A 57671-nucleotide genomic window follows, 5' to 3' on the forward strand; every position below is an offset into this window, starting at 1 on the left:
GGGCCAGGTGTTCCCCGAGCTCTCCAGCAGGAAGTCCTCCCTGCCGTTCATGGGCATCACGGTGCACCTGGCGGTCACCAATTTCCGGCGCAGGTCCTGCTCGCCGGCGCGCGGATACCCCAACGCGATGCATCGCACCTCGGAGATCCCCCCGACCTCCCCCCACCGGACGAAGTCGTCGACGAAAGGCTCCCTGCACCGGACGACCGCGACGTCGACCACGTCGACTTTGTGATCAGCGGCGGGGTGCCGCCACGCGACCACGCCGTCGTGCTCCGCGCCTTCGTCGTCGGTGAGCACCACCGCCGAACTGGGCCCACCCACGACGTGCGCGGCGGTGAGCACCACTCCCGGACCGATGACGAAACCGCTGCCCCGGTGCTTCCCGCGGACGCGCACCATTCGCGCGCGTAACCACTCATCGAGTCCCGGTGCCGTCATGTCACTCGCCGATGAGCATGTCGTCTTCGGTGGTCAGCGACGTGTCACGGGGCTTGAGGGTGAGCCGCAGCAGGTGCTTCGCGGTCTGGTCGTCCTGCCGGGATCCCCCTGCCGTGACGACCTTCCACAGGCTGATGCTCCCGTTGGCCTTCTTCGAGACCTTCGCGGTGAGCTCCAGCTCGACCTCGACCTTCTCCGGCAGGAATCGCACCCGCTCGTGCTCTCCCGCCCGCATCGCCTTGGTCAGCTCGGCCCGCAGCAGCTCGATCGCGGTGGACAGGCTGACGCCATCCTCGTCGATCAGCACGAGTCCGTTGTCGTCTTCGGTGCTCATGGGGGTCCTCCCGAGTGCGACGTCACCGCCCAGCGGGCGTACCCTCTAATCCACTGGCTGGTGGTAGCCGTTACATCTCGCTGCAGCACGGCGCACGATCGACATCCGGATTCCCCATCACGCGCACGGCCGTTCGGGTTGTCTTGAAGACCGCCCACCACACCTACGCGCTTTTCCCGTGATGCCCGTTGTCGGTGCACGCGTCGACTGCCGAATCCGTTCGCAGGACATCGGCCAGAACGTTCGACCGCCGCCCGTAGCGGTCGGTGCGCACGGTCGGGTCAGCGGGCGGTGATCTGCATTCCGCGCAGTTCGTACCCGGCGATCTCGTCCTTGAACGCGATCCGCGGCGGGCGGACCATGCGGATGCCCTCCAGGGACAACAGCTTGTGCAGGAACACGTCCGACTCCAGCATCGCGACGTGCGAGCCGGGGCACTTGTGCGGGCCGTCGCCGAAGGACAGGCCGGTCGAGCTGCCGCCGTCGGCCGTGCGGCGGCCGGGGCACACGGACGCGGGCGCTTCCCCCACCACGGCGGGGTCCAGGTTGGCGTGGTCGAGTTGGACCCGGACCAGGGAGCCCGCCGGCACGGTGACGTCGTCCACCCGGACGTCGCGGGTGGTGCGGCGCTTCAGGTGGCCGATCACCGGTTCCAGGCGCAGCACCTCGTGCAGGACCAGCAGCCGTTCGGGTTCGTCCGCGGCCAGGTAGCGGGACCGCAGCTCGTCGTCGGTGAACAGGTGCCACGCGGCCACCACGATGAACTCGCGGGTGGTGACCATGCCGGCCGCGGCGAACGTCAGGCACTCGCCCAGGATCTCCGCCGACGTGAGGCCCTCGGCGAGCAGGTGCGAGATCAGGTCGTCCCGGGGATGCGCCCGGCGCGCCCGCACCGCGGGCCGGACGTCGCCGAGGTAGATGGCCGACCAGCCCCTGAGCTGCCGCCACACCCAGTACAGGCCGCGCAGGCTGGTGAAACCCGGTGTGCCGAACTCCTCCGGGAAGAAGTAGTCGAGCCGTCGCCTGATGCCGGGTTTGCTCTCGGTCAGCCCGAGCACCGCCGACGTGACGTCCACGGCCACCTGGAAGCTCAGGTCGGCGAGGTCGACCACGCGCCCACCGCGCACCAGCGCCACCTGCTCGTCGGCGACGCGTTCCATCACCGCGCGGTAGACCTCGTCGACCCGGCGGGGGGTGAAGAACCGCGCGGTCTGCTTGCGGTGCTCGCGGTGCTCGGGCCCGTCGCGGTAGAGGACGGGACGGCGGATCCGGCGCGGGAAGTTCTCCGTGGTCTCCACGCCCAGACCGGCCTGGACGGTGTCGTGGTCGCGCAGGAACGCGCGGGCGGCCGCGTAGCCGTCGACCTGCCACGTCCCGTCGTGCGTCCGGTGCACGGGGCAGCTCGCCGCGGGCGCACCCCGATCGACCTTGCGAACGTTCACCGCGACCCTCTCCCCTCGGGCGGCCTTGATCCCGGACCAGTATGCGGTGGAAAAGTTCCGCGGGGACGTATCCAGCGCCGTGGAGCCCGCTCTTCTCCTAATGTCACGGGTTCCGGTTGGGGAGCGGGGGCCCGTGCGAGGGGGATAGCGCACCACCCGCCCTTCGGGGCGGGTGGGCAGCGCGCAGTTCGCAATGCCGGGGGGCGATTTCTCATGACCGATCTCATCAGCACGCCCATGTCCGTCGCCGAGGGGCCCACGTTCGGCCTCACCAGGTTCCTGGACCCGCTGCGGGTGCCGCCGGTGGTCCGGCCCCACTCGTGGTGGCACCAGGACGCGCTCACCGTGACCATGGTCCGCACGGCCGTGCGCCTGCACTCGCAGCTGCCGCCCACCGCCGTGTGGGCCTACGACGGCCACTTCCCCGGGCCCACCATCGAGGTCCGCAGCGGCCGCCGGTTGCGGGTGACCTGGACCAACGAGGTCGACGGGAAGATGCCGCTGGTCGCGGTGCGGGCGCCGCTCGCGTCCGGGCCGCAGAACAGCCCGGGGTTCCGGGCACCGGACGGTTCGCTGCCCGAGGGGGTCGAGCCGGTCGACGGGGTGTCCGACCTGCCGTCGTGGGCCGTGGTGCACCTGCACGGCGCGCTCACCGGCGGCGGCAACGACGGGTGGGCGCACAACGCGGTGCTCAAGGAAGCCTCGCAGCTCACGGAGTACCCGAACCGCCAGCAGGCCACCGCGCTCTGGTACCACGACCACGCCATGGCGATCACCCGCTTCAACGTGCACGCGGGCCTGGTGGGCATGTACCTCGTCCGCGACGAGGAGGAGGACGCGCTCGACCTGCCCTCGGGGGCGCACGAGGTGCCGCTGGTCATCACCGACCGCAACCTCGACACGGACGCGTCGGGCGCGCTGACCGGGCAGCTGCTCTACAAGGTGCCCTACCTGACCACGCCGACGGGCCAGGTGCTGCACCTGCCGTTCACCGGGCCGTTCACGCTGGTCAACGGGGTGATCTGGCCGCACCTGGACGTGGAGGCGCGCTGGTACCGGTTCCGGCTGGTCAACGCCTCGAACGCGCGCACCTACCAGCTGCGCCTGGTCGACGACGAGACCGGCGAGCCGCTGGACGACGCCGTGCGGCAGATCGGGACGGACGGCGGCCTGCTGCCCGCCCCCGCCGCGCTGCCGGCCGGCGGTCTGGTGGTCGCCCCGGCCGAGCGGGTCGACCTGCTGGTCGACTTCTCGCGGCTGCGCGGCAGGCGGGTGCGGCTGACCAACGCGCACCCGACCGCGGCGCCCGAGCCGTCGGTCATGCAGTTCCGGGTGGAGGACCGCGACCGGCACGACCGCTTCCGGTTGCCGGAGGTGCTGTCGACGTCCTACGTGCGGCTGCACCACGGCACCACGATCCCCGACGACCACGACCACGTGTTCATCGCGCTGGTTCCGCCCGGCACGGCGGGCGAGGGCCACCCGCAGATGTGGGAGCTGCGCGAGCTCACCGACGACCGGCCGCCCGCCGACCAGGCCGCGCCCGGGATCATCCAGCTCACCGATCCGAACACCGGCCGGGTGCGCACGTTCGAGCGGGTCGCGAGCCTCTTCGACGACACCACGAGCGTGTTCATCGACCACGGCCGCTGGGCGGTGTGGAACTTCATCCACCTGGGCGGGCCGGCGCACCCGATGCACGTGCACATGACCCAGTTCCAGGCCCTGTCCCGCGCCCAGTACCCGAGGGACGCCGCCACCGGCAACGTCACGGGGTTCGACGTCGCCACCGGCGGCACCACCGCGCCGCTGCCCGCGCCCGGTCCGGGCCGGCCGCTCGACCCGCAGGAAGAGGGCTGGAAGGACACCTACCTGGTGGGCCCCGGCGAGTGGTTGACCATCGCGGGCCACTTCGCGGGCGCGACGGGCAACTTCATGTACCACTGCCACATCCTCGACCACGAGGACGAGGGCATGATGCGGCCGTTCGTCGTGATGCCCGCGGAGGCGGCGCGCTTCCACGTCCACCGCTTCGGCGGCGGGCACCACCACGGCGAGGTGGCGAACGACACCCGGAGCCACGGCGGCAACGCGGCCTGACCGCGCCTGTCCACTGTGGACTGATCAACGCGCGCAAGAGTTTCGCCGACCTTGTGGCCCGGCGTCCGCGACCGCTAGAACTGGTGGGACGTCGGTCGATCAGGGGGATCGCACATGCGCGCGTTGAGGTTCTTGTTACCCGCTTTGGTCGTCGCGACCCTAGTCGCACCGGCCGCGACGACCGCTCAGGCCCGGCCGGCGGCGGAAGCCCCGCCGCCGGTCGGGTGGGCGGTCACCGGCACGCGGCTGACGTGGACGGCGCCCGCCCCGGTCCCGCCCGGCGGCGCCGCGCTCGAGTTCTGGGACGGGGGCCGGCTGCTGGGGGTGCCGCGACCGTCCACCGACCTGCGCACCTACACGCTGGACGCGGCCGGGGTCGACGACGTCGACCGCCTCCAGGTCCGGGCGTCGGGCCGGCGGCTGGACGTCGAAGAGCCCGCTCCCCCGTCGACCTCGGCGAGCGCCACGCCGCCCGCGTTGCGGCCCGCCGGGGACACCGATCCGGGCAGGCCCGGCCCGTTCGCCACCCGCACCGGGGAGTACGCGCTCGACCCGATCACCGTGCCCGGCTACCCGGCGCCGCTGGAGATGCAGGCCGTGGTCGTCGCGCCGACCGACGCGCCGGGCCCCCGCCCGCTGGCGCTCTTCCTGCACGGCAGGCACGTCACCTGCTTCAACGGCACCCAGGTCCTGCTGGACTGGCCGTGCCCCGCGCCCGCCAAGCCGGTGCCCAGCCACCGCGGCTACCTCCAGGCGCAACAGCTGCTCGCCTCGCAGGGCTACGTGACCGTGTCCGTGTCGGCCAACGCGGTCAACGCCCACGACACGCTGGACGTCGAGGCGGGCGCGGGCGCGCGGTCGACCCTGGTCCGCGCCCACCTGGCGAAGTGGGCGGACTGGGCGGGCGCCGATCGCGCCTCCGCGCCCGAGGTGGTGCGCGCCGCGCCCGTCGCCGACCTGGGCAACGTGCTGCTGGTCGGGCACTCCCGCGGTGGCGAGGGCGTCAACCGGGCCGCCGTCGACAGCCTCTCCCCGCCCCCGGGCGACAGCCCGGCGCGCTGGACGATCAAGGGCACCTTCCTCATCGGCCCGACGATCTTCGGGCACAACCCCGCCCCGGACGTGCCGTCGGTGACGGTCCTGCCCGGCTGCGACGGCGACGTGTCCGACCTCCAGGGCCAGCTCTTCGTGGACGCGACTCGGGGCGTGAGCCGGGGGACGGCGCTGCACAGCGCGTTGTACCTCGTCGGCGCCAACCACAACTTCTTCAACACCGAGTGGACCCCCGGCCAGGCGGAGGCGCCGGCGAACGACGACTTCCCCGCCTCGTGGGTCGACGCGGTGTGCTCGCCGGGGACCGCGACCCGCCTCACGGCCGCGCAGCAGCAGACCGCGGGAGCGACCTACATCGCCGCGGCGGCGCGCCTGTTCGTGGCCGGCGACCGGCGGGTGCTGCCGCTGCTGGACGGCTCCGGCGTCCGCGCCCCCTCCGCGGACCCGGCCCGCGTGCTCTCCCACGCCGTGGGCGGCGCGCGTTCCCCGTTCGTCGTGCCCGACGAGACGACCTCGGCGACCGGGTCCGCGCGGGTGTGCGCCCAGGTCTCGGCCGACCCGGCCGCGGCGTGCGTCGACCCGGCCGCGAGCCGACCGTCACCGCACTTCGTCCGGTTCAACCGGATGGTGCCGGAAGCCGGCCGGTCCGCCGTGGCGCTGAGCTGGACCGCGGCCGGGCAGGCCGCGACCGTGCGCCCGGCGACGCCGGTGTCCCTGGCCGGGTCGCGCCACCTCGCGCTGCGGCTGGCCGTGCCGCCGAACACCGCGGCCACCCGGTTCGACGTGGCCGTCACCGACGCGGCCGGGCGGCGCGCCGAGCTGGGTTCGGTGACCCTGGACGGGTTGCCCGCCACCGACCGGCTGTCCGCCCGCTGGGCGCAGGAGGTCCGCGTGCCGCTGCCGGCGCGCGGGGTCGACCTGCGCCGCGTCGCCGCGCTGGAACTCGTCCCGCGCGGTGACCCCGGCCAGGCGTGGCTCATCGACGCCCACGGCTGGGCGCCCGGCCTGCCGGCACCGCGGCCCGCGGCGCTGCCCCGCGTCGACGTGGGGGCGTTGACCGTCGAGGAGGGCGACTCCGGCACGCGGACGGTCCGGTTCCCGGTCTCGGTGACCGGTGCCGGCACGGCCTCCGTGCGGGTGTTCGTGCAGAGCGAGGACGGGCGCTCGTACACCGAGCGGCTGGTGGCGATCGAGCCGGGGCAGCACGAGGTCGAGGTGCCGGTGGAGGTCAACGGCAACACCCGGTGGAGCTTCGACCTGCGGCGCGTGGTGCTGGCCAAGGCCGTGCGGGGCGCGGTCGTCGGCCGCTACACGGACCGGTTGACGGTGCCGAACGACGACCCGGAGCCCACCATCACCGCCACCCCGGTCACCGGCGCGGTCACCGAGGGCGGCACCCTGACCTGGCGGTTGACGCTGTCCTCGCCGACCGACTCGAACTTCACGGTCACCGGTCGGCCGGTCGCCCCGGACGGGGTCGAGCTGTCCACCACGGACGTCGACGAGACGTGGTTCCGCCAACGCGTCTCCCGGGAGGAACCGCTGCCCTCGCGGCCGTTGTCGAGCACCGGGTTGCAGGTGACGGCCTACTTCTTCCGCGGCGAGGTGACCAAGGAGGTCTCCGTGCTGACCGTGGCCGACGCGGAGGTCGAGCAGGTCGAGCTGATCCGCTTCGACGTCGGGACCAGCACCCCGGGTTCGCCGCGCGTCCCGATCACCGGCGAGGTCGCCGACGGCCCGGCGGCGGCGCGCTGACCCCCGACGTGACCTCCGGTTCTCCTACCTCCGGAGGGCGATTGCTAGCGTTGGGCGGTGTCTGAGAGAGAGCACGCCGGTCGGATCGTGGACGGCCGGTTCGAGCTGCTGGAACGGCTGGGCAGCGGCGGCATGGGTACGGTCTGGCGCGCCCTCGACCTGGGGCTGCACCGCGAGGTGGCCATCAAGGAGGTCCGCCCGGCGGACGCCGACCAGGTCGAGGCCAACCCCGCGATGGCCGCGCAGCTGCGGGAACGCGTATTGCGCGAGTCCCGCGCGCTCGCCCGGTTGCAGCACCCGAACGTCGTGTCGATCTACCAGATCATCGACTCGGCCGACTCGCCGTACCCGTGGATCGTCATGGAGCTGGTCCGCGGCACGTCGCTGGACGCGCGGCTGGACCAGGGCGTGCTCTCCCCCGCCGAGGCGGCCAGGGTCGGGCGGGACGTGCTCGCGGCGCTGCGCTCGGCCCACTCCGCGGGCGTGATGCACCGCGACGTGAAGCCGGGCAACGTGCTGCTGCGCACCGACGGCAGCGCCGTGCTGACCGACTTCGGCATCGCCGCGTTGCAGGGCGCGACCCAGCTCACCGCGACCGGCGACGTGATCGGGTCGCCGGAGTACATCGCCCCGGAGCGGCTGCGCGGCGACGAGACGCACACCGCGTCCGACCTGTGGTCGCTGGCGATGCTGCTGTACGTGGCGGTCGAGGGCCACCACCCGATGCGCCGCGCGAGCACGATGGCCACCCTCGCCGCGGTGATGACCGAGCCGGTCCCGCCGCCGCGCCGTGCCGGCGCCCTCGCGCCCGCGCTCAACGCGGCCCTCCGCAACGACCCCGCCGAACGACCGACCGGCGAGGTGCTGGACCGGATGTTCGCCGCGGCCGAGCACGGCCCGGCGACCCCGGTGGGGCCGCCCACCCCGGTGGGGTTCCCGGCGCCGCCGGAGCCGGCGAGCGGTCCCCAGCCCCACTACCGCTACGCGCAGCCCGTGCCGACGCCCGCCGGTGGGACGCCGGTCGGCGCCACCCCGGGTGGCGGGATCCCGGTGAGCGGGCCGCAGCACCACGGCTACCAGCAGGCTTACCCGACGGCGCCGCCGATGTCGGTGCCGGTGCCGCGCAAGCGGACCGGGGCCGTGGTGCTCTCGCTGGTCGGCGTGGCGCTGGTCGTCGCGGCCACCGTCCTGGTGGTCAAGCTGACGGGCGGGAACGACCCGGGGAACTCCGCGGCGGGCCCGTCGACCACGTCGTCGACCGCCCGGCCGAACACCGGCGTGCCGGTCGGCTCGCCGACCACGGCGGCCGACTCGGCGAAGACCGACCTGCTCACCCCCGCCGGCGCGCGTGCCGCCGTGGCCGCGCTCGTGGAGGCGATGGGCGGCACGAAGGTGTCCGAGGTGACGCTGTGGTCGGACCACGTGTCGGCCGTCGCCCCCACCGCCGCGGTCACGCACGGCTTCGACGACTTCGAGTACCGGTCCGGCAAGGCCACCCGGAAGGGCCCGGACGGCGTGGACGCCGACCGCGCAGTGCTCGACCTGAACGCGGTGAACTGGGACGCCCTGCCCGCGTTGTTCGACCGGGCCACCACCGAGCTGGGCGTGCCCAAGCCGACCATGCGCTACGTGATCGTGGACTGCGACATCATCGACAAGACCCCGTCGCTGCGGGTGTACCTGGCCGACGACTACGGCGGCGCCTACCTCCAGGCGAGCCTACAGGGCGAGGTCCAGAAGACCTACCCGCGCGACAAGTGACCCGCGCCGAGACCGGTCGCCGGTGCGGGTGCGGGTGCGGGTGCCGTGCACGGTCATGGCGGCGGTCGATCGCGTGGACGGTTCGCGACGGGGCGGTGACCGACACGCCGGCACCTCGCGAGCTCCACTGGTTCGCCCACCAGCCGTGAGCCGATCCGTGCGGTCAGGCACGCACCGCTGGTAGGTGTTCACCCGATCGAGTTGGTTCCCATCCCCCACCAGTGGTGCGACGATGGGGATGGGCGGTGAGGCGCTCACGTCGACTGGGGAGCGACGACACGGACTGCGCCGGAAGTGACGACTTCGCTCGGGGACATCGCGCACGGGCCGAGTTCGGGTTTTTCCACCGCCCTGGACACTGGCACCAGGGGGAATGATGAAGAAGACAGCGAAAGTCGCGGCCGTTCTCACGACCGCCGCCACGACCGGCGCGCTGATCACCGCGACGGCTGCGACCGCGAGCGCGGCCGCGCCGTGGTGGAGCGATCCGGCGACGTGCGCCAACCCGCTCACGGCGGTCCAGCGCACGGTCGACAACCGCGTGGTCCAGGTCCGCTACGGCAACTGCGGTGGCGCGCAGTACGGCTGGGGGCGGATCCTGGACTACACCGGGCCCGAGTACATCCGCTTCGAGGTCGACCTGAACGGCGACCGCGTCGCGGACGACTTCTCGACCTACACCGCGGGCAACCGCAACTACACCCAAGCCTACCCGACGAGTTCGAGCGCGAACCGCGCCTTCCGGGCGTGCTACGTGGTCAACGCCAACGGCACGTGCACGGCGGGCAACTCCACGGTCTGGTGGTGAGCCGACTGGGGCCGAGTCCGCCCTCGACAGTCCCTCGTGGACAGTCCTAGTCGGACGTCCGCCACGCGCGGCGACGTTCACTCTTTCGAGTTGTCGGGCGGGTAATCCTTGTGATCAGGGCACATCGGCGCGCAGCCTGAACCGGCGGGGAAACCGGGGGGTCGCGCGGTGGTCCCGGATACGGGTGGGCGAGGTCCGGGCCGGCGAAGAGCAGCGCATCTCTCGGCCGGGTTCCGTGTGCCGCGGACGTGGTGACCACCTCGGGGGTCGAGGGGCGCCACGTCCGGTCGAGGAGTGAGATGGCGCAGTTCAGACAGCGCAGGCGCGCCACGGCGCGGTACGGGGGCGTCAGGTCCCTCGACGGGGCGGCGCACGCCGAGTTGCGGCCCGGCACCCTCTACCGGTTCGTCGACGTCGGGGACGGCGGTGGTCCGCGGGTGATGGGTGCCGCCGAACGCGAGGCGCTCGGGGACCCCATGGCGACGACGTTCTTCCGCCACGGGCACTTCCCGCTCACCGCCGGGGAGGTCATGGCCGGGCTCGACCGCGTCGGCGCGGTGCCGGAGGTCCGGTCGTACCTGATCAGCGAGGCCGGGCAGCTCGGGGACGCACCGGGGCTGGTCAAGGACTTCCGCTTCGCGGTCGTGCGCGGACGCGGCTCGGACGCCGACCTGATGATCAGCACCAGTGCCACCGACCAGACCCCGAACGCGTTCCTCCAAGTCGCGGCGTGGGACGACCAAGCGGGCCGGTTCCACTACTACGTGCGCCTCGACCGGGCCTGGGTGTGGTGCGGCGACTCGTGGACCGCGCTGCGACCCGAGTCACGCGGCCGGGCGTGCTTCGACAGCCACGTCAACGGCAGCGTGGTGATGAAGGAGCTGAAGCAGCCGTGGCTGCACTGGCACTCCATGAGCGCGGCGATCCACCTCGCGCCCGACGACCCGGTCCGGAGCAGCCCGCTGTTCGCGTTCCTCACCAACGCCGAGGTGCTGGAGCCGACGATCCGGGCCGCCGTCGACCGGTGGACCACCGCACGGCTGCGCGCGGCCACCGCGTCGGGGACGATCGAGCACCCGGACTGGTTGCTGCGCCAGCTGTTCACCACCACGACGGTCAACCTGGCGAGCAGCACGGCGGAGTTCACCAGCCTGGACGACCGCGACGCGTTCGAGCCGCCGTTGAGCTTCTGGCTGCACAACGAGGCCCTGCTGGACGTCCTCGGGATACCCGCCGGCTTCGGCATCCCGGCCATGTCGGCGCCGCTCTACCTGGACCGCCTCCGGCACTACGACTTCCGGCTGACCGAGGGCGACTTCTCCCGGCCGGGCGACACGTTCTTCGCGTTCGTCGTGCCCGAGGCCGCCTTCGAGGACCTGCACGTGGTCGACCGGATGATCCAGACCGGCCTCCTCGGCGCGCGGTTCGTCGCGTGCGCGCTGATGGTCGACTTCCCCAACCCGGTCTTCAGCCGGCGTCGGGCCCGGCTCATGGCGCACTGCCCGACCACGCCGACGGCGGTGGGCGACGGGCTGGACGACCGGTTGGCGGCGGCCATCGCGGCGGCGGCCGACGACGACGCGTCGCCCGAGGCCGAATTCGCGGCGAACTGGGCCGTGTCGGACTGGCCGGACCGCTTCGCCGCCCGGATCGACGACTACGTGCGGGCCGTCACCGCCCGCCTCGGCACGCCGGAGGGCACCGACGACTACGTCCGCCTGGCCGAGTCCCGCCGCCGGGAGTTCCGGTGGTCGAAGCTCGCCGAGTTCACCCTGACCGTGCCGCGGACCTCCATCCCCGACGACGCCCCGCTGCTCGAGATGGCGCCGGACGGCTCGGTCCGCCCGAAGACGTGACGCCACCGCACAAGGAGCCCTCCCATGCCACCACTGCGAGCCTTCGACCCGCCGGGCCACCTCACCGACCTCGACGAGGAGGGCCGGCGCGCCTGGCACGACTTCATCTCCGACGCCACCGACCGGGCGATCGAGGGCAACACCGACCGCACGAACGACAGCCCGCGGGCCCAGTACTACAACCTGACCAGGACCGGGACGGCCGACGACGCGGTGCTCCAAGACGTCACCTGGACGGCGTTCCCCCGGCAGGTCAAGGTGCGCGCCACCTCCGACCGGCAGCGCTGGACGGCCGCCGACCGGTCCCGCGACGTCCAGGACGAGTACTGCGAGTGGAGCGTGGTCCGCGACGGGGCGGGCAGGATCAGCAGGGTGACCTTCACCTGCGAGGGGCCGGAGTACTGGGAGGTGCTGGCCCGGACCTCTCCCGGGACCGTGCTGGCGCTGTACCGGGAGCACCTGGACGGCCGGGTGGCGGAGGCGGACCTCTTCGACGGCTCCGGCGCCTACATCAGGCGCAACCGGTGGAACACCGACACCGTCAACGGGGCGATGCACCTGGTCCAGGCGTCGAACACGCTGGGCGCCGAGATCGAGCTGTGCGCCGCCGCCAGCATCGTGCGCCGCATCGACGGGAAGGTGCTCACCGACGAGCAGGAGCTGATCGCCTGCGGCGAGTACGGCGCGCCGCAGCGCAACAGCGACCCGCACATCGGCGGGGTGGTGAACTCCGTGGCACGCCTCAAGGCCGACCTCGCCCTGGCGAACCCCGTCGGGCTGTACTTCGACGACCTGTCCACGGCCGGGTGGGCGACCCCGGACAACGCCGACCCGAAGACGTTCTGGACCTACGTCCGGGGCGACGCCGACCACCCGGTCCGGGCGGTGTTCGAGGTGCCCCCCGGTGCGGGCTACGGGGTGGGCGACATCCGGATCCTCGGCCGGCCCATCCTGTTCGGCGCGCAGATCGCGGACTTCATCTCGATCAAGGCCACCGCGGTCGGCTGCCGGATCGGCAAGAGCACCGTCGAGCCGTTCACCGGCTGCGTCGAGGCGGTCGAGACCGCCCAGCCGGCCGTCAGGGGCCTGGGCGGCCAGTCGCCGTTCGCGGTGTCCCGGCTGCTGTGACCGGTGTGCCCGCGACGCCCCCGGTCACCTGGCCGGATGAACGCCTCGCTCCTCCGGCTGACACCCGGGAGCCGGGATCGGCTTCCTGCCGATACTCGACCGCATGACGAACATTATCTGCGGTGTGGTCAACGCGGACGGGTCCATCTACTCGGGCATCGGGTACAAGGTGGACAAGAAGGGCACCGGCCAGTACTACCTCACGTTCGCGGCGAAGTTCTCCAACACGCCCGCCGTGGTGACGACGACCACCACGCTCACCGGGCGGTACAGCGGGTTGGACGTCACCAGCGTGTCCGACCCGGCCGTCGAGCACGTCACGGTGTGGACGCACGACAACAGCGGCGGCACCGCCGACCGGCCGTTCTCGTTCATCGCGGCGGGGTGAGGCGGGTGACCGCGCCCGGTCCGGCCCACGACTTCCTGCGGGTGTTCGAGGAGGAGCCGCTGCCGGAGCCGGCCGAACGGCTCGACGAGGGCGACGGGCCGCCGATACCGGACACGACCGACGTCACCGACGACTCCGTCCGGAACTACCGGGCACTGGCCGGGATCAACACCGCCGACGGCTACGGGGTCACCGGCCTGATGTCGGTCCTGCCGTTCAGCAACCGCTGCTACGGCACCGTGCCGACCGGCACGGTGTTCCTGCTCCCCGGCATCCGGCAGGAGTACGGACCGCCCTGGGACGGCACGGACCCGTCGATCAACTGCGCCGCGCGCGAGCCGATGCACAACGGCCCCGGGAGCATCGCCCTGCACAAGCAGATGTGCGGCATGCTCGGCGAGATACCGCACACGTTCATCGGCTTCGGGGCGGTCTACCCGGTCGAGAGGCCCCAGAACATCGGTTACAACAGCACCACCTGCAACATCTCGTGGTTCGGGACGAGGACGCTGCCACCGGAGTGGCAGTCCCTCGTCAGGAGCACCCTGTTGACCTACCTGGCCTGACCGCCGGACGCCACACCTTCCCCGACTTCCGGGCGGATCCCTCCCCTTTGGTCCGTCGAGGCATGTCCTCTTCGTCCGGGACCTGCGAGGATCCGGTGTGCGAGGACGTTCGGTCTGGGGGCCACAACGGGCGCTTGCGCGCGCTGTCCCAGTCCTCGCCGGCACATCTGGAGGACGAAGGATGAGATCAGGCAGAGCGGTGCGCGCGAGCGCGTGCACCGCGGCGCTGGTGTGCGCGTTGGCGACGGCGCCGGCGCACGCCGAACCCGCACCGGTCGCGCAACCCGCGCCGCAGCAGCGGGTGGAGCTGGTGGAGCTGGGCACGGAGACCACGCGGGTGTTCCGCAACCCGTCGGGCACCAAGACCGTGGAGCAGTACGTGCGGCCGTTCCGCGCGCGCACCGCGAACGGGTGGGAGCCGGTCGACACGACCCTCGTGCGCGCCGCGGACGGGACGGTGCGGCCGAAGGCCACGCCGGTCGACCTCAGCTTCACCGGTGGCGGCACGGGTGCGCTGGCCACGATCCGGCGGGACGGCAAGCGGTTGGCGCTGTCCTGGCCGGACCCGTTGCCCGAACCCGAGCTGGACGGCGACACGGCGACCTACCGGGACGTGCTGTCGGGAGTGGACCTGCGGGTGCGCGCCGACCTGGACGGGTTCTCGCAGGTGCTGGTGGTGCACAACGCGGAAGCGGCGGCGAACCCGGCGCTGCGCGAGATCAAGTACCGCACCTCGACCGAGGGCGTCCGCGTCGAGGCCGGGGAGAACGGCGCCACCACGGCGGTCGACGACGAGGGCAGGGCCGTGTTCGTGTCCGGCACGCCGACCATGTGGGACACCCCGGCGGCCGCGCGGTCGGCTCGGGAGCCCGAGGTCGACCACCGGCCCATGCGGCTGCACGTCGGCCGGGACGAGCTGACGGTGGTGCCGGACGCGGCGATGCTCACCGCCCCGGACACGGGCTTCCCGCTCTACATCGACCCGTCCTACAGCGCGACGCAGTACCAGTGGACCTCGGTGAACGAGTACAGCCCGAACACGTCCTACTGGACCAGCCAGCGTGACACCGCGCGCGTCGGCTACCAGCCCTACGAGTCCCCCGTGTCGCGCTACCGGTCGTTCTTCCAGGTCAACGCGGCCCCGTTCGCGGGCAGCCACATCGTCAACACCTGGTTCGCGATCACGCTCGACCACTCCGGCGCCTGCACGGCGACGGCGGTGGACTTCTGGCACACCAGGGCCATCGACCCCGCCACCGCCGTCACCTGGAACAACACCTCGTCCACGTGGTGGTTGCAGAAGCTGGACACCCGGTCGGGCAACGCCAACGAGGCGGGCGGGTGCGGCACGACGCAGCCCGACATGCCGATGGAGTTCAGCTCGGCCGCGTTGAAGACGGTGGTGCAGAACGCGGCCAACGCCAAGGCCGGCTCGCTGACGTTCGGGTTCCGCGCGCCCAGCGAGACCAACTCCGGGCAGTGGAAGAAGTTCCACCCGAACACCGCCCGGCTCGTGGTGGAGTACAACAACGCGCCGCGCGCCCCGATGAACTTCACCACCGTGCCGCCGACCCCGTGCGGCACCGCCGCCGCGCCCACGGCGCTGAACTCCGCGTCACCGACCTTCTCCGCGATCGCGTCCGACCCGGACAGCGACAACGTGCGCGGCCAGCTGGAAATCCTGGACGGCGACGCGGTCGTCAAGACCGTGGACGGGCCGACGATCAAGTCCGGTGGCGCGTTCACGTGGTCGCCGCTGCCGGCGGGCGTGCTGCCCGAGGACCAGCCCGGGAAGGTGTTCAACTACCGGGCGCGGATCTGGGACGACACCACGAGCAGCACCGACTCGCCGCGCTGCTACTTCACCGTGGACCGGACCCGTCCGGGCACGCCGACCGTCACCTCGGCGGACTTCCCCGACTACACCGCCGTCCGCGCCGTGGGCGAACTGGGCACGGTGACGTTCACGCGCGCGTCGGGTGACACCGACGTCGCCGGGTTCCGGTACGGGTTCCAGCAGGACAAGACCACGATGTGGGTGGCGGCCGACGCGAACGGCTCCGCCACGGTGCCGATCACGTTGTGGGAGGACTCCTCCACCCGTCCCCTGTACGTCCGTGCGGTCGACCGGGCGGGCAACATCAGCCCCTCCGGGCCCGCGTGGACGTTGACGGCGACGCTGCGGGTCGTGCCGGGCGCGGCGGTGCGCGCCGACACCAACGGTGACCGGCGGGCCGACTTCGCCGCGCTGTTCGACCAGGGCAACGGGCGCACGTCGGCCTGGAACTTCCAGTCCCGGGGCGACGGCTTCGCCTCGGGCTACGTCGGCTGGGACACCGACGTCAGCGGCGGCTTCCCGATGTACCGGATCAAGCACGTCAACGGGGACTTCGACGGCGACGGCCGCGGCGACATCGCCGTGCTGCGCGAGGACCCGGACCGCAAGGTGCGGCTGTACGTGCTGCGGTCGGACAGCAACCGGTTCGACGCGGAGAGCGAGCCGCGGTGGACCGGCGACTACCGCCTGTCGCACCTGCGGCTGGCGGCGGGCGACTTCGACGCCGACGGTGACGACGACCTCGCGGTGTTCCAGGGCCTGACCGGCGCGCAGACCAAGCTGTGGCTGCACCGCGCGAGCGGCGGCTCGTTCGCCGCGCCGGTCGTGCAGTGGGACAGCGGGGTGGGCGGTCTCGACGTGAACCACCTCTCCCCCGTCGCGGGCGACTTCGACGGCGACGGCGATGACGACCTCGCCGCCTTCCGCGGCGCGGGCGGCACGACGAACACCAAGCTGTGGCTGCACGCGTCCGACCGCACCGCGTTCGCCGCGCCGGTACAGCAGTGGGACAGCGGCACCCTCGCGTTCGACCGGGCGCGGGCGACGTTCGTGGCGACGAACGTGACCGGTGACGCGGCGGGCAAGGACGAGATCGTCGCCGAGTACGACCGCGGCAACGCCTCGACGCAGGTCGTGCTGTTCACCGCCGGCACGGGCACGTGGACGCCGTCGGTGGGCTGGGACAGCGGCGCTGCGGGCACGTTCGACGCGAGCAGGACCGTGCTGGCCGCCGGCGACTTCAACGGTGACGGCCTGGGCGACATCGCGACCCTGTACGACACCGGCGGCGGCGACCGGCAGCTGCACACGTTCCTGTCCACCGGCGCGGCCTTCGCGGGCAAGCGCACCGACTGGCAGGGCAGGGTCGCCGACGTGACCGAGTCCGTCTACGTCGAACCGGGTCGTCGCTACCGGCTGCACCCCAGCCACACCGACAAGTGCGCCGGGGTGCCGGCGGGCAACGTGGCCAACGGCGGCCCGCTGCAACAGCAGGCGTGCGTCGTGACGGCCGCGCACCAGCAGTTCGAACTGGACCGGATCGGCAGCACGCCGTACTACCGGATCAAGGTCGCGGCGTCCGGGAAGTGCCTGGACATCGGCGGTTCCAAGCACGAGGACAACGTGGCGATCGCCCAGTTCACCTGCGACCCGTCCGGTGTGCCGCAGCCGAACCAGCAGTTCCGGCTCGACTACGTCGGCGGCAGCGGCATGGACGTGGTGGTGCAGCCGCGGATCGTGCACAGCGACAAGTGCGTCACCGTGACCGGCGGCAGCACCGCGGACAACGCGGCGGTCGTGCAGGCGACGTGCTCGGGCGCGGCGCACCAGCGCTACGTCCTGCGCATCGAGCCTTGACCACGGCGGAGGGGGTGGCCACGCGGTGCGTGGCCACCCCCTCCGGGTGTTCGACCGGCCGTGCTCCGACTAACCGTGCTCGGGGAAGTCCTCCGCGATCCAGCGGAGGGCCTCCTCGGGCGAGTCGCGGACGGCGTCCTTCAGGAACTCCAGCATGTCGAGCCTGCCGATCTGCTCCAGCAGCATCGCCAGGCCGCGCAGCTGCGCCCAGCGGTCGGGGTCCGGGTCGGCGATCTCCCGGGCCGCCAGCGGCTCCAGCAGCGGGTCGCGCAGGTGGGACGGCAGCCCGGCCAGGACGAACCTGGCCCGGGCCGCGTAGGGGTTGATGTCCAGCGCCGCGTCGAACAGCTCCGGCAGCAGCTCCCGCACCAGCTCCGGGTGGTCCGGCGCGCGATCGCCGATCAGGCGCAGCGCGGTGTGGTGGCCCTGACCGGACGCGAACACGGCGCGCAACGTCTCGACCGCCTTCGCCCCGGACACGACCACGTCACCCGCGCGGTGGTAGGCGTCCTCCGCGCGTTCCAGTGCCCGCCACGCCTTGTCGGCCATCAATTCGCCCCCTTGTCCTTCTTCACCTTCTTCACATACTCCCACGGCAGCCCTTCGATCTTCGCCTTGTACTCGCTGAACGGCATCCGGCGAGTCGCGTAGATCGTGTGGTGCCCCTTCGGGTTGTCGTCGTTGACCCAGTCCAGGCCCTCCGGGAGTTGGGTGCCCTTCGGGAGCCGCCACATCGCGCCACCGACGTTCTTCCTGAGGTTCTCCTCGGTGTCGTAGGTGGACGTCCCCTTCGGGTTCGCCTTGCCGCCCTGCGGCAGGACGTCGTCCCCGTCGCGCTCGAAGTCACCCGGTCGTTCGACCCGCGGGCCGACGGTGGTGTTCTTGCCGATGGCGACGAGCTCCGGTGTCGGACCGCGGCTCTTCTCCTTCTGCTTCTTCCGCGGTTTCTTCCGCTCCTTCTGCCGTTCCTTGAACTTCTTCCAGATCTTCTTGACCTTCTGGACGGCCTTCTTGATGCGCTCGACGTTCTTCTTGCCGATCGCCTTGGCTATCCGTTTCTTGGCTTCCTTCCAGACCTTGGACTTCTTGATCTTCTTGACGGTCTTCGCGACCCACTCGCGGACCGTCTTGGTCACGAAGGTCCGCACCTTCTTCACGACCCAGACCCACGCGATGCCGAGCTTGCGCCCGAGCCAGGACAGACCGGACCAGATCTTCTTGCCGACCCAGCTGCCGACCCGCTTGACCACGGGCACGATGACCTTCTTGGCCACCGGCACGAGGACCTTGGTGGCCACCACCCGCGCCACGATCACCCAGAACCGACCGTCCGGGTCGGCGTAGGTGACCGGGTTGTTGTTGGCGTAGGCGAAGGCGTTGAGCTGCTGCGGCTCGCCGAAGTCGACCTCGGGGTCCGGTGACAGGAACCGCCCGGTGACCGGGTCGTACGCCCGTTCACCGAGCTGCGTGAGCCCGGTGTCCGCGTCGATCGTGCCGCCGACGAAGCCCTGCTGCCCCGGCCACGTCGCGGGCTGGGTGCCCCGCGCGCCGCCGAACGGGTCGGTCCGCCGCCGCGTCACCTCCTGGGTGTCCGCGTCGATGGTCAGCTCCGCTGTGCCGACGTGGTTGGGGTCCAACCAGTGCAGCCGGTCGTCCGGCGTGCGCACCGCGATCGTCTCGTCGTCGTGGACGTAGTACCGCGTGCCCTTGACCTCGCCGGTCGGCGTGAGCAGCACCTCGGTCGTGCCGAGGTACAGCGTCGTGCCGCTGGAGTCCCGGCGGAGCAGGCGCTCGCCCTCCCCGTCGTAGACGTACGACGTGGTCTTGGTGCCGTCGGTGACTCTGGTCAGCTGGCCCTCGGCGTCCCACTCCAGCTTCTGCTCCGGCGACGTGCCCAGCTTGCGACTGGCGGTGTTGCCGTTGGGGTCGTAGCCGAACTCGTCGACCTTCGTGCCGGACGGCCCCGTCGTGGTCACCCTCTGCACGCCGTGCGGACGGGCCTGACCGGGCTGCGGGTAGGTGTAGGTGCTCGACGTGGTCTTGCCGTCCGCGCCGGTCCGGGTCTCCGACGTGCGGTTGCCCACCGCGTCGTAGCTCCAGCTGTGCGAGTACGGCGCGGGGCCGCCCAGCGACGCGGCGCCCACCGGCCCGACCGCGCAGTTGCCGTCGCGCGGCGTCCACGCGGCGGTCATCCGGCGCAGGTGGTCGTGCTGGAAGCACTGCGTGTCGGCAGGTTCGGCGGTGTCGACGCCCGGCTGGTTGTGCATCCGGGTGATGTTGCCGCCCTTGTCGTAGCCGAACGACACGTTCGCCACCACGCGGCCCGGTGTCTCCCGCTCGGTGACCGTGCGGGTCAGCCGCCGGGTGCCGATCTCGTACTCGGCGGACCGCTTGACCCACTTGCCGCCCGCCGACAGCGTCACCTGCTCCGGCTCGGAGTACGGCGTGTAGCTGGTGTTGGTGACGTAGGTCGACTTGCCGGACAGGGTGGTCGGCAGGCCCAGGCTGTTGTAGCCGTAGGTCAGCGTCTCCCCGGCCAGCCCGCCCGCCGCCGGCACGGTCGCCCGGTCGATCTCGCCGTCGGCCCGGTAGGACGTCGTGAACGAGTACGACCCGGCCAGCTTGCCCTCGGTCGCCGGGATGGTGATCGTCAACCCGGTCGGCCGGTTGCCCGCGTCCACCCCGGTGACGGCCTGGGTGTAGGCGTTGCCGTCGACGTACCGGGTGGTCGAGACCGCGACGCCGGGCACCGCGGTGCCGTCGGCCAGCTTGTCGTAGGTCCACTCCACCCGCTTGCGCCCGGTCAGCGACCCCTCGTGCACCGCGGTCGGCCGGCCGATGTCGTCGTAGGCGAACGCCAGGACCGTGCCCTGGGCGTCCTTCTTCGTCGCGACCTGGTCGCCGTCGTTGTAGGTGTACTCGGTGACGCCGCGGTCCGGGTCCTCGACCTTGACCTCGCGGCCCAGCAGGTCGTAGTGGTGCCGCCAGACGTTGCCCGCCGGGTCGGTCACGGTCTCCAGCTGGCCGTGCGGGGTGTAGGTGTACTTCGTCGAGTCGTACTCGCCCGTGGGGGCGTTGCCCTTGTACTGGCGCAGCTCCACGAGCCGGCCCTCGGCGTCCATGATCTTGGTTGTCGGGGTGGCGCCGTCCGGCGGGTCGACGTCCACGCGGTTGAGCGAGTACGCGTGCGTGGTCCGCCACTTCTCGACGCCCTCGACCTTGAAGATCTCGGCCTTCAGGCGGTCCTCGCCGTCGTACTCGAACACCGTCTGGGCCGGGAGCACCGCCTCGTCCGGGATCACCACGTCGGTGCCGGGCGGGGCGTCGTTGTAGTAGGGCCCGTTCTCCTTGATCTCCAGGCCGCGCGAGTCGTGGATCGTGTCGGTGACGACGCGACCGCCGCCCGGCGCGGGGTCCTGGCTCTGCCGGTGCCGCATCCGGCCGTCGTACAGGTCGACGTCGGTGACGTACGCGCCGTCCGGTTGCAGCGTGCGGTTGACGACGGCGTTGGCCCCGGTGGTGCGCACCAGGTAGGTGTGCTCCGTGGTGGGGCTCTCCGACCTGGCCCGGCCCGGCTGCCAGGTCTTCACGACCCGGCCCAGCGGGTCGTAGGCCGCCTCGGAGCGCCTGCCGTTGGTGTCGACCGCCGCGGTGGGTTCGCCCCAGGCCGGTTCGAACTCCGTGGACGACGTGTGCCCCAGCGGGTTGGTGGTCGTGACCTTGGTGACCGGGCCGCCGACCGAGGACTCGTAGGTCGTGGTGGCCTTCTTGCCGAAGACGTCGTAGTTCTCGACCTGGCGGCCGAACGCGTCGTACTTCGACCGGCCGACGGTCTTGAACGTCGGCGCGCCGTTGGCCCACCCCGCCAGCTCCTCGCGGCGGGTCGGGTCGCCGCGCACGGGCGCGGCGCCGAGGGTCTCGTTCTCGTCGTAGTAGGTGCGCTCGACGTCGACGAGGTCGTCCGGGAGGTTCGGCGTCTTGTCGCACGCGACCCGGACCGTCTCCTCCTGGAACTCGACGTCGGTGACGTGGGTGGTCGGGTTGTGCGCGTAGCTGTACCTGGTGCAGGTGTCGTCGTTCGGGTTGTCCAGGTCGTGCAGGTTCTCGGTGCGCAGCAGCAGGCCGTCGGCGTCGTAGACGTTGTTGGCCCCCGACTTCAGCTGCGCGCCGCCGGGGCGGACCTCGGTCTGCCGCACGGCCGCCTCGGCGACCTTGTACGCCTTGGTCGTGCCCCAGCTGCGGACCCGGGTCGCGGTCGGGGCGGAGACCCACGGGTCGGTGATGGACCGCTGGGTGACCGCGCCGCCCGCCTTGTCGTAGGAGATCCGCTCCCGCTCGGCGCCGGCGAGGTCGTTGCGGTCCTCCACGGCGACGCCGTTGGAGTCGACGACCTTGACGTCCTTGACGCCGCCCGCGGCCGTCTTGTCCTCGTCCATGCCGCGGAAGTAGAGGACCTCGGTCATCTCCTGCACGCCCCCGGCCGCACCGTTGCGGGTGCGGACGCGGTCGTAGCCGCGCCACTGCGACCAGGTCTTGCGCTCGGCCGGGACCAGGCCGTCCTCGTCGTCGTGGTGCCACGCCGGAGTTCCGACGTACTCCACCTGCGTGACCTCGGGCACGGTGCCGGTGGCGCCCATGTCCTTCTCGGTCACGTCGGAGACGACGTACTTGTGGAACCAGTCGAGGCGTTCCTTGGACAGGTCGTCCAACGAGTCCGGCGTCCACTTCAGCGGGTGGCACCGCTTGGCGTTGGCGTCCTCGGCCGGCAGGTTCGTCGGCGCCACGCACTCCTTGGGCAGGTAGTTCACCGCGAGCTCGCCGCCGCTCTCGCTGCGGATCGCCTTGATGCGCCACCAGTTCATCGGCGGGATGCCGTCGATGCCGTCCACCCGGTTGGCCAGCTGGATGCCGTCGAAGGTCACCGCGGGCAGGCTCAGCGTGCCGCCCACGTGCCCGGTGCGCTGGACCGACGCCAGCCACATGCCCGCCCGCGTGCCGTCACCGGGCGAGGGGAAGCTGTGCGTCAGCGCCCAGGAGTCGACGTCCTTGTAGGCGGTGGAGTTCCACACCTTCGCGGTGACCTTCGCCAGCCGCTTCTGCGTCCAGAACGTCGGCGTGTACCGGGTGCCGCAGTTCGTGGTGCTGGTGCACAGCTGGTCCAGCGGGGTGTCGGGCCAGTTCTCCGGCTTGGTGGTGACGCAGTCCGTGCCGGGGACGCACCGGTCGGCCACGGTGAACACGACCTGGGCCACGGCGGGCTTGGTGTAGACCTCGCCGTCGCGCTGCCCGTACTCGATGCGCTCGGGGTAGCCGTCCCGCACGTACGGGCTGACCTTGGTGGAGGTCATGTTGCGCGCGTACTTGTTGGACTCGGTCTTGTAGAAGTAGCTCATCGTGTTGCCGTGCACGTCGACGACGTAGTCGAGGTTCCAGCGCCACGCCTGCTGGCACCAGGACGCGTCGAACGTGCTCTGGCGGCACGGTTCGTTCGCGTGGTTGCCGAAGACCGGCACCGTCCACGCGGAGTTCGTCACCTGCTTGCCGGTCGTCCAGCCCGGCAGCTTGTTCAGGCCGAAGAAGTACTGCGTGCCGTCCTTGGTGGTGACCTTCCAGGACTCGCCGTCGTTGTCGCCGTTGTCCTTGCCGGTCACCCGCTCGATGCGCGAGCCGTCGTCGTTGCGCAGCCGCCACGCGCCGCTGGCGTCGTCGCGCACGAGCTCACCGCCGCCGCCGTTGAGCGTGAGGGTGGCGTTGTCGGTGCGCCAGCACAGGTCGCCCGTCTTGCGGGTGCTGCTGCTGTCCTTGGTGTCGGTGGAGCAACCGGCGTAGCGCCGCTCGATGTAGCCACCGGGGCTGAAGTCGAAGCCCTCGCCGACCCAGCTCGGCTGGTTGTTGGTGGCCGAGGTCCGCGCGTCGACGTTGCCGGAGTTGTACGACAGCTCCAGCTGGGGGTCGGGGCCCTCCAGGGCGGGCGGGGTCTCCATCTCGTACTGCCAGCTGAAGTCGCCCGACGACGCGCCGGTGGTCCACGTGGTCGCGGGCGACAACGAGGACGCGCCGAAGTCGCCCGCGCCCGACGAGGCGGCGGCGGTGACCGCGAACACCTGGTTCGGCGCGGGGGTGACCTCCGCGGTCAGGGTGCCCGAGCCGTCGTTGCGGGTGCTCAGCGCCTTGCCCTGGCAGTCCGCGCGGTCCGGGGTGGTGAGGGCGCACTCCGGGAGGACGGCGAGCTTGAGCCGGTTGGCCCAGTCGCCGCCGTACGCGTCGCGGAAGCCCGAGTAGTCGACTTCGACGGAGAGCGGCTTGGCGTCCGCGCCGCCGAGCCGGAACAGCGGGCCGTCGAGCCGCCTGTCGAGCACCTCGACCCGGACCGCGCCGGTCTCCGCGGCTCGCGCTCCGGCGTCGCCCGCGCGCGTGACGCGGATCGGTCCGGGAGGGGCGGCCGCACGTTGTTGTGCCCCCAGTGGCACTTCTGTGGTCGACGGGCCGGGCCAGGAGACCTTCGGCGAGCCCTTGAGGGCCTTCTCCTCCGCGGCGCCCGGTCCCACCGGCGGCGCGGTCGCGTTCGTGACGGCGATCGACTTCTCACGGGGCGCCGCCCACTCGGGGTCGGTCGCGGCCGTGGCGCTCGGCGGGATGGCCGCGATCGCGCTCGCCATCATCATCCCGGCGATCGCCGTGCCCGCCCACCTGTGTGATCTTCGGAGCATGCAGGTGTCCTCCGATGCGTACATGGGTAACCGAAAGGCATAACTGCCTGTTGAGAATTCAGCAGAACACCGGGGGCGTGGCCAGAGCTTTCCCGTCACGCCGGGGTCGCCGCCCGTGACGCCCGGCCACTCGCACACCGGTGGATTCCAGGTCGGTAGGACTATTCGGCGCAGGCGGACTGCTGCCGGTCGCCGTAGCGGAGAGGCTTCGGGCACCGGATTTCCCGGTCTCCGTCACATCGAGCAGAACACGGTCGGCCACCGGCTAAACATCGGGCGCCTTCGGTTTACCGAAGAGAGCCCTCAGGTTTGACCCTGACCGACTAGTCCGAACGAGTGAACGTCACGCCGTTGTGTTATCGCTAACAACCGCCGGTGTCTGTGTACCCGCAGCCCCGGCCACGCCCTTGCCCGGCCGGGCTCGCCGTCATCGACGCCGGTTGAGGAAGGGAACGCCCCGTGCACGGCAGAAGAGAAGTCGATCCCGCTCGACGGAGGTGGTGGCCGGTGCGGCCGCCGAGCGGGTTCCGGGCCGCCGCGGCGGTCGTGTCGTTGGTCGTCGGCGTGGCGGTCCTGGCGCCGTCCACCGCCACCGCGGCCGTCCCCGCCGCGGGCTCCACGTACACCGTGGCGGTGAAGAACAGCGGCAAGTGCCTGGACGTGCCCTACGGCGGAGCTGTCGACGAGCTGAAGGTCCAGCAGTGGACCTGCTCCTCCGGCACCATGCAGGAGTGGACCCTGCGCGACGCCAGGTCCGGCCTGTTCACCCTGACGAACGTGGCCAGCGGCAAGTGCCTGGACATCCCCCACGGCGCCACCACGATGTTCCTCCAGGCCCAGCAATACCGCTGCTGGGACGGTCAGATGCAGAAATGGCGCCTCACCCCCTCGGGCACCGGCACCTACCAACTCGTCAACGCCCAGTCCGGCCTGTGCCTCGCCAACAAGGACGCCGCGCCGGACAACGGCATCCCCGTCGTGCAGGAGACCTGCACCGCCAACAGCAACAAGCAGTGGCTGTTCACGCCGGTGGGCGGCCGGTCCTGGTCCAACGCCGCCGACGGGTTCGCCGCGGGCACCACCGGTGGCGCGGGCGGCACGACCGTCACCGCGACGACCTACGCCGACCTGGTGCGCTACGCCTCGGCGAGCGCCGCGTACACCATCCGGGTGGACCGGGCGATCACCGTGACGCCGTACGGCACCGAGGTCAAGGTCGCCTCCAACAAGACGATCATCGGGGTCGGCACCGCGGGCCAGATCGTCAACGGCGGGTTCAACCTCAACGGCGTGTCGAACGTGATCATCCGGAACCTGACCATCCGGGACACCAGGATGGCCGACGACGACCCGGGTGACGACGGGTACGACTACGACGGCATCCAGGTCGACGCCTCGCGCAACGTCTGGATCGACCACAACACCATCCTGCGCATGAACGACGGCCTGATCGACCTGCGCAAGGACAGCACGAACGTCACGGTGTCCTGGAACCGCCTCGGCGAGAACAACAAGGCGTTCGGCATCGGGTGGACCACCAACGTCACCGCGCGCATGACCATCCACCACAACTGGATGCACGACAACAACTCGCGCAACCTGAGCACCGACAACGTCGCCAACGCCCACCTGTAGAACAACTACCTCCAGAACATCACCGGCTACGGCAACTACGCCCGGGGCAGCACGAAGATGGTCATCGAGAACAGCTACTACGACCGGGTGAAGGACCCGTACTACCGCGACGACACCGCCCAGCTGCGCCAGTCCGGCAGCGTCGTGGTGAACTCCACGGGGCAGCGGGAGACCGGCGGCGACGCGTTCGACCCGCGTGCGCACTACGCCTACGCGCTCGACCCGGCCGCGGACGTGCCGAACCTGGTGCGCACCTACGCCGGCCCGCAAGCCGCCATCGGCGGGTGACGTTCGGCGGGGTGGGGCCGGCACGACCGCCGGGCCCACCCCGCCCGCGGTGCCATCACCGCACGCCGCGGCCGTCCGTCACGGCTCGGTCACCTCGGGACGGCGCCGGACCACGAGCAGGGCGATGTCGTCGGCCGCGGGCCGGTTGCCGATCAGGGTGGCCATGATCCGGATGCAGGCGGTCTCGGCGTCCGCCGGCGCGACGGCCCCGCGCAGCCGCTCCAGCCCGACGTCCAGGTCCGATTCCCGGCGTTCCACCAGCCCGTCGGTGTAGAACGCGAGCAGCGCGCCGCACGGCAGCTCGACGGTCGTGCCGACGCGCCCGGAGACGGCCAGGTCGCGGCCCACCGGAGGGCCGACCGGGGCGTCGACGAAGCGGGACACCTCGCCGGGCACGGCGAGGACGGGCGGCAGGTGGCCGGCCAGCGCGAGGTCGACCCGGGCGGTGGCGGGGTGGATGACGGCGTAGGCGACCGTGGCCATGGTGTTGGCCTCGAAGTGGCTGGCCTTGCGGTCCAGCTTGGCCAGCACCACCGCCGGGTCGTCGAACTCCAGAGCGTACGCGCGCAGCGCGCTGCGCAAGCGACCCATGACCACGGCGGCGGACAGCCCGCTGCCGACGACGTCGCCGATCACCAATCCGATGCGGTCGCCGGGCAGCTCGAACGCGTCGTACCAGTCCCCGCCCACGCCGCTGCCGGCGCCGGGCACGTACCGCGCGGCGAACTCCCACTCCCGCGCGGTCGGCAGCCGACCCGGCAGCAGGCTGTCCTGCAACATCGCCGCCGCGGTCAACTCGGCCCGGGAGCGGTGCAGGTGCGCGGCCATCGCCAGCCGGTCACCGGCGAGCTGGAGCAGGTCCACCTCCTCGTCGGTGAACCGGCGCGCGGCGGTGCTGCCGACGTGCAGCACGCCGATCAACTCACCGTCGGTCACCATCGGCACACCGAGCATGACCTTCAACCCCCGCTGCCAGAGCAGCGGGTTCACCACCGTGGAGGCGTCGACGTGGTCGATCTGCACCGGCTCGCGACGCCGGGCCACCGTGCCGGCGAAGCCCGACCCGATCGGCACCCGCACGCCCTGGAGGACTTCCTCCTCGAGGCCGGCGGTGGCGCGGGCCACCAGCTGGCCGCCGCCGGAGTCGGCCAGCAGCACGGTCACGGTGTCGACCTCGAACAGGTCCCGGACCTGGCGCAGCAGGACGTCGAACAGCTTGTCCAGCTCCAGCTCGCGCAGCGCGCTGTCGGTGATCGCTTCGAGCACGCGGAGGCGTCGGGTCAGCCTCCCCACGTCTGTCATTCGACGACTCCGTCTCCCGGTGTTGGCCGCTGCGCCGAGTGAACAGCACGGGCGTGACAGAGCCACGGTGGTGCGCCGAGCAGACGGTCGTACCGGAGACGGTAGTTGCTGCGCCCGCCCCAAGCCAACGCACCGCGGCCCCGGCGAGTCGATCACCTCGTCCGGGCGGGCCCGCCCGCCGGGGACCGGGCCCGGCGGGCGTGACCTCGTCGTTCAGCCGACGGTGCGGGGGTTGGGCCGAAAGCAGGATCCGGGTCCGGCCTTCGGAGTCCACGACCTCCGCGGGCGTCCATGTGGTCGGCGTCGCAGCAACCAGTCCGCGCCGTCGGTGGTGATGCCGTTCTCCACCTGCCGCAGTCGAATTCACTCGCGGTCCGCCGGCCGGGCATGGCGACCTCGTCGAACGCGAGCCCTCAATTCGACGGCCGCGGCGGCCTCTTGCCGAAAAGGTTTTCGTCGGCCATGCTCGACACCGCTCGCCCAGCAGGAGATCGTTCCCTGAAGTCGCGACCGAATACGTGACCCGATAAGCAGGACGGCGTTGCCGTCCTTCCCGGCCCACCACGCCGTCCTTTTGTGATCGCGCGGTTTCTCCACTCCGCGTAGTGCTCAGCCGCCGCCTTTTCGGCCGTCGCCATCCGGCCCGGCCCACCCGACCCTGCCCGTTTCCCGGAGGTCTGAGTGTCCACGAGGAAGCTCTGCGCGGTGATCGCGTCCGCCGTGACCGTCGCCGCCGTCCTGGCACTGCCCGGCGGTCCCGCCGCCGGCGCACCATTTCCCGTCGCCGATCCCGGTCATTCCCTCGATGACCACACCCACGCCGCGGGCACTGCTCCGCATTCGCACGGGCAGTCGGCGCAAGCCCAGGCGCGTTGTCACCGCGCCGACGAGTTCGTGCCCGAGGCCGGGTTGGGCGAACGCGTGTGCGCGTTGGGCAACGGCCAGTTCAAGGTGCGCACCGCGCACGGCGACCAGGTGACCCACGTCGACGCCCCGACCGCCGAGCACAAGGGTGCGCGGGACGTGGTGTCCCCGGCGATCACGGCCCTCGCCGCGCGTGCCCACCACTGCGCTCCGGACTCTTACCGGATCCAACTCGTCTACATGATCCCCGCCGGTGCGCCCGACGCGTCGGCGACGATGGTTCCCCTGATCCGGCAGCACTTCGTCCAGTCCAACGAGATGGTGTCGAACCGCGCCGCGCAGTACGGCGGCGACCTGTCGCTGCGCGTCGCGTGCGACTCCGCGGGCCAGCCCGCCGTCCGGGTCCTGCGCAGCAGCCACAACAACAGCGACATCAGCGCCATCGACCAGGAGGTCGCGCGCCAGGGCCAGCGGATCACCGGTCAGGACAACGTCGTGTACTGGGGCGACGGCGGTTGCGGCGGCGGTGTCGCCTACGGCAGCGGCGACACGCGGCCCGGCGTCGAGAACTCCGTCAACAACGCGCCCGGCATCGCGGTGGTCTACGGGCGCTGCCCCTTCACCTACATGCTGCACGAGCAGGGGCACTCGATGGGCGCGGTGCTCCCGAACACGCCCAACACCTCCGGCGCCGGGCACTGCAACGACGACGCCGATGTCATGTGCTACAAGGACGGCGGCCCCCGTTCGGGCAACTACCGCTCGAACGTGTGCCCGTCCCCGAACGGGAACCTGGACTACTACTGGGACTGCAACGTCAACGACTACTTCCACCCGAACCCGCCGGCCGGGTCGTTCCTGGCGACCAACTGGAACCTCGCGACCTGCGCCAACCGCATGGTGTACCGGCCGAACTGCGGCGTGGCGTGACCACTGGTGCACGGTGGAACGCCCTGGGAGCGCCGACGCGCGCTCCCAGGGCGTTCTCCACGGGACCTACCTGCCGCTCTGCTCGACCGCGCTTCCGGTGGGCGCGTCCGGCCGGACTTCCCGGCCCTGCTCCCCGTTCGGCAGGTCGCCCTCGTGCGGCTGCGGGGCGCTCACGCACTCCGGTGCCGCACCCCGGATCAACGCGGCTCCCAGGGTGAGGCTGTCGGCCGACTGGGTCGCCGCCAGCAGCAACGTGTCACCCTCGGGGATCTCGTCGGCGTCGAACTTCATCGAGCCGGTCTGCGCGCCGTCCACCGACTCCGTGGACGACGTGATCCCGGTGCCCCGACTGGCGGTGTCCACCGGCAGGCTCGCCAGGTCGACGCACCCGTCGCGCATCGGCACGGCGACCGCCCGCACGCCCAGCCTGCGCAGCTCCTCGTTCGCCCCGGTCACGCCGGTGATGTCGCTGATCGACACCTCCACCACGCCGTCGGCTCCCTTGGTGACCGCGTAGGCGGGGGCGCCGCCGGTGAGCACCGTGCCGGTCAGCGCGATCACGCCCGCCGCGCCCAGCACCGCGCCGCCGATGCCCAGCGTGCGGCCGACGCCGCGCCGCGCTGTCGTCGGGCGGTCCGGCACGGCGTCCAGCGCGGCTCCGTGGGTGCGCATCAGGTCGTCGAAGAGCTGGTCCTCGAACTTGGCCATCATCGTTCCATCCCTGTCGTCTTCCGCAGTGTCGCTCGGGCCCGGAACAGTCGGATGCGCAGCGCGCCCGCCGAGACGCCCAGCGCCTCGGCGGCTTCCTTCGGGCTCAGGCCGTCAAGATCCACCAGCTCCACGACCTCGCGGTCGAGCCGGGGCAGTTCGGCCAGTCTGGCGAGCAGCGCTCCCCCCGCCTGCTCGGCGTCGATGCGATCCACCAGGTCCTCCACCGCGTCGGCGTCGAGCGCGCGCAGCCCGGCGATCCGCCGCGTGCTGTCGCCACGCCTGCTGTGCGCCTCGCAGTGCCCGGCGAAGACCCGGCCCGCGATGCCGAACAGCCACGCCCGGGCGCTCCCCCTCACCGGGTCGAACGTGGCGAACGAGGTGATCGCCCGGACGAAGGTGTCCGCGGTCAGGTCGGCCACGGTCTGTGGGTCCGAGCTGCGCCGCGCGAAGTAGGCGGTGATCGGGCCGACGTGCGCCCGGTAGACCTTCTCGAACTCGGCGGCGGCGCCGGCTCGTTCCCGGGGCGGTGGGTGCCGTCGTGGTTCCACGTGGCCGGCCACCGCGTCTGCCAATGTCTCGCTCACACCCCATGGTTGCCGGGATGCCCCGATCCCGTTACGGGGCGGGGTCAGAACGCGATGCCGAACACCAGCCGGGCCCTGCGGTCGTACAGGGCCAGTGCGGCCGGGACGATCCGCGGGTCGTGCGCGACGCGGCGGCGGAACGCCCGCACGACCACGGCTCCCGCACTCGCCTCGTAGGACGCGTGGAGCTGGCGCAGGAGGTCCTCCACGTCGTGCTCGGGCTCGTCGCCGCGGCTGCCCGGCACCCGGAACGGCAGCTCGCGCAGTTCCGCGTACAGCTCCGTCTCCAGGTACCCGTAGGCCGAGTAGAGGGCCTGGCCACCGGCCGTCGCGGCCGCGCGTTCGGCCGGGGTGGTGGCGTCGAGCATGACGTCCCACGCCAGTTCCCGGCCGTAGTCGCGGTGCCCGCCCAGTTCGTGGGCGATGTTCTCGAAGACGTTGGCGGGGTCGCCCTCGGCCGCGGTGAGGACGGCCAGGACCTCGGGCGGTGCGGCGGTGCGGACCCGCCCGAGCGCCGCGGTGAACCGCCGCTGCCGGCGCTGCTGCTCGGCGGGCCGCGACGAGGGCCACCACAGGGCGCGCCGCCCGCCGTACCCCCCGGGTGGCCGCTTCGCCGCGCAGGAACTGCTCCAGAGTCGTGCCCCGGGCCTGCGCCTGCCGGAGCAGGAACGCGCGCTGCCGAGCGGCCAGGTCGGCCTCCGAGGTGCCCTGCGCGATGACCTCGACGGTCTGGAGGAACCGCAGCTCGCCCGGGTCGGTGCGCGGTCCGAGCAGTCGGGACCGGGTCTCGTACTCGGCGGCGGGGATCGCCCGCAGCACCGCGTTCGGGTCGGCGTCGGGCAGACCCCGCAGGGCGGTGAACGCCTGGTCGGCGTCACCGGGCGAGCGCACCCAGTCGAGCCTGCGCCGGTGGGTGAGCTGCTCCTCGGCGGTCATCCGGCCGTCCCTGAGCGCTCGACCCGCGCGATGAGCGACCCCGCGACGCTGCAGGCGTCGGACGCCTGCATCCGGGTGACGGTGTCGTGGAAGTCGACCGGCGGGATGCCGATGAGCTGCCTGGTGATCCAGTACTCGTCGCTGTCGCTCACCCAGCCGAACGTCCCGGGCCGCAGCCTGCTCCGGATCTCCGCGTAGTTCGCCACCACCGCGCGCTGGACGGGCACCTCGCCGCGCACGAGCGCGGTCACCGCCAGGTTACCCGCCTGGCGTTGCAGGCCGGCCAACGGGCTGCCGGGGGCGGAGGTGGGTGTGGCGCGGTGGTTCCGCCGGGGTTGCCCCGCCCGGTGAGCAGCACTCGGTTCGCGCACCCGTCCTCCCCCGTCCGCGCAGGTCGTCGCCATCAGCCGGCGAAGGCGGGCGGCTACTCGTCGTGGCGGCGAGGTCGCCCGAGGACAACCGGCTCGCGGCAGGGCCGCCCGAGGACAGCCGGTTCGCGGCGGGGTTCGGAACGCGGCGGTGGCGTTCGGACTCCCGTTCCGGCTTCTCGGCACCCGCCTTCTCTGCCATCGCGCCGGCGTCGCCCGCAGGGACACCGGGCCGGAGGGCCGGTCGGCCGGACGTGCGGGACGGGTTCCCCGCCCCGATCACCGCCCGTCCGGGCTGCGTCAGCCGGGTTGGAAGAACGCGAGCATCCTCCGGGCGGCGTTCGGGGCCGTCAGCAGCTCCTGGATGTCCGCGGACATCCGGGCGGCCGCGCCGGTGCGCTCGAACATCTCGCGCTCGTACTCCCGGACCGCGGCGGGGAAGTCGTCCCGGTGGGCGGCCAGCGCGAGACCGAGCACCGCACCGTCGAGCAGCGCCATGTTGGCGCCCTCCCCCACCGGCGGCATCAGGTGCGCGGCGTCGCCGACGAGCGTGACGTCCGGCCTCGACGGCCAGGTCAACCCGACCGGGAGGGAGCTGATCGACCGCGGCTGGACCGTGTCGTCGCAGGCCGCGACCAACGCGGTGAACCGCGGGTCCCAGCCCCGGAGCAGGTCGATCAGCCGCGCCCGGGCGGCGGGCGGGTCGTCGAACGGGATCCCGCTGGTGGCGAACCAGTCCTCGTCGGTGCGGTAGAAGCTCAGGCCGATGCGCACGCGGCCGTCGCCGTTGCGCTGCGCCGCCAGCGACATCCCGTCGCCGAGCACCCAGTAGTTGCCGCGCCCGACCATCGCGGCGAGGTCGGGGTGCGTGCGGTCGACGTCGGGGATGCCGACCTCCACGACGTGCTGGCCGATGTGCGCCGGGCGGGCGTCGGTCACCAGCGCGCGGACCCGGGACTGCGCGCCGTCCGCGCCGACCAGCAGGTCGTACGTCGCCGTGCTGCCGTCGGCGAAGCGCACGACGCCGTCGGCGGCGGACCGGAACGCGTGGCCCCACCGCACCGTTCCGCCGGGGAGGGCGTCCAGCAGCAGGTCGCGCAGGTCGGCGCGGTCGACCTCGAGCCGGGTGAGCGGGGCGTCGTCGGGTGTGTCCTCCTGGAGCAGCAGGGTGCCGTCCGGTTCGAGCAGGCGCATGTCCTGCCCCTCGCCGCGGGCGATCCGGAAGAACCCGCCGATCAGTCCGGCCTCGCGCAGCGCCCGCTGGCCGGAGTGGATGTCGAGCATGCCGCCCTGGCCGCGCGCGTCGCGTGACGGTTCGCGTTCGTGCACCACGGCGTCGATGCCGTGCACGTGCAGCACCCGGGCGAGGGTGAGCCCACCCAGTCCGGCTCCGATGATCGCGATGGTCATGACTGCCTCAATTCACTGTATCGTGTCGATACACTGTATCAGCGGCCGACGCTGTATTGTCACCGTCATGCTGGTGTGGGAGCGGCCGGAGCCGCCGGATCGACCGACGCCCGCCCCGCTGAGCCGGGAGCGGATCGTGCGCGCGGCGATCCGGCTCGCCGACGCGGACGGCCTGGACGCGGTGTCGCTGCGCAAGGTCGCCGCGGTGCTGGACGTCGGGCCGATGCGGCTCTACGGCTACATCGCCACCAAGGAGGAGCTGCTCGACCTGATGGTCGACGCGGTCTACGCCGACGTCCGGCCGACCGGCGACGGGTGGCGGGAGGTGCTGCGCTCCCTCGCCGACACCACCCGGCACGTCGTCCGGCAGCACGAGTGGCTCGCCGACCTCATCGGCGGGCGACCCCAGCTCGGACCGAACACGCTGGCCACCGGGGAGGCCGTGCTGGCCGCGATGGACGGCGTCGACCTGGCCACCGTCGTCCCGGCGGTCGCCGCGGTCAACGCCTACGTGATCGGCGCGGTGCGGCGCGAGATCACCGAGCGGCGCGCCGAACGCACCTCCGGGATGGACGAGCGCCAGTGGCAGGCCGCCTCCGGCCCCTACCTGGAGCGGACCTTCGCCACCGGCCGGTTCCCCGCGCTGGCCGCCATGGTCCGCGACGGCCCCCACCTGGACGCCGACCAGATGTTCCGCGCCGGTCTGGACCTCATCCTCGACGGCATCGCGGCCCGCGTCCCCGGCTGACACGGCCCGCGACCGCGGTGTCAGCACGGTGGCGGTGCCCTGTCAGGACGGCGGGCGATCGTGGTTCCCGTGATCGACCACCGATCACGGGAGCCACCGACGACCGCCGGGAGAGCACGATGCCGAAGTTCGACACCCCCACCCCGATCTCCGCCGTCCTGGACGTCCCCGCCGGGCGCGTCCGGTTCATCGCCACCGACCGGCCGGACACCGTGGTCGGGATCTCCCCGGCGGACCCGTCGAGGAGCCGGGACGTGAAGGCGGCGGAGCGGACCAGGGTCGACTACGCCGACGGTGTGCTGCGGATCGACGCCGAGGTGCCCGGGAACCGGATCTTCGGCCCGTCCGGGGCCGTGGACGTCACCGTCGGACTGCCCGCCGGGTCCCGCGTCGAGGCCAGGGCCGCCGGGTGCGAGCTGCGCGGCGAAGGCCGGCTCGGTGACGTCGCCTTCGACGGCGCGTACCGCCGGATCACGCTCGACGAAGCCGCCCGCGTCCGCCTCACCGCGGTGGACGGCGACGTCGAGATCGGCCGCCTGGCGGGCCCCGCCGAGATCAGCACGGCGAGGGGTGACATCCGGATCGCCGAGGCCGTGCGCGGCACCGTCGAGCTGAGCACCCGGTGCGGCGACATCACGATCGGCGCCGCGGCCGGCGTCTCGGCCACCCTGGACGCCGGCACCGGCGGCGGGCGCATCACCAACACGCTCGGGAACGACGGCCCCGCCGAACTCGACATCCGCGCCACCACCTCGTACGGCGACATCGTGGCCCGCGGCCTGTGACGGGCGACCCGGGCCCGGTCAGGAGCTGTGGACGCCGAGCACCGGCATCACGTGGTCGTGCACGAGGCGCAGTTGCTCGCGCATCGTGGCCACACCGGGCAGGTCCGTGCCGGAGAACGCCTTCGCCGGCGCCGCGTCGGTGATGGCGAGACCAGGTGGTCGACGCCGGTCGGTGAGCTCCTCCGCGCACTCCTCCGGCGTGCCGGAGATCGACAGCCGGTCCGCCGGCTCGGGCGGGGTCAGCTCGAACGCCCGGTCGAGTCGGCCCGCGGCCACCGAGGCGACGATGTCGGTCAGGGACGCGGGGTCGACCACCGCCCTGGCGGCGTTCTCCGCGGCACGCCCGTCCGGGCCGGTCGCGAACACCACCCATGCCTCCCCAGTCCGAAGTGGACACGTCACGGCCGGCGCGCTCGGCCCCGATGCGGGCGTTGTCCACCATGTACTCGTAGGCCGACCGGGAATAGCTGAGTCAGCTCACCCGCCACCCGGAACGACTTCGGCCCCGCATCGCGCCGAGCTCGACCGGGACGTGCCGGGCGAAGGTGGGCAGGCCGCAGTAGCGGAAGAAGTCGCCGCATGAGACCCCTTCCGTGCCTCAGACGCCCGGCAGCTTTCCACGATCGGTCGACGACTCACCAGCCTTGCCCGCTCATGTCACGCGAACAGCGGAAAGCGCGCACCGGGGTGGTCGGCGGTGCGCGGCGGCGGAAGGTGCACGGCCGGCCGAGCGGGTCCGGGAGTCGCCCGCAGCACGTGTGAGCGGGCTCGGCGCGTCCCGTGCCAGGCCGCGACGGTCCCCGTTGTAACCCGACTGAGCGCTTCCCCGCTCCACCGGACGGTGCCAGGGTGGGGTGGACGACCGGGGGGTGACCGTGGGCGGAGGGCTGATCGGTGCGCGGGTGAGCCGTGCGGAGGACGTGCGGCTGCTCACCGGGCGGGCCGTGTTCATCGACGACGTGCGACCGCCCGGGCTGCTGGAGGCGGCGATCCTGCGCAGCCCGCACCCGCACGCCCGGATCGTGCGCGTCGACACTGCGGCGGCGGCCGCGCACCCCGGGGTGGCCGCCGTGGTCACGGGCGCGCAGGTGCGGTCGCTGGTCCGGCGACCGCAGCCGGTGATCTGGCGGGTCGCGCCCGGCGCGCCGGAACCGGTGGCCTACCCGCTCGCCGTCGACAAGGTGCTCTACAGCGGCCACGGGGTCGCGGCCGTCGCGGCGGTCGACCGGGCCACGGCGGAGGACGCGCTGGAGCTGATCGACGTCGAGTACGCGCCGCTGCCCGCCGTGACGACGCTGGAGCAGGCGCTCGCGCCGGACGCGCCCCGGCTGCACGAGGACTGGCCGGACAACGTGGCGGGCCGCACGGTGGTGGCGCAGGGCGACGTGGAGGCCGCGTTCGCACGGGCGGACGTGGTGCTGCGGGAGACGTTCCGCTTCGCCCGGCAGCTGGGCGCGCCGCTGGAGACGCGCGGCGTGGTCGCGACGTGGGACCCGTTCACCTCGCACCTGGACGTGTGGCTCAACACCCAGAGCCCGCACCTGGTCCGCGAGCTGTTCGCCGAGGTGCTGGGCGTGGCGGTGGACAGGGTGCGGGTGCGCGTGCCCGACATCGGCGGCGGTTTCGGCAACAAGTCGGGCTTCTACGGCGACGAGGTCGTGGCCGCCGTGCTGTCGCGGGTGTCCGGGCGGCCGGTGAAGTACCTCGAGGACCGGCGGGAGAGCTTCGTCGCCACCGTGCACGCGCGGGAGCAGCGCATCGACGTCGAGCTGGCGGCCCGCGCGGACGGCACGATCACCGGCCTGCGGGGCACCGTGCACGGCGTGCTGGGCGCGCACTTCAGCATGGTCGGCCTGAGCCCGGTCTGGACGACGGCGGCCGTGCTGGCCGGGCCGTACGCCATCCCCGCGGTCGAGGTGGACGTCGTCGGCGTCGTCACCAACAAGACCCCCTACGGCGCCTACCGCGGGTACGGGCTGCCCAAGGCGAACTTCGTGCACGAGCACATGGTGGAAGCCCTCGCCCGGCACCTGGGGCTGGACCCGCACGACGTGCGGCGGCGCAACTTCGTGACCGACTTCCCGCACCAGAGCCCGGTGTTCGTCTACGACAGCGGTCGGTACGCCGAGTGCCTCGACCTGTGCCGCGACGCCGTGCACCGGGCCGGGTGGGCGCGGCAGGTGGCCGACGCGCGGGCCCGGGGCGCGCACATCGGCATCGGCTACGCCTTCCACAACGAGGTGTCGGCGTTCGCGCCGTCCCGGATCGTGAACATGTCGGGCCTGGACCACTCCGGGTTCGACGAGGCCGCGGTGCGCATCGACTCGACCGGGCACGTCAGCGTCCACACCGGGCAGACGTCCATGGGGCAGGGCATCCACACGGCGCTGGCGCAGGTCGCGGCGCACGTCCTGGACGTGCCGCTGGACCACGTCACGGTCGTCTCCGGCGACACCGACTCCGCCCCGTACACGGGGTACGGCACAGCGGCCAGCCGGGCCGCCGCCGTGGGTGGCGCGGCCGTGCTCAACGCCGCCACCCGCCTGCGGGCCAAGGTGCTGCGCATCGCCGCGCACGTGTTCGAGGCTTCCCCGGACGACCTGGTGATCTCCGAGGGGGTGGTGTCGGTCAAGGGCGTGCCGGGGCGGAGCGTGAGCTTCGCCGACATCGGGGACGCGGCCTACCGGCGGCCCCACGGCGTGCTGCCCGAGGACGAAGCGCCGACGCTGCACGAGCGGGAGGTGTACGACCCGGTGAACGTCGCCACGGCGTTCGGCTGCACGGCCGTGCTCGCCTCCGTCGACGTGGAGACCGGCGCGGTGGACCTCCTGGGCTACCTCATCGCGCACGACTGCGGCACGGTGATCAACCCGATGATCGTGGACGGCCAGCTCCAGGGCGGCGCGGCGCAGGCCATCGGCGGCGCGCTGTACGAGCGGCTGACCCACAGCCCGTCGGGCGAGGCGCTGACCCGGTCGTTCGCCGAGTACCTGCTGCCGACGGCGACCGTGGTGCCGCCGTTCGGGATCAGCCACATGGAGACACCCGCCGACCACATCCCGGGCGGCTTCAAGGGCGCCGGGGAGGCCGGGGTGATCGGCGGCGGGGCGGCCATCGCGCACGCCGTCGAGGACGCGCTCTCGGAGTTCGGCGTGCGGATCACGTCGCTGCCGATCACACCGCCGGACCTGCTGGCCGCGATCCGCGCCGGGAGCGCCCGGTGAAGGCCGCGCCCTTCGACTACGTCCGGGCGACCAGCGCGGAGACGGCCGTGGAGGCGCTGCGGGACGGCGCGGTGGCGCTGGCGGGCGGCCAGAGCCTGGTCCCGCTGCTGAACGCGCGGTCGCGGCGGCCGGAGGTCGTGGTCGACGTGTCCCGGCTGCCGTTGACCGGCATCGAGCAGGACGGCCCGGCGCTGGTGCTCGGCGCGCTGACCCGGTTGCGCGCCGCCGAGACGTCCCCGGTCGTGCGGCGGGCCGTGCCGCTGCTGGCCGAGGCCCTGACGCACGTCGGCCACGTGTCCGTGCGCAACCGCGGCACCGTGGGCGGCAGCGTCGCGCACGCCGACCCGGCAGCGGAGCTGCCCGCGGTCTTCCTGGCCCTGGACGCGGTCTTCTCGGTGCTGGGCCCGGACGGGACGAGGGTCGTGGCCGCGCGTGACTTCTTCCTCGGCCGCCACCGCACCGCCCTGGCGCCCGACGAGCTCCTCACCGGCATCCGCGTCCCGCTGCCGCCGTCGACGGCCCGGCACGGCCTGGCCGAGCTGAGCCGGCGCCCCAACGACCTGGCGATCACGGCGGTGTTCACGTCGGTCGTGCTGTCCGACGGAGTCGTCACCGACGCCCGCATCGCCGTGGCCGGTGCGGGGCCCACCCCGATCCGGGCCCGTGCGGCGGAAGACCTCCTGCGCGGCCGAGCACCCACGCCCGACGTGCTGGCGACGGCGGCCGAGGCGGCAGCCGCCGCGACGGACCCGGTCGACGACGTGCACGCGCCGGCCGCGTACCGCCGTGACATGGCGGCCGTGCTCACCCGCAGGGCGTTGCGAGAGGCGGTGGCCGGGTGAGGATCACCGTGACCGTGAACGGCCAGACCCGGTCGGGCGATTGCGAACCGCGGCGCACGCTCGCCGACTTCCTCCGCCGCGACCTGGGCCTCACCGGCGTGCACGTCGGCTGCGAGCAGGGCGCGTGCGGCTCGTGCACGGTCCTGCTGGACGGCGCCACGGCCCGGTCGTGCTGCGTCCTGGCCGTCCAGGCGGAGGGTTCCGACATCACCACGGTGGAGGGCATGGCGACCACGTCCCTGAACCCCCTCCAGGAGTCCTTCCGCCGTCACCACGCCCTGCAATGCGGGTTCTGCACGCCGGGGATGCTCGCGGTGGCCGCGGAACTCCTGCGCGACAACCCGGCGCCGACCGAGGCCGAGATCCGCACGGCGATCGCCGGCAACCTCTGCCGCTGCACCGGCTACCACGCCATCGTCACGGCCATCGCCGACGCCGCGCGGGGCGGGGACGACGGCAGCCCGCCGCCCCCGCCCGGAGCCTGATCCGCGATCGGGGCCAGGCGACGCCGAACGAGTACGTGGCGTCGTAGGTGCCGACGCTCCCGTCCGGCCGGACCGCGTAGACGCTCAGGGTGTACCAACCGGCCGCCGGCGGCGTCCACGTGATCGTCGCGGTGCCGTCGGGACCGGCGGCGACCTCGGTGTGCGGCTCCGACCAGTCGAAGGAGTACCGGTACGCGGCGACCTCCGACCAGGTGGGCGGAGGCGTGAAGGTGAACGTGCCCGGCACGTCCGCCCCGCCGTGCGGTTGACCGTCCGCCGGGTAGGTCGCCTACGTGACTCCCTACGACGAGAACGGCGGGTTCTTCGACCACGTCGTGCCGCCGTCACCGTGGGACGGGCAGCCGGCGCGTCCACTGTGGACACCACGGGCGAGGTCCACCGCGGCGAGCACGGTGACGGCCCGTACGGCCTCGGCCCCCGCATCCCCCTGCTGGTCGTCTCGCCCTGGAGCACCGGCGGCTGGGTCTGCTCGGAGGTGGTCGACCACACCTCGATCATCCGCTTCCTGGAGACCCGCTTCGGCGTCCTCGAACCCAACATCACGCCGTGGCGCAGGCAGGTCTGCGGCGACCTCACCTCCGCCTTCGACTTCGCCCGCGCCGACACCGCCCTGCCGCCCCTGCCCGACACGAGTGGCTACCGGCCGCCCGACCGGGACCGGCACCCCGACGTGTTCCCCGAGCACCCCGAGCACCAGGTGCTGTCCCGGCAGGAACCGGGCCGGCGCTACGCCCGTCCCCTGCCCCACGACCTGGCCTCCGACTGCGACGCCGACCGCGACCACGTGACCGTCACCTTCGCCAACCACGGCACCACCGGCGCCACCTTCCACGTCACCGCCGCCAACCCGCCCAGCCCGCCGCGGACCTACACGGTGGAGCCGGGCAAGCACCTGTCGGACCGGTGGCTCAGCCACGACGTGCGCGTCCACGGGCCGAACGGCTACCTGCGCCAGTTCACCGACGCCGCCGACATCCGCGTCCACGCGCTGCACCGCGCCGACACCCGCCAGGTGCGCCTGACCGTCACCGACACCTCGCCCTTCACCCGGACGATCACCATCACCGACACCCTCGCGGGCGGCGTCACGACCACGACGCCGGCCCGCGACCGGACCAGCACGCACGACCTGCCCTGCGAACCCGGCACGGGCTGGTACGACCTCACCGTCACCGCCGAGCCGTCCCTCGGCCGCGGCTGCGCTTCCGCGGCCACGTCGAGACCGGGGCACCGAGCCTCAGCGACCCCGGTCTCACCGGCTGAGAGCCGGCGACCGCGCACGCACTCCCGGCGGGCCGACTCCTGGCCCCGCAACGACGACGCAAGCGTGGTTCGAGTCCGTCCACCTCCTGGTCACCACCGCGCGAACAAGACCGAAGCGTCGACCGGTCGAGTGCCGGGTCGGCACGTCCGGGAGCGCTCCCAGGGCACCGTAGCGCAACTTTTTCGCCGTCCACAAGAGTCGGTTGCCGGGTAAGTGGCTGTAAACGTTTCCAATCGCACAAAGAGCGTGGCACACGACGGTGCAACCCCAGTCGTTGACGCCGTCATGTAAACGTTTTATCCTCGGCCGGGTCGCCTCCGGCAGCTCCGCCGGGACCGGACGCGGTCGGTGCGGGGCGACTTCGACACCTCGCTCCGTCTTGATCCGGTCATCACCGGGCAGTTGGTCGACGACCACGCGCGCCTCGTTCCGCCGCCTCCACCACTCACCCGAGGGCATCGAATGAAACGACTGACAAGGGCGTCCGTCGCAGCTTCCGTCGCGACCTTCGCCGTCGCCGCGATCACCGCGGTGTCCACCTCACCGGCCCACGCCGCGACCGTCCGCTACGAGGCGGAGTCCGCCACGTGCGACGGGACCATCGCGTCGAACCACTCCGGCTACTCCGGCACCGGGTTCTGCGACAGCGCCGGCGCCGTCGGCGCTTCGGCCCAGTTCACCGTCACCGCGGCGAGCGCCGGCACCGCGACCCTGGACATCCGCTACGCCAACGGCAACACCGTCGGCCGGCCGGCCGACATCAGCGTCAACGGCACGGTGCGCCACGCCGGCGTGGCGTTCGACAGCACCGGCGGCTGGAACACCTGGGCCACCCGGACGTTGACCGTGCCGGTGAACGCCGGCGGCAACACCGTCCGGCTCGCCGCGACCACCTCGGGCGGGTTGCCCAACGTCGACTACCTGGACGCCACCACCGCGGACGGCAGCGGCGACCCGACGGCCCGGCGGATGGAGAGCCTCGGCCGCGGCGTCGTCGCGGTGCGCTCGGGCAGCAACCAGGTGCTGGTCTCGTGGCGGCTGCTCGGCCTGGACCCGAGCGGGATCGGCTTCAACGTCTACCGCTCCACCGGCGGGGGCGCCGAGGTCAGGATCAACGGATCGGTGCTGACCGGAGGCACCAACTACGTCGACTCGACGGCGAACCTGGCGCAGTCGAACACCTACCGCGTCCGCCCGGTCGTCAACGGCGCGGAGCAGTCGCCCAGCGGCGCGTTCACCCTGCGCGCCAACGCCGCGACCGAGCCGGTGGTCCGCGTGCCGCTGCGCAGCGGCGGCGCGGTCAAGTTCCTCTGGGTCGGCGACCTCGACGGCGACGGCGAGTACGACTACGTGCTGGACCGGCAGACCTCGCCGCAGAAGATCGAAGCCTACCGCCGTGACGGTCGGTTTCTCTGGCAGGTCGACATGGGCCCGAACAGCACCGACCAGAACAACATCGAGGGTGGTTCGGCCACCATCGACGTCGGCCACAACGACGGTGTCACGGTCCAGGACCTCGACGGCGACGGACGCGCCGAGGTCGCGGTGCGCATCGCCAACGGAGTCACGTTCGGCAACGGCGTGCGGTTCACCGACAGCGACAACAACCGCCAGCACATCGCGATCCTCGACGGCATGACCGGCGCGCCCCGCGCCACCGCCCAGGTGCCCACCGACTACCTGGCCGACGGCCCGATGTACGCCCGCTTCGGCGTGGGCTACCTCGACGGCGTCAACCCGAGCCTGGTGGCGTTCATGAAGAACCGCATCGGCAGCGGCGACTTCAACCTCATGTTCACCGCCTGGCGCTTCACCGGCAACGCGCTGACCATGCAGTGGAAGTTCCTGCGGGGCAACCAGAACCTGCCCGACGGCCACAACACCCGCATCATCGACGTGGACGGCGACGGCCGCGACGAGGTCGCCGAGATCGGGTTCGTGCTCAACGGCGACGGCACCCTGCGCTACTCCCTCGGCCCGGCCGGCGTCGTGCACGGCGACCGCTTCCACATCACCGACCTCGACCCGAACCGCCCCGGCCTGGAGGGCTACGCCGTCCAGCAGGACAACCCCAGCGGCCTGCGCGAGTACTACTACAACGCGGCCAACGGCAGCATCATCTGGCGCCACACCGGCTCCGGCGTCGCCGACGTGGGGCGCGGCATGGCGGGCGACGTCGACCCGCGCCACCCCGGCATGGAGGTCTGGTCGTTCGACGGCCTCTACAACGCGGCCACCAACCGCCTCACCCAGTCCGACACGACGTTGCAGCCGTGGCCGCAGCTGGGCCTGTACTGGGACGGCGACACCACCATGGAACTGCTCAACGACGGCAAATTCGAGAAGTGGGACCCGAACAACCCCACGACCACCAGCAGGGTCCCGCGCCTGCTGACGACCTCGCAGTACGGCGCGGTCGACGCCGCCCAGGGCAACTCCCCCGTCCTCCAGGGCGACATCTTCGGCGACTGGCGTGAAGAAGTCCTCTACACCAACGGCAGCTTCACCGAACTGATCATCTTCACCACGAACATCCCGTCCGCCACCAGGCTCTACACGCTGGCCCACAACCCCGCCTACCGCAACGCCATGACGCTCAAGGGCTACATCCAGTCCCACCACGCCGACTACTTCATCGGCGCGGGCATGGCGCAGCCGCCCCGACCGAGGATCACCTACCAGCAGAGGTGACGTACCGGCCCGCAGCACCTCGTCGGGGTGCTGCGGGCCTCACGCAGAGGTCGAGCGGCTGCTGACGCCAGGCTTTCGACTACTTAAGCACTCAAGCTGTCATCCCGCTCCGGCGCGCACACCTGCACTTAAGCGATAAAGCCGCTCACCAGGGCGGATCGTGTCCCGCTCACCCGAACAGAGGTATAACCAGGGCCGAGCGACCTAGTGTGCCTCCTGCATGAGAGCGCTCTCATCGACGTTGTGAGATCGCTCTCATAGCGCTCGCGCCGTGACAAGGAGGTCGCGCCTACACCGAGATCGAGGCGGAGCGGGCCACCTCGCGGTCGGGCGGCACGGTCGAGTCCACCTCGGACACCGCCGGCGGCCAGGACGTCGGCAAGCTCGAGAACGGCGACTCGCTGCGCTTCTCCGGCGTCCGCTTCGGCACGACCGCGGCCACCCAGTTCATCGCCCGGGCGGCGTCGGGCGCGGGCGGATCGGTCAGCGGGCTGGTGGAGGTGCGCATCGGCAGCCCGACCGCGACTCCCGTGGGCGGCTTCGCCATCGCCAACACCGGCGGCTGGCAGTCCTGGCGCACGATCCCGGCCAACATGGCGGGCATGACCGGCACCCAGGACGTCTACGTGACGTTCACCAGCGGCCAACCCTCCGAGTACGTCAGCGTCAACTGGATCAAGTTCTCCTGACCCTCCGGCCCGTGCCGGAGCCGATCACGACGATCGCGCAGCCGACCGCGAGTCCGCGCGCGACCACAACCCGCTCGGGTTGACGACACCGAGGGGCGAGGCCGCGCCTTCGCTTGGAGGACGAGGTGCTCGAACCCGATCCGGGTGTTCCTCGTCCACTGTGGTCTGCTCGCCGGTCGGCGGCCGAGCTCAGCCGCCTACCGCGACCCGGGGCCGCCACCGCTTCCACAGCGCCGTCGCCTCGGCACGGGTCTTGCCGTCCCACACGAGCGAGACGTCCACCGTCATCCGCTCCTCGGACGACGCCGAGACCACGGCCCGCAGCTCCACCGGATCGGTCAGCGGGGACGGCCGCAGGTAGCGGACGTCCAGGCCGGCGGTCACGTAGGACAGCGCGGCGTCGCCGAGCGGCTCCCAACCCCTCTGCTCGGCCTCCAGCATCACGGCAGCCGCACTGTGGCAGTCCAGGACGGTGCAGATGATGCCGCCGTTGAGGAAGCCGAGTCCGTTGTCGTGCTCCGGCCACGGCATGAACGTCGCGGTCACCAACCCGTCCTCCGCCGGGTAGCTGCGCAGTCGCAGGCCGTTGGGGTTGGCGTGGCCGCAGCCGAAGCACGGCAGGGTCGGGTACAGGCGCTCCTGGATGCTGGTCACGGCGTCCACAATAGGCGGACGACGAGGCGGTCCCGCACGTGCTCCGGTGTCGTCACGGATAGGCGTGGACGGGTGATTCCCGGTAGCCGCCGTAGTCCGCGTAGCGCCGGTGCGGCCGGACCGGTTCAGCGGCAGCAGGTCGGGCGACCGGACCCGCGGGACGTGGAAGCCCGGGCGTCGGACGTCCGGTGTGGTCGGATCGCCTGGGCCTGTCCTTCGTGGCCGACGCCCGGGTGCTGCGCATGGCGGCGGCGTTCGAGCAGGCCGCCGACGCCCGGCGGCCACCGCGCTTCCTGCCTGGCCGAGCCGTGACAGGTCGCCCGCTCCGTCCCCGGTTGATCATGGGTGGGACTGTTCGGCGGGCTCCGCAATTCCCTCGTCGGCTGCGGGGCTCGCGCTAGCCTCGGCGACGTGGCCACGTACTACCGCGACGAGCGTGCGGCGCACCGGCAGCCCGCCCTCGTCCCCACGCTCTCCCAGCGCGTCGACGAGGGCTACCGGATCGTCGGTCCCGGCGCGACACTGACCCCGGTCGTGGTGCACGTGCAGTGGTTGGACAACCACCCCGCCGGCCCCGACACCCACGTGATGATCTCGTTCGAGGACGGGACCACCGTCGAATTCCCCTTCGACACGCCCCTCACCGCGGTCTGGCACGACGAACGACGGCCGGTCGCCGCGGCGGAGCTGGCCGCAGCCGCGCCGACCACGTGGGGCACACCGGCCGAACCCTGGCGCTGAGCGCGGGACGCGTCAGACCCGGAACGCCTCGGTGCGCTCCGCGGTCCAGCGCCCGGCGGTGCCCGTGGTCACCCGAACCAGCCGGGCACGTCGACCGGGAACCCGGCGTCGGGCACGACCACGCGCAGGGACGATTCCAGTCGCGCGACCCCGTCCGCGCCGAGCTGCGCCACCCACCGGGCCCGCAGCTCGTCGAAGACCTCCGCCGCCTGGGCCAGGGAGTCGAGCCCGCGGGGGGTGAGCCGGATCAGCTTGCGCCGCCCGTCGCCGGGGTCGTCGACGCGTTCGACGTACCCGAGGGCCGCGAGCCGGTCGACGGTCTTGCCGGCTGCCTGCTTGGAGACGCCCAGTCGGCGTCCGATTTCGCTGGCGGTCGCGCCGCGCACCCCGATCGCCTGCATCGCGAACCCGTACGCGGGCCGCAGGTCGGGGTGCCCGCGCTCGGCCAGCTCGGCGTGCAGCTGGTCGATCAGCGACCGGAACCCGGCGAACAGCAGCAGCGGCAGCTCGAAGCCCGGCGGCTCGGCGGCACCCCGAACGGGCCGGTCAACCACGACGGCCGTCCCGGCGCTCGACAAACTCGACAACCTGGTTTACGGTTTCGACAACCACGTTGACGACTTTACCGGAGGTACCCCGTGTTCGCTCAGCACACGCTCGACAGCGCCCCCGCCGGCTCGCGGCGGCTCATGGAGTCCACGGTCGCGCACCTGGGCCACCTGCCCCCGGCCGTGGCACTGCTCGCCGAATCACCCGAGATGCTCGGCGGCTTCCTGCACGCCAGCGGGCTGTTCGAGAAGAGCACGCTCGACCCGCTCGCCCGGGAGGTCGTGGTGATGACGATCGCCACCCGCAACGACTGCCGGGTCTGCGTCGCCATGCACACCGGCCGGCTCCGCGACCTGGACGCCACGCCGGAGGAGATCGCCGCCCTCCGAACCGGGCAACCGCTGGCCGACGCGCGGCTGGAGACGCTGCGCCGCTTCACCCTCCGCGTGCTCGCCACCGCCGGCGAGGTGCCGGAGGACGAGGTGGCGGAGTTCCTCGACGCGGGCTTCACCACCCGCAACGCGCTGGAGGTGGTCCTCGGCATCGGCACGTACACGATGTCCACCCTGGGCAACCGCCTGGTGCGCGCCTGACCGCGCACCCACCCGGTGTCCTCCCCGACTGCCGCACCGCTCGGCGGCGGGAGGCCATCGGGCCGGTGCGCCCTCGAATCCCGCTCACCCCGCAGACCCGGGAGCGGCTGCGCCACCTGGCCGACGACCCGATCGCATCCCCGATCGCACGCGCCGAAGCCGCTGCCCGCCTCGCTTGAGTACCGTGCGGCGGTGAGCACGAGAACGATCACCTGGGACGAAGCCGTCGAGCTGTTCCGGCGGCGCGGCCTGCCGGAAACCACCTGGGAGAACCTGCACGAGGGCGAGTACGTCCTGCACTCCGGGAACGCCGCCGTCACCGGCAACTTCCCCCTCAACGACGACGAGCCGCACCCCTGGGACGTCTCGTGGGACATCGGTTTCATCGTGGACGGCGACCTGACCGTGTCCGGCGGCGTCTACGACGTGGACGACGGGGCGGCGGCACTGGTCGTGCTCGGCGACCTGCGGGCGGCCGGCATCCACACCACGTGCGACCCGAAGATCGTCGTCACCGGTGACACGACCGCGGGCGTCGTCTTCGGCCGCTACACCGACAAGTACCTGGAGTTCCGCGGGGACCTGCGGGCCACCGTGCAGGTGTGGCAGGACGAGTGCGCCCCCGACCAAGTCGGCGGAACGCTGTCCGGCAGCATCGTCCAGCCGTCCTACGCCGACCACGCCGACCTGAACGCGGCCGAGGTGCGCGACACCGCCGTTCCCCCGGCCGACCTCCTCGTGCCCGAGGTGGTCGCGGCCGGCGGCGAGGTGGACGGCGAGGCGTTGCGCGAGCGACTGGTCGCGGGTCTGCCGGTGCTGGAGGTCTGACACCGCGACGCGGCCGGAAGTGGCTGAGCGTCACACCCTTGACACCGTCGTGTGCTTCCTCGCACACTATGACCGCTTCCGATGTTAACGCAAACATCGGGGGCTCTTCACCCGCCGGAGCGCCGCCGACGTCAGTCGGCGGCGGTGCCGCGCCGGGCAACTGCCGATGGGCCGTCGGCGTTCTCGCCCTGCGGCGCGCTGTCGTGACGACGCTTGGCCGCCGCCCGCGTCACGACCACCGGCGCATCGTCGGCACCGCGAGGAGATCAACGATGAACTCTTCACCCGCACGCGGGGCACGCCTCGCCGCGCCACCGAGCGTCGGCCGCGGGGCAGCGACCCCCCGTCCGTCCACTTCGGACGAATAACCCGCGAAACCCCTTCCCCCACCCTGCACGGCATCGACGTCGGTCGCGGCTGCGCAGCGCGCCCCCGTTCCACCGACCCGGGGAGATCACCCGTGAACAGACAGCTGAAGGTCGGGCACTGGCTGGCCCGGCTCGGCCTGGCCGCGCTCACGGTCGTCGGCGCCGCCGTGGCCGTCGCACCGCCCGCCCAGGCCGCGTCCGGCTACGTCTACACGACGTTCAAGGGCGACGCCGCCGCCGACCAGGAGCTCTGGGTCTACTCGTCGACCAACGGCACGAACTTCAGCGTGCTGGCCGACACGAACTACCGCGGCCCGTCCGGCGTGCTGCGCGACCCGAGCGTCATCCAGCACAACGGGCTGTACTACATCGCCCACACCGTCCAGTCGTGGACCACGAACTCCACGCACTTCAACATCGCCTCCAGCCCCGACCTGGTCAACTGGACGCACGTGGCCAGCGTCAACTCCGGGGTCGCCGACACCCGGTTCACCTGGGCGCCCGAGTTCTACGTCGAGGACGGCACCGTCCGGGTCATCGTGAGCATCGCGCAGACCACGTGCTCCAACTGCTTCCGCCCCTACGTCTTCACCGCCCAGAACAGCGCGTTGACGTCCTGGAGCGGACCGGTGCAGATGGGTGGCCTCGGCTACAACTACATCGACACCTACGTGGTGAAGTCGGGCAGCACCTACCACGCCTTCGCCAAGAACGAGACCTCCAAGTACATCGAGCACTGGACCAGCGCGAGCCTCACCGGCGGGTGGAGCAACCGGGGCCAGTTGTGGAGCTCGGGCTACGAGGGCCCGGCCGTGCTGCGCATGGGCGACGGCTCCTGGCGCATCTGGGTCGACAAGTACACCAACGGCGGCATCTGGACGGCCACCAGCTCGAACCTGGACTCCTGGTCCGGCCTGAGCCAGATCACCTGCCCGGGGTGCCGCCACGGCACGATCCTGCCGGTGGCCGACGTGCCCGGCTCGGCGCCCGCCCACCGGGTGACCAACCGCAACAGCGGCCGGGTGATGGACGTCGTCTCCGCCTCCACCGCGGACAACGCCGAGGTCAAGCAGTGGACCTGGAACGGCGGCGGCAACCAGAAGTGGGTGTTCCAGGACGCGGGCGGCGGCTACGTCCGCGTGGTCAACCAGAACAGCGGCAAGTGCCTTGACGTGGCGAGCGCCTCCACCGCCGACGGGGCCAACGTCATCCAGTACTCGTGCGGCGGCGGCACCAACCAGCAGTGGCAGCTCGTCACGAGCGGCAGCTACTTCCAGCTGCGGGCGCGGCACAGCGGCAAGTGCCTCGACGTCGTCGGCTCCGGCACCGGCGACGGCGCCGACATCCAGCAGTACACCTGCGGCAGCGGCGCCAACCAGCAGTGGAGCCGCACGCAGGTCTGAGCCCGGTCCGCAACCAGCGATGGGACACACCCGATGACACCGATCATCCGATCACTGGTCGCCCTGGTGGTGACCGCGTTCACCGCGGCGGCGAGCCTCGTCGTCCTCACCTCGCCCGCCAGTGCGGCGACCAACCAGTTCCGGGGCATGAACTGGGCCGTGCTGGGCGACAACTTCAGCACCGGCACGCTCGTCGTGCAGGGCCTGAGCATCTCCGACAGCAACGCGACCGTGCGGACGAAGGCCAACGCCCTCTACGACGACATGTCCGCCACCATGGGGGTCAACACCGTCCGGCTGCCCATCAACACCCACACCGTGGCCAACACGACGTGGTGGAACGCCTACCGCGGCGCGATCGACGCCGCCACCGAGCGCGGGTTCAAGGTCATCCTCGCCTACTGGGAGGACGGCGCGGCCTCCGGCGGCAGGATCACGAACCTGGCCGCGTGGAACACGATGTGGTCCAGCGTGACCAACACCTACGGCTCGAACCCCAACGTCTACTTCGAGCCGATGAACGAGCCGCACGGCTACTCCTCGGCCGACTGGCGCACCGTCGCGGCCAACTGGCTCGCCTACCACACCTCCGCGGTGCCCGGCCGGGTGCTCATCGGCGGCACCGGGTACAGCCAGGACCTGCGCGACGTGTGCAACGACAGCCGCTTCAACTCCACGCTGCTGTCGTTCCACCACTACGCCTTCTTCTACGGCAGCATGACCTACGACCAGTTCCGCAGCCACATCCAGACGCGGCTGGGCAACTGCGCCTCCCGCGCCGTCGCGACCGAGTTCGGCGCGCCCATGTCCACCGGCCTGAACTACAGCGACGCGAACAGCACCGACAACTTCGTCCGCCACATCCGCGCCATGGCGCAGGTCATGCGGGACAACCGGATGGGCGGCACCTACTGGCCCGCCATCGGTGGCAAGCCCGGCACCATCGGGTACGACCACTACTCGATGTACGCCCTCAGCGGCAGCGGCACCGACCTCAACCTGACCATCCGCAACAACTCCGGCGCGGACCGGATCCGGTACGCCTGGGGTGACGGCTCCACGAACCCGCCGGCCACGTACTACCGGGTCGACGTGCGCCACAGCGGCAAGGCCATGGACGTCCAGCAGCCCAACACCGACAACGGCGCGCGCGTCGGCCAGTACGCCTACGGCGGCAACGCGTGGCAGCAGTGGGAGTTCCAGGACGCGGGCAGCGGTTACTGGCGGCTGGTCAGCCGGCACAGCGGCAAGTGCCTGGACGTGGTGAGCGCGTCCACCGCCGACGGCGCCGAGCTCGTCCAGTACACCTGCGGCAGCGGCACGAACCAGCAGTTCCAGATGGTCGCGAACGGCAGCTGGTTCCAGCTCCGGGCGCGGCACAGCGGCAAGTGCGTGGACGTGCCGTCCGCCTCGACCGCCGACGGCGTGGTCCTCAAGCAGTACACGTGCAACACGGGCACGAACCAGCAGTGGTCGCGCACGGCCGTCTGACGGTCGTCCCGACGTGACCGCGCCCCCGGCGCCGGGCTACCGTGCCCGGCGCCGGGGGGTGTCCGTCGGTCGACGGGGTCCGCGGTCAGACCGAGTAGCCGAGGACGCCCTCGACGACCTGGCCCTCGCAGGTGGCGCTGGACGAGTCGAAGTGGTTGCCGTTGCCCGCCACGAGGCAGCGGCGGATCGGGTGGTTGGCGCCGGAGGCCGGGGCGTCGAGCAGGTAGCCGATCACGCCGACGACCGTGGTGCCCTCGCAGTTGGCCGCGAGCGAGGTCATGTAGTCCCAGCCGCCGACCAGGCACTGGTAGATCGGGTGGGTGCCGGGCGCGGCCGCGGTGGCGACCGTGCCGAGGCCGCCTTCGAGGGCGTAGCCGGCGGGCGCGGACGTGCCGCTGGCGTGGTCACCGCCCTTGCGGTAGCGGTTGAGGGTCACCTTGCCGGGCGGCTGGGTGCCGCCGTTGTCGACGAACAGCAGGCGGTTGGGCGAGCCCGTGCCCGGGTTCTGCACGACGTTCGGCGTGGCCGCGTTCACGATCGCCGCGGCGACCTGGGCCGGGGTGGCGGCGGGGTTGGCCGCCAGGTGCAGGGCCGCGACGCCCGCGACGTGCGGCGACGCCATCGACGTCCCGCTGATCGTGTTGGTCGCGGTGTCGCTGGTCGCCCAGGCGCTGGTGATGCCGACGCCGGGCGCGAACAGGTCGGTGCAGGTGCCCCAGTTGGAGAAGGTGGCACGCGGGTCGGTGCGGTCGGAGGCGTTGACGGTCAGCGCCTCCGGGACGCGGGCCGGGGAGAAGCCGCACGCGTCGGCGTTGGAGTTGCCCGAGGCCACCGCGTAGGTGACGCCGGAGGCGATGGAGTTGGCGACCGCGGTGTCCAGGGCGGGCTGCGCGCCGCCGCCGAGGCTCATGTTGGCCACCGCCGGGCCGGAGCGGTTCGCGGTCACCCAGTCGACGCCCGCGACGACGCCGGCCGTGGTGCCGGACCCGGCGCAGTTGAGCACCTTGACCGCCACCAGCTTGACCGACTTGGCGATGCCGTGGGCCGCGCCGCCGACCGTGCCCGCGACGTGCGTGCCGTGGCCGTGGCAGTCGGAGTCGTTGCCGTCACCGCTGGTGTTGGCGCCCCAGGTGGCCCGGCCGCCGAAGTCGGCGTGCGTGGTGCGGATGCCCGTGTCGATGATGTACGCGGTGACACCGGACGCCGTGGTCGGGTAGGTGTAGGAGTTGTCCAGCGGCAGGTTGCGCTGGTCGACGCGGTCCAGGCCCCAGGAGGGCGTGGGGCTCTGCGTGGCGTCGGCGGTGACCACGACGTCCTGCTGCACGAGCGCGACGCGGGGGTCGCCCGCGAGCTTCGCGGCCTGCTCGGGGGTCGCGGTGACGGCGAAGCCGTTCAGCGCGTGGGTCCACACGTCGCGGATCCGGCCGCCGTGGGCGTCGACGACCGACGTGGCGGCCACGCCGTTGTGGAGCACGACGACGTAGCTGCCCGGGACGGCCTCGGCCCCGGCGACGGTGACGACTGCTCCGGTCGTGCCGGCGGACGCGGTCGGGGTGAGCGCGGTCGCGGCCGCGACGACGGCCGTGGTGACGAGTGCCAGCCTGGTGGGTCTGGGACGTGATCTCAACGCTGCCCTCCTGAAGCATCGGGGAGTGGATCACGGACCGGCCAGACGCTACGGACGGACCCCGGCCGAGCGCACCGGTCGCGGACGGGAAGCGGCTGAACAGCGCGCGAATTCGCCTGAGCAGCCGCACCGGCCGCCGTCCCTACGGTCGCAGGACCACGCCGACCTCGCCCCGATCGCCGCGCGGACCGCGCTTCTTCGGCCTCACGGCCCGGCCGGCTCACCGACGGTAACCGTTGGGGGGCAGAGGTTCGGAGGTCCGCACCGCCCGCTCGTCCGGTCCGCTCACGGCGCTGGGCCGGCACGGTGACATCGGGGTGGTGTCCGGCGGCGGCGGTGGCATCCTGGCCCGGTGTCCGGCCGGTGGCGCCCGGACGCCTCCCCGGGAGGACGTATGCGACGGCTGCTCGCGATCCTGTTCGCACTGGTGCTGGTCCCGCTGGTGCCGATCCCCCCGACCGCCTCGGCCGAACCGTGGTCCGGTCCGACGTCGACGATCGCCAACCGCAACGGCCGCAAGGTCATCCAGCTCTGCGACCAGGGCGGGGCGTGCCGCACCACGACCCCGTTCTTCATGGCCCTGAACTCGCAGAGCGTCCCGGTCGGCAACGGTGACTGGTCGTACTTCGACTACCAGGCCCGGCTCGCGGCGGCCAACACGGCGGCGGCGGACATGAACGTCGCGCCCATGTTGCAGGTGCACCTGATGAGCACCAGCGACGCGTTCATCGACCAGTTGGCGGGCCGGCTCAACGCGCTCAACCCCAGGCCGTACCTGATGGTCCGGATGTACCTCCAGGACGCGCCCGCCTTCGGCCGCGAAGCGGTGAAGATGAAGGACCTCCAGGGCAACGTGCGGGACGACACGAACGGCGCGGGCCACCCGTGGTCGCTCAACGAGGCGTGGCTCGCCTACCAGGAGGAGCAGATCTCCCGCGTGCTGACGCGCATGGACACCCGCTACCCCGGGCGGGTGATGGGGGTGCTCATCGCCTACGCCAACGGTGGCGAGTGGTTCTACCGGCCGTACGGCTACGACGACACCGCCGGGAGGATGCTGGACTGGGGCGACCCGAGGCTGTGCGGCCCCGTGCCCGGCGCGGCCCCGCGGTGCGGCATGTTCCCGTGGACCAACGACTCCGGCTCCCAGCCCGGCGCGATCGGCCGCCACCACTTCTACCTGGGCGACTACTCGGCCGGTGCCGAGGCGGGCTTCTGCTCGTGGAGCGGCCTGCCCGCGAGCCTGGTCCCCCAGTGCCGGTCGGCCACCCCGACCGAGCGCAACAACGCCGTCCCCGGCCAGGTCCCCCCGGTCTCCGGCGCGTCCCGCGGCACGATCCTCGACCCGGCGGACCCGAACTCGCTGCGCGCGGCGAAGCACAACCAGTACCAGTCGTCGCGCACGGTCTCCGCGATCACCCGGCTGCTCGCCAAGGCCAAGCAGGTCACCGGCAACCGCGTCCTCACCGCGGCCTTCTACGGCTACCAGTACGGCCTGGGCACCGAACTGCCCGTCAGCGGGCACAACGACCTCACGACCCTGGTCAACAGCCCGAGCGTGGACATCATCAGCGGCCCCTACTCCTACCGCGAGAGCCGCCTGCTCCCCCGCGGGTTCGTGCCGCAGGGCATCACCGACACGATGAGGCTGTCCAACAAGCTGTGGATGGACGAGGACGACACCCGCACGTTCCTCGCGTGCGAGGTGAGCTGCCAACCCGTCCCGTTCCAGACCGTCACGAACCTGTGGGACAGCATCCGGGTGCTGCGGCGCAACCTGATCGCGGCCGGGATCGGCGGCCGGGCCGTGCACCTGCTCGACCTCCAGGGCGTCGGCTGGTTCGGCCGCCCCGACCGGACGGGCGACTCCGAGGCGCTGTGGGCCAACCTCCAGTCGGTGTTCCGGGCCGTCGACAAGATCCGGCACGGCGGCGCGAACGCCTACCGACCGCAGGTGGCGGTGTTCGTGGACGACGTGTCGCCCAACTACCAGGCCGCGCTCACGCCGGCCGGCGAGAACTCGTACGGGTTCGCGGGCGACCAGCTGCCCAACCTCGTGGAGGACCTGACCCGGCTGGGCACGCCCGTCCGGCACTACCTGCTCAGCGACCTGGCCAAGGGCACCCTCGACCTGAGTGCCATCAAGCTCGCCGTGCTGCCCAACGCCTACGTCGTGCCGTCCGCCGTGCGCTCGGCGATCAACACCAGGCTCAAGACGCCCGGCCGCACCGTGCTGACCCTCTACGCCGCCGGGTACGTGCAGGACGACCAGGCCGCCTCGACCGCGTCGATGGCCGCGCTCACCGGCATCACCGTCGCCAAGGGCTCGGGCACTCCCGCGCTGACCCAGAACTACTCTTTCGTCGGCCAGACCGGCGGTCCCGGCTACCCGCTGACGCCGTGGTTCACCGTCACCGACCCGGCCGCGACGACCCTGGGCACCTACCAGGCGGGCGGGGTGTCGTTGGCGCGCAAGACCATCCCGGTCAGCGGCGGCAGCTACACCTCCGTCTACGCCGCCGCGCCCAAGCTGCCGCTCGTCGCGCTGCGCCGGATCAGCGAGGACGCCGGCGTCCACCACTTCGCGCCGGTCGGCGACTCGGTGGAGGCCGAGGGCAACGTGGTCGCCGTCCACGCGGGCACCTCCGGCTCGAAGACCGTCCGCCTGCCCGGCTCCATGCCCCGCGTGCACGAGACCGCCCTGTACCCCGACGACGTCGAGATGTGCCGCAACTGCGCGGAGCTGTCCAACCAGGCGTTCAACGAGGGCGACACCCGGGTGTTCCGCTGGACCTCGCCGCCGCGGGGCAACTTCGAGCTGCTCACCGGCACGACGGTCGAGGGGTGGGCGGCCGACGTCGACCTGCCCGCCACCTCGTCGGCGGTCTCCGTGTACCGGGGCGGCCCGGCGGGGACCGGCACCTACCTGGGCGAGTTCCCGACCACCACCGACCGACCGGACGTCAACGCCTACTTCGGCACCACCGGCGTGCACGGCTTCCGCTTCACCGTGCCGAGCTGCCCGCCGGGCACCCCGGTACACGTCTACGCCGTGGACCCGGAAGGTGCGGCCGGGGACGGCGCCACCTACCTGGGTGGCCGCACCTGCACTTGACGCCGATGACCGTGCGGGGGGAAGGGGTTGCCACGGGCGGGTGATCCGGTCGGCGCGACCGCGAACCGCGCGGTGGAGGCGTGTTACGTTCGCCGGGACGTGCACCGCCACGTCCACAGCCGCCGGAGGGCGTGCGGTCGCACGAGTGGTTCCCTGCTACCGCTGAGGAGTCCCGTGAACACCACCTCCGGCATCGGACGCAAGACCGCGCAGCGGCTGCGGCGCCTCACGGCCGCCGTGGGCATCGCCGCTCTCCTGCTCCCCGCGCAGCCCGCCTTCGCCGCCGAGCGGGCCGCACCCGACGAGTGCCAGTTCTCGACCCTGGGGCGGACGGGGCTGCGTGCCGCCGACCCGAGCGTGATCCGCGTCGGCGGCACGTACATCGCGGCCCACGTCGGCGACGGCGGGATCCGGGTGCGCCAAGCCTCGTCCCCCGACGGCCTGGCGGCCGCGCCCGCGCGGACGGTGTGGCGCGACGCGGGCAACCTCGGCTCGGTGTGGGCGCCGGAGATCGTCCGCGACGGCGGTCGCTACTACATCTACTTCACCGCCGGCAACGACGCCGGGCACCGCATGTACGCGATCAGCTCCACCTCGCCGGACACCGGATACACCACCACCGCGGTGGAGCTCGCCCTGCCGGGTGACCGGTGGGCGATCGACGGCGTGCCCGTGACGTTCAACGGTCAGCGCTACTTCATCTGGTCGGGCTGGGAGTGCACCACCAACGTCGAGCAGAACCTCTACATCGCCCGCATGGCCGACCCGCTCACGCCGATCGGCGCGCGGTACGTCATCTCGCAGCCGCGCGAGCCGTGGGAGCGGGTGGTCGGCGACCCGTTCATCAACGAGGCGCCGGAGGTCATCAAGGACCCCAACGGCCAGTTGCACGTCGCCTACTCCGCCAACGGCAGTTGGAGCGAGCAGTACTGCATCGCGGACCTGCGGCTGCGCGCCGGGGGCGACCCGACCTACGTGTGGGACTGGTACAAGTCGAACGGCTGCCTGTTCGGCTCGAACCGGGCGACCATGATGACCGGGTGGGACCCGACGCTGTACGTCAACGGCCCGGGCCACCACACGTTCGTGCTGCTCGACGGGGACATCGCGACCAGCCCGCCGGCGGGCCCCAAGTTCCCGATGATGTACCACGGGGTGCCCAAGGGCACGCCGTACCACTGGGACAACCGCTACTGGTACACCGGCACGTTCGTGTGGTGGGGCAACACGACCTACCGCCGCGCCAACGTCCCGGGCCCCACGTCCGACACCGGGTGGAGCCTGAAGTTCTTCGAGTGACCCGGGCGGAGGAGCTGTCCGCGGAGGAGCTGTCCTCGGTGGACCGTCAGCCGGTCCCCGCGGACAGCTCCCTGGCCTCCGGCGGCTCCTGGCCCAGCCCGTACAGCCACGGCTGGTGGTCGGGCGGCTGGTACACCTGGGGCGCGGAGTCGCATCTGATGAAAGCGGATGTTCGGTGAATGACCTGGTGACCTGCGGCAACATGGCAGCGCCACCGCACAAGGAAGCGACGGCCTGACCAGAAAGTTGCTTGCTTCCTCACTTCTGGTAAAAGATCCTCCATCAGAAGTCAGGAAGTGTTTCCCCTGGCAGCTAACTCATGATCGGTTGATGACTTTCCGAACGTTGTGCAGGTAAGCCACGTCGATCCGTGAGTTGGTCGATAGTCGTGGCCGGGTCGTCGCAAGATTCACCCCGACCGCACTGACGAACAGAGATAGCCAAGACCAGTCGGGAGACAGGTATTGGCCTCCCGCAGCGGTGCCAAGCCCGATCAGCGCCGCCAGCGACTGCCTGCGCCACCGAAACCGTCCGCCCGCGTGCCGGAAATCCCGTATCGCGGCCGCAACCTCATCCGCGAGATCCCTGAGCAGCGCCTCTCGGTCCGGGGCGGCACGCTTGAGTTCGGCGACGAGCCGGTCGACACCGGCCATCAGCCGACGGCGCTCGTCGTCGTACCGCTGCCGGAACGCCACAATCGACTCGAGGCTGGTGTCCGGGTCGGGGACCGGGAACAGCTCGCCGAGGTCGACCACCCCGCACCACTGGAGATCCTCGTGACGGTGGGCGGTGGCCAGCTGGTGCGCGCTGACTCTGTCGGTATGGGGCCGGAGGTCCGGGCGAAGCTCGGAGATGTAGCTGGCCATCACCGACAGGACAAGGTGCTGAACCGTGGCGGAAACCCGCACCGCCCTGGTGCCGATCAACTCGGCCACACCGCGTCTTTTCAACCTAAGCGCGAGACTGAGGCCGATCTTCGATGTCAGCAGCATCGTCATCGACATCGGGGCATCAGCAGGAATCAGGAGGTCATCCGACGGAAGGTCGTGCAACGTTCTCTCCAGAACGTCCAGCACGGTTTCCGTCTCATCTCCCGAAAGCGGGGAACTCCACGCATCGTGCACGTCACCGCTATCCAGAAATGAGACGGGGCTGTAGAAGTCGGGCATCCGTTCCCGCACCACAGCCGG

At 72.0% G+C, this 57671-nt stretch carries 45 protein-coding genes (2 of these 45 running past the window's edge); 29 read left to right on the top strand and 16 right to left on the bottom strand.

The features are described from left to right. The 3 genes from ACIQMJ_RS27010 to ACIQMJ_RS27020 all read right to left on the bottom strand — a co-directional run. Nucleotides 1–399 carry the start of a S1 family peptidase gene (locus ACIQMJ_RS27010; RefSeq protein ID WP_499763785.1) on the bottom strand. It extends 1551 nt beyond the left edge of the window, so only the first 399 of its 1950 coding nucleotides appear in the window; its start codon is at nt 397–399; its stop codon lies off the left edge, out of view. Nucleotides 400–442: 43 nt separating this feature from the next. After that, on the bottom strand, nt 443–775 hold the full coding sequence (locus tag ACIQMJ_RS27015; protein WP_499763786.1) for a trypco2 family protein: 333 nt from the start codon (nt 773–775) through the stop codon (nt 443–445). Nucleotides 776–1056: 281 nt separating this feature from the next. After that, nucleotides 1057–2217, bottom strand: a complete 1161-nt coding sequence (locus ACIQMJ_RS27020; RefSeq protein ID WP_499763787.1) for a cytochrome P450 — start codon at nt 2215–2217, stop codon at nt 1057–1059. Between the two features lie 213 nt (nt 2218–2430). Here ACIQMJ_RS27020 and ACIQMJ_RS27025 point away from each other — a divergent pair, with 213 nt between their 5' ends. The 9 genes from ACIQMJ_RS27025 (at nt 2431) to ACIQMJ_RS27065 (ending at nt 17326) form a co-directional block, all read left to right on the top strand. Next, the gene (locus tag ACIQMJ_RS27025; protein WP_499763788.1) at nt 2431–4317 is read left to right on the top strand and encodes a multicopper oxidase family protein; all 1887 of its coding nucleotides are present in this window, start codon (nt 2431–2433) and stop codon (nt 4315–4317) included. Nucleotides 4318–4431: 114 nt separating this feature from the next. Next, on the top strand, nt 4432–7125 hold the full coding sequence (locus ACIQMJ_RS27030) for a hypothetical protein (protein ID WP_499763789.1): 2694 nt from the start codon (nt 4432–4434) through the stop codon (nt 7123–7125). A gap of 57 nt (nt 7126–7182) precedes the next feature. Further along, nucleotides 7183–8886, top strand: coding sequence for a serine/threonine-protein kinase (locus ACIQMJ_RS27035; protein ID WP_499763790.1), 1704 nt, complete (start codon nt 7183–7185; stop codon nt 8884–8886). 376 nt (nt 8887–9262) lie between these two features. After that, complete coding sequence (locus ACIQMJ_RS27040; RefSeq protein WP_499763791.1) at nt 9263–9694, top strand: hypothetical protein; 432 nt, start codon at nt 9263–9265, stop codon at nt 9692–9694. 299 nt (nt 9695–9993) lie between these two features. After that, nucleotides 9994–11550 carry a hypothetical protein gene (locus tag ACIQMJ_RS27045; RefSeq protein ID WP_499763792.1) on the top strand — a complete coding sequence of 519 codons (1557 nt, stop codon included), beginning with the start codon at nt 9994–9996 and terminating at the stop codon, nt 11548–11550. A gap of 24 nt (nt 11551–11574) precedes the next feature. Next, a complete protein-coding gene (locus tag ACIQMJ_RS27050) occupies nt 11575–12678 on the top strand; it encodes a DUF8225 domain-containing protein (RefSeq protein ID WP_499763793.1) in 1104 nt (367 codons plus the stop codon). A 103-nt stretch (nt 12679–12781) separates the two neighbouring features. Next, a complete protein-coding gene (locus ACIQMJ_RS27055) occupies nt 12782–13066 on the top strand; it encodes a hypothetical protein (protein WP_499763794.1) in 285 nt (94 codons plus the stop codon). A gap of 5 nt (nt 13067–13071) precedes the next feature. After that, nucleotides 13072–13632 carry a hypothetical protein gene (locus tag ACIQMJ_RS27060; RefSeq protein ID WP_499763795.1) on the top strand — a complete coding sequence of 187 codons (561 nt, stop codon included), beginning with the start codon at nt 13072–13074 and terminating at the stop codon, nt 13630–13632. Between the two features lie 181 nt (nt 13633–13813). Further along, nucleotides 13814–17326 carry an RICIN domain-containing protein gene (locus tag ACIQMJ_RS27065; RefSeq protein ID WP_499763796.1) on the top strand — a complete coding sequence of 1171 codons (3513 nt, stop codon included), beginning with the start codon at nt 13814–13816 and terminating at the stop codon, nt 17324–17326. A 69-nt stretch (nt 17327–17395) separates the two neighbouring features. Here the strand turns inward: ACIQMJ_RS27065 and ACIQMJ_RS27070 are convergent, their stop codons facing one another. Then, a complete protein-coding gene (locus ACIQMJ_RS27070; protein WP_499763797.1) occupies nt 17396–17875 on the bottom strand; it encodes a hypothetical protein in 480 nt (159 codons plus the stop codon). After that, nucleotides 17875–24036: an RHS repeat-associated core domain-containing protein gene (locus ACIQMJ_RS27075; RefSeq protein ID WP_499763798.1), complete on the bottom strand. Its 6162-nt coding sequence runs from the start codon at nt 24034–24036 to the stop codon at nt 17875–17877. The genes ACIQMJ_RS27070 and ACIQMJ_RS27075 overlap by 1 nt, the downstream gene beginning before the upstream one ends. 507 nt (nt 24037–24543) lie before the next feature. Here ACIQMJ_RS27075 and ACIQMJ_RS27080 point away from each other — a divergent pair. Together ACIQMJ_RS27080 and ACIQMJ_RS27085 are read left to right on the top strand one after the other, a co-directional pair. Next, a complete protein-coding gene (locus ACIQMJ_RS27080; protein WP_499763799.1) occupies nt 24544–25671 on the top strand; it encodes an RICIN domain-containing protein in 1128 nt (375 codons plus the stop codon). A 57-nt stretch (nt 25672–25728) separates the two neighbouring features. Next, nucleotides 25729–25959, top strand: coding sequence for a hypothetical protein (locus tag ACIQMJ_RS27085; RefSeq protein ID WP_499763800.1), 231 nt, complete (start codon nt 25729–25731; stop codon nt 25957–25959). Between the two features lie 78 nt (nt 25960–26037). Here the strand turns inward: ACIQMJ_RS27085 and ACIQMJ_RS27090 are convergent, their stop codons facing one another. Next, the gene (locus ACIQMJ_RS27090) at nt 26038–27261 is read right to left on the bottom strand and encodes a PP2C family protein-serine/threonine phosphatase (protein WP_499763801.1); all 1224 of its coding nucleotides are present in this window, start codon (nt 27259–27261) and stop codon (nt 26038–26040) included. A gap of 681 nt (nt 27262–27942) precedes the next feature. Here ACIQMJ_RS27090 and ACIQMJ_RS27095 point away from each other — a divergent pair. After that, complete coding sequence (locus ACIQMJ_RS27095) at nt 27943–29055, top strand: hypothetical protein (RefSeq protein ID WP_499763802.1); 1113 nt, start codon at nt 27943–27945, stop codon at nt 29053–29055. A 66-nt stretch (nt 29056–29121) separates the two neighbouring features. On the opposite strand, the gene ACIQMJ_RS27100 is transcribed toward ACIQMJ_RS27095, so the two are convergent. The 5 genes from ACIQMJ_RS27100 to ACIQMJ_RS27120 all read right to left on the bottom strand — a co-directional run bounded on the left by ACIQMJ_RS27100 (nt 29122) and on the right by ACIQMJ_RS27120 (nt 33064). Continuing rightward, nucleotides 29122–29763 carry a hypothetical protein gene (locus tag ACIQMJ_RS27100; protein WP_499763803.1) on the bottom strand — a complete coding sequence of 214 codons (642 nt, stop codon included), beginning with the start codon at nt 29761–29763 and terminating at the stop codon, nt 29122–29124. After that, nucleotides 29763–30350 carry an RNA polymerase sigma factor gene (locus tag ACIQMJ_RS27105; protein ID WP_499763804.1) on the bottom strand — a complete coding sequence of 196 codons (588 nt, stop codon included), beginning with the start codon at nt 30348–30350 and terminating at the stop codon, nt 29763–29765. Before ACIQMJ_RS27105 ends, ACIQMJ_RS27100 begins: the two co-directional genes overlap by 1 nt. 44 nt (nt 30351–30394) lie before the next feature. Next, nucleotides 30395–30718, bottom strand: a complete 324-nt coding sequence (locus ACIQMJ_RS27110) for a hypothetical protein (RefSeq protein WP_499763805.1) — start codon at nt 30716–30718, stop codon at nt 30395–30397. A gap of 564 nt (nt 30719–31282) precedes the next feature. Further along, nucleotides 31283–31657 (bottom strand): hypothetical protein, encoded by a 375-nt coding sequence (locus ACIQMJ_RS27115; protein WP_499763806.1) that lies wholly within the window; start codon nt 31655–31657, stop codon nt 31283–31285. Between the two features lie 297 nt (nt 31658–31954). After that, nucleotides 31955–33064: an FAD-dependent oxidoreductase gene (locus tag ACIQMJ_RS27120; RefSeq protein ID WP_499763807.1), complete on the bottom strand. Its 1110-nt coding sequence runs from the start codon at nt 33062–33064 to the stop codon at nt 31955–31957. A gap of 67 nt (nt 33065–33131) precedes the next feature. On the opposite strand from ACIQMJ_RS27120, the gene ACIQMJ_RS27125 reads away from it, so the two are divergent. Next, nucleotides 33132–33812, top strand: a complete 681-nt coding sequence (locus tag ACIQMJ_RS27125) for a TetR/AcrR family transcriptional regulator (RefSeq protein ID WP_499763808.1) — start codon at nt 33132–33134, stop codon at nt 33810–33812. A gap of 119 nt (nt 33813–33931) precedes the next feature. Continuing rightward, complete coding sequence (locus ACIQMJ_RS27130; RefSeq protein ID WP_499763809.1) at nt 33932–34597, top strand: DUF4097 family beta strand repeat-containing protein; 666 nt, start codon at nt 33932–33934, stop codon at nt 34595–34597. Between the two features lie 18 nt (nt 34598–34615). Here the strand turns inward: ACIQMJ_RS27130 and ACIQMJ_RS27135 are convergent, their stop codons facing one another. Then, nucleotides 34616–34966, bottom strand: a complete 351-nt coding sequence (locus ACIQMJ_RS27135; RefSeq protein ID WP_499763810.1) for a hypothetical protein — start codon at nt 34964–34966, stop codon at nt 34616–34618. A 485-nt stretch (nt 34967–35451) separates the two neighbouring features. Between ACIQMJ_RS27135 and ACIQMJ_RS27140 the strand changes: the two genes are divergently transcribed. From ACIQMJ_RS27140 to ACIQMJ_RS27170, 7 genes are all read left to right on the top strand, one after another. After that, the gene (locus ACIQMJ_RS27140; protein WP_499763811.1) at nt 35452–37821 is read left to right on the top strand and encodes a xanthine dehydrogenase family protein molybdopterin-binding subunit; all 2370 of its coding nucleotides are present in this window, start codon (nt 35452–35454) and stop codon (nt 37819–37821) included. Continuing rightward, nucleotides 37818–38663: an FAD binding domain-containing protein gene (locus tag ACIQMJ_RS27145; RefSeq protein WP_499763812.1), complete on the top strand. Its 846-nt coding sequence runs from the start codon at nt 37818–37820 to the stop codon at nt 38661–38663. Before ACIQMJ_RS27140 ends, ACIQMJ_RS27145 begins: the two co-directional genes overlap by 4 nt. Further along, nucleotides 38660–39148 carry a (2Fe-2S)-binding protein gene (locus tag ACIQMJ_RS27150; RefSeq protein WP_499763813.1) on the top strand — a complete coding sequence of 163 codons (489 nt, stop codon included), beginning with the start codon at nt 38660–38662 and terminating at the stop codon, nt 39146–39148. Before ACIQMJ_RS27145 ends, ACIQMJ_RS27150 begins: the two co-directional genes overlap by 4 nt. An 89-nt stretch (nt 39149–39237) precedes the next feature. Continuing rightward, the gene (locus tag ACIQMJ_RS27155) at nt 39238–39417 is read left to right on the top strand and encodes a hypothetical protein (RefSeq protein ID WP_499763814.1); all 180 of its coding nucleotides are present in this window, start codon (nt 39238–39240) and stop codon (nt 39415–39417) included. Between the two features lie 80 nt (nt 39418–39497). Continuing rightward, entirely contained in the window at nt 39498–40646 is a 1149-nt protein-coding gene (locus ACIQMJ_RS27160) for a phospholipase domain-containing protein (protein WP_499763815.1), read from the top strand. A 249-nt stretch (nt 40647–40895) separates the two neighbouring features. After that, on the top strand, nt 40896–43124 hold the full coding sequence (locus tag ACIQMJ_RS27165; protein WP_499763816.1) for a rhamnogalacturonan lyase family protein: 2229 nt from the start codon (nt 40896–40898) through the stop codon (nt 43122–43124). Nucleotides 43125–43423: 299 nt separating this feature from the next. Next, on the top strand, nt 43424–43813 hold the full coding sequence (locus tag ACIQMJ_RS27170) for a carbohydrate-binding protein (RefSeq protein WP_499763922.1): 390 nt from the start codon (nt 43424–43426) through the stop codon (nt 43811–43813). Between the two features lie 189 nt (nt 43814–44002). Here the strand turns inward: ACIQMJ_RS27170 and ACIQMJ_RS27175 are convergent, their stop codons facing one another. Continuing rightward, on the bottom strand, nt 44003–44467 hold the full coding sequence (locus tag ACIQMJ_RS27175; protein ID WP_499763817.1) for a PaaI family thioesterase: 465 nt from the start codon (nt 44465–44467) through the stop codon (nt 44003–44005). Nucleotides 44468–44878: 411 nt separating this feature from the next. Between ACIQMJ_RS27175 and ACIQMJ_RS27180 the strand changes: the two genes are divergently transcribed. Next, nucleotides 44879–45208, top strand: coding sequence for a hypothetical protein (locus tag ACIQMJ_RS27180; protein WP_499763818.1), 330 nt, complete (start codon nt 44879–44881; stop codon nt 45206–45208). 68 nt (nt 45209–45276) lie between these two features. Here the strand turns inward: ACIQMJ_RS27180 and ACIQMJ_RS27185 are convergent, their stop codons facing one another. Beyond that, complete coding sequence (locus tag ACIQMJ_RS27185; RefSeq protein WP_499763819.1) at nt 45277–45762, bottom strand: MarR family winged helix-turn-helix transcriptional regulator; 486 nt, start codon at nt 45760–45762, stop codon at nt 45277–45279. A gap of 84 nt (nt 45763–45846) precedes the next feature. Between ACIQMJ_RS27185 and ACIQMJ_RS27190 the strand changes: the two genes are divergently transcribed. The 4 genes from ACIQMJ_RS27190 (at nt 45847) to ACIQMJ_RS27205 (ending at nt 50440) form a co-directional block, all read left to right on the top strand. Further along, the gene (locus ACIQMJ_RS27190; RefSeq protein WP_499763820.1) at nt 45847–46350 is read left to right on the top strand and encodes a carboxymuconolactone decarboxylase family protein; all 504 of its coding nucleotides are present in this window, start codon (nt 45847–45849) and stop codon (nt 46348–46350) included. Between the two features lie 192 nt (nt 46351–46542). Further along, nucleotides 46543–47178 (top strand): hypothetical protein, encoded by a 636-nt coding sequence (locus ACIQMJ_RS27195; protein ID WP_499763821.1) that lies wholly within the window; start codon nt 46543–46545, stop codon nt 47176–47178. Nucleotides 47179–47638: 460 nt separating this feature from the next. Further along, nucleotides 47639–48949 (top strand): RICIN domain-containing protein, encoded by a 1311-nt coding sequence (locus tag ACIQMJ_RS27200; protein WP_499763822.1) that lies wholly within the window; start codon nt 47639–47641, stop codon nt 48947–48949. 33 nt (nt 48950–48982) lie between these two features. After that, a complete protein-coding gene (locus ACIQMJ_RS27205; RefSeq protein WP_499763823.1) occupies nt 48983–50440 on the top strand; it encodes an RICIN domain-containing protein in 1458 nt (485 codons plus the stop codon). Nucleotides 50441–50525: 85 nt separating this feature from the next. Here the strand turns inward: ACIQMJ_RS27205 and ACIQMJ_RS27210 are convergent, their stop codons facing one another. Next, nucleotides 50526–52067 (bottom strand): S8 family peptidase, encoded by a 1542-nt coding sequence (locus ACIQMJ_RS27210; protein ID WP_499763824.1) that lies wholly within the window; start codon nt 52065–52067, stop codon nt 50526–50528. Between the two features lie 394 nt (nt 52068–52461). On the opposite strand from ACIQMJ_RS27210, the gene ACIQMJ_RS27215 reads away from it, so the two are divergent. The 3 genes from ACIQMJ_RS27215 to ACIQMJ_RS27225 all read left to right on the top strand — a co-directional run bounded on the left by ACIQMJ_RS27215 (nt 52462) and on the right by ACIQMJ_RS27225 (nt 56660). Beyond that, the gene (locus ACIQMJ_RS27215; protein ID WP_499763825.1) at nt 52462–55182 is read left to right on the top strand and encodes a hypothetical protein; all 2721 of its coding nucleotides are present in this window, start codon (nt 52462–52464) and stop codon (nt 55180–55182) included. A 174-nt stretch (nt 55183–55356) separates the two neighbouring features. Beyond that, nucleotides 55357–56481, top strand: coding sequence for a glycoside hydrolase family 43 protein (locus ACIQMJ_RS27220; RefSeq protein WP_499763826.1), 1125 nt, complete (start codon nt 55357–55359; stop codon nt 56479–56481). Then, entirely contained in the window at nt 56478–56660 is a 183-nt protein-coding gene (locus ACIQMJ_RS27225) for a hypothetical protein (RefSeq protein WP_499763827.1), read from the top strand. The genes ACIQMJ_RS27220 and ACIQMJ_RS27225 overlap by 4 nt, the downstream gene beginning before the upstream one ends. A 138-nt stretch (nt 56661–56798) precedes the next feature. Here ACIQMJ_RS27225 and ACIQMJ_RS27230 read toward each other — a convergent pair whose 3' ends face one another. After that, nucleotides 56799–57671, bottom strand: partial view of a hypothetical protein gene (locus ACIQMJ_RS27230; RefSeq protein ID WP_499763828.1) — the 3' portion only. Its footprint extends 360 nt past the window's final position; 873 of the gene's 1233 nt are visible here — the last part of the coding sequence; its start codon lies beyond the right edge, outside the window — the gene reads right to left on this strand; the stop codon is at nt 56799–56801.

The sequence above is a fragment of the Actinosynnema sp. NPDC091369 genome, from assembly GCF_044757065.1.
Lineage (GTDB): Bacteria > Actinomycetota > Actinomycetes > Mycobacteriales > Pseudonocardiaceae > Actinosynnema.

Coding starts and splice junctions, on each gene's coding strand:
- ACIQMJ_RS27165 (WP_499763816.1), top strand. CDS start 40,896: ATGAAACGACTGACAAGGGCGTCCGTCGCAGCTTCCGTCGCGACCTTC.
- ACIQMJ_RS27055 (WP_499763794.1), top strand. CDS start 12,782: ATGACGAACATTATCTGCGGTGTGGTCAACGCGGACGGGTCCATCTAC.
- ACIQMJ_RS27085 (WP_499763800.1), top strand. CDS start 25,729: ATGGTCATCGAGAACAGCTACTACGACCGGGTGAAGGACCCGTACTAC.
- ACIQMJ_RS27070 (WP_499763797.1), bottom strand. CDS start 17,875: ATGGCCGACAAGGCGTGGCGGGCACTGGAACGCGCGGAGGACGCCTAC.
- ACIQMJ_RS27030 (WP_499763789.1), top strand. CDS start 4,432: ATGCGCGCGTTGAGGTTCTTGTTACCCGCTTTGGTCGTCGCGACCCTA.
- ACIQMJ_RS27100 (WP_499763803.1), bottom strand. CDS start 29,763: ATGGCCAAGTTCGAGGACCAGCTCTTCGACGACCTGATGCGCACCCAC.
- ACIQMJ_RS27125 (WP_499763808.1), top strand. CDS start 33,132: ATGCTGGTGTGGGAGCGGCCGGAGCCGCCGGATCGACCGACGCCCGCC.
- ACIQMJ_RS27120 (WP_499763807.1), bottom strand. CDS start 33,064: ATGACCATCGCGATCATCGGAGCCGGACTGGGTGGGCTCACCCTCGCC.
- ACIQMJ_RS27040 (WP_499763791.1), top strand. CDS start 9,263: ATGAAGAAGACAGCGAAAGTCGCGGCCGTTCTCACGACCGCCGCCACG.
- ACIQMJ_RS27110 (WP_499763805.1), bottom strand. CDS start 30,718: ATGCTCGACGCCACCACCCCGGCCGAACGCGCGGCCGCGACGGCCGGT.
- ACIQMJ_RS27090 (WP_499763801.1), bottom strand. CDS start 27,261: ATGACAGACGTGGGGAGGCTGACCCGACGCCTCCGCGTGCTCGAAGCG.
- ACIQMJ_RS27065 (WP_499763796.1), top strand. CDS start 13,814: ATGAGATCAGGCAGAGCGGTGCGCGCGAGCGCGTGCACCGCGGCGCTG.
- ACIQMJ_RS27015 (WP_499763786.1), bottom strand. CDS start 775: ATGAGCACCGAAGACGACAACGGACTCGTGCTGATCGACGAGGATGGC.
- ACIQMJ_RS27215 (WP_499763825.1), top strand. CDS start 52,462: ATGCGACGGCTGCTCGCGATCCTGTTCGCACTGGTGCTGGTCCCGCTG.
- ACIQMJ_RS27050 (WP_499763793.1), top strand. CDS start 11,575: ATGCCACCACTGCGAGCCTTCGACCCGCCGGGCCACCTCACCGACCTC.
- ACIQMJ_RS27205 (WP_499763823.1), top strand. CDS start 48,983: ATGACACCGATCATCCGATCACTGGTCGCCCTGGTGGTGACCGCGTTC.
- ACIQMJ_RS27130 (WP_499763809.1), top strand. CDS start 33,932: ATGCCGAAGTTCGACACCCCCACCCCGATCTCCGCCGTCCTGGACGTC.
- ACIQMJ_RS27025 (WP_499763788.1), top strand. CDS start 2,431: ATGACCGATCTCATCAGCACGCCCATGTCCGTCGCCGAGGGGCCCACG.
- ACIQMJ_RS27075 (WP_499763798.1), bottom strand. CDS start 24,036: ATGCTCCGAAGATCACACAGGTGGGCGGGCACGGCGATCGCCGGGATG.
- ACIQMJ_RS27045 (WP_499763792.1), top strand. CDS start 9,994: ATGGCGCAGTTCAGACAGCGCAGGCGCGCCACGGCGCGGTACGGGGGC.